This is a genomic window from Neorhizobium sp. T7_12, assembly GCF_002968535.1.
GTDB lineage: Bacteria > Pseudomonadota > Alphaproteobacteria > Rhizobiales > Rhizobiaceae > Neorhizobium > Neorhizobium tomejilense.
Genome location: NZ_PVBK01000032.1, coordinates 1 through 42,933 on the forward strand (window position 1 = coordinate 1; position 42,933 = coordinate 42,933).

Here is a 42,933-nt window from a genome sequence, read left to right on the forward strand (position 1 = left end):
ATTTACGCACGGTCTTTTGCCGCAGGCAAAAACCTTATAACGCGGGGTGGAGCAGCCCGGTAGCTCGTCAGGCTCATAACCTGAAGGCCGCAGGTTCAAATCCTGCCCCCGCAACCAAATTCCAAAATCTGAGCCCATAGATAACAAAGCCCCCTCGTGGGGCCTTTTGCGTTCTAAGCCCGGCGCGCCAGTTCGCATGGCAAATGCCCGCACGGCAAATTCAATTATCTATGTCGTGATGCAAGCGCGTTCCTCAAACCCGCGACCAACTGCGATACGGCAACCGGAGGAGAACCGGCGCGGGATTGTATGCTGATGCCTACTTGATCCTGTTCTGTAGCCGCTGGGCAGCGTTCGGCGTGGACGATGTTGCGCGGGGTGGGGCTGCCGCGGCTTCCGCCTGTAGGAACGTGGCGATTTCGGCAAGCAGCATGAGTTCGGTCGCGGCGTGGGCTGGATCCCCCGATAGATTGACGGTCTCCTGCGGGTCGGTCTGAAGGTCGAACAACTCCCGCTCGCTCGATCCTCCGCTGGTATAGAGCGTCAGCTTGAAGCGCTGGTCCCGCGCCATGGTCGCCCGCATCGGCGGATCCCAGAAACTGCCGCTGTCGTTGACACCGGAGTTGCGGTAGGCGCAGATCGCGCTGCTGCGCCGCGCCGCATTCCGTGATGCCATGACCACCAGATCCTCGCTTTCCGGGCAGGATTGCGTATCGAGGCCCGCTGCTGCGAGGCACGTGGCTGCCACGTCGCGGCCTTGCGCAAGCGCGGTAGATCGGGTGCCGGCGTTGACGTGGCCCGGCCAACGCAACAATAGCGGCACTCCGACGGTAGGTTCGTAGAGTGCTACTCCCTTGACGAAAAGCCCGTGATCGCCAAGCTGGTCGCCATGGTCGGATATGAATACGACCAGCGTGTCGTCGGCCATCTCGGCTTCGTCCAGTGCCGCCAGAACGCGACCGACCTGTACATCGAGAAAGGCTATGGAAGCGGCATAACCGAGACGGATCCTGCGGATCTCCTCCGAAGAGAAGTCTGAGAAACGTCCGAGATAGGAACCCTGCTGCTCCTGGCGGACACACCCGGGCTGTATCGTGCGCGAAACGACCGGCTCCGGGATCTTCGCCGCATCTATGCAATTTCTGAAGGTGAGGGGGTAATCTTCATAGGGGTCGTGAGGGTCGAACAGGCTCATCAGGCAAAAGAAGGGCTGCCCCTCTGCTTTCATCGACTGGATGAAGGCAATGGTCCGGTCAGCCGCCCATTTGCTCATGTGTTGCGCTTCGGGATGATGAAGTTCCTTTCGGCCGTTGCGCTGAAGGGCGTCGAGGAAATCCGGCGCCGTCTCGCGAAGCCAGGCCGCGTAGCCGTTGAAGGGGCTTCCGATCGAAACCGATGGCTCGAGACACCATTCGTAGATGTCGAAGCCGTCATGCGGATGCCGTTGCCGTTCTTCCTGAATACGGCTGCTGACATGCAGCTTGCCGAAAAGTGCGGTCCGATAGCCGGCCTCCCGCCGCAACCGTTCGGTGAACAGCACTTCGTCCGGCGGCAGGTTGTCATGCACCCGCTGGACCGCATGATCCGGCACGGGCTTGCCGGTGAAGATGCTGGCCCGGGAAGGCGTGCAGATCGGATTGTCGACTGTGCAGTGCTCGAATACCGCTCCGGCTCGGCCCAGCCGGTCGAGGTGCGGTGTCGGAATCCAGTCGCAGCCATAGATGCCGAGCGTGTCGCGACGCTGCTGGTCCGTCATGATCATCAGGATGTTGGGTCGTGTCACGATGCCACCTCGACGTTTCAGAGCATGATCTCGGGAAGGGCGATCCTGGCCTTCTCACGCAGTGCGGAAACGACCGACGGATCGATCCAGCGATAAGGCCGACGCAGCCGGGTGCCGATCTCCGCCCATCCTCCGATCGCAGCCAGGAGCTTGTCCAACGCCGCGTTGGAATATCCGTGCACCCTGGCAAAGGGCGCTATGTGGTCATCCAGGAAGGTGCGCAGCCGCTGCTCGATATCAAGCGACCGGTCGATATCGTCGGCCATCGACGCGGTCCATCGTTGTGCTCCGGACGGGCTGAGGCAGGCAACGTTGGAGAAGGCCCCGACCGCAACGTCCTGCTTGACGCCTGTCGCAAGATGATGCCCCGGGACATAAATTCCCCACGCATCGAGATGCTTGCGGGCCTGATCGTACCAAGATGCATCGCCATCCCCAAGCTTGATACCCACGACTTGCGGTACGCCTGAAAGGATTGCCGCCAGTTCCTCCGGGGCAAAGACGCGCTTGGCATGCGGCGGCTGGTAAAGCACCAGCGGCACCGGGCCGGCAGCGCCAGCGGCCATCTGCAGGAATTCGGCCGCCTCCGCGGCCGTCACAGGCCACCAGTCGGGAAGGATCACCTGGATTGCCTCCGGCTTGAGCGCCGCCGCCCGGCGTACCCGATCCAGGGATATGCGGGGATCGGGCTGACATGCACCGATGACGAATGGCATCGCTGCAGCACTGCAGCGGTCTGCCAACACTTGTTGAATCCGGTCGAACTCCGCTTCCGTCTGGTTGTGGAATTCGCCGGCGGTGCCGTTCGAGTAGATGCCGTCCACCTTGGCGGCAATCAGCTGGTCGATCGCACTGGCCAGACGCGGGAGATCGATTGAATCGTCTTCATTGATCGGTAGCAATAGCGTCGCCCAATTCCCGCGAATGCGGCCCCAGCGGTCATTCCGCCGCTCAAACTTCCTGGTTCCCACACTCCGCCTCCCCTTTTGCAGCAGCCGAATCCATCCCAGCCGGACCCGTTCAATCGCTATCTAGAATTTATCGACTTGCTAGATATCCTACAAGTCGATATACCTCAATCATGTTGATTATCGAAATGTGCATGGAGCAGTGTTGGCCAAGCCCATAAAACCTCTGGAGCGCCCGCCGCTTCTGCATGTCAGCGTGCAGGAAAGCTTGCGCAGCTATATCGAGGACAATGACCTGACGGCCGGCGCGGCTCTGCCGCCGGAGACTTTCCTGGCGCACCAATTGGGCGTGGGGCGCAATTCGGTTCGCGAAGCGATCAAGGCGCTGGAATCCGTCGGCATCCTCGAAACGCGGCGCGGCATTGGCGTTTTCGTCAAGGAATTCTCGTTCGCGCCGCTTCTGGACAATCTCGCCTATGGGCTGCAGGCGTCGCTGCGTGATGTGGAGGAATTGCTGGAGATCCGTCGCGTACTGGAGACGGGCCTCATCGACAAGACCATCGAGATGATCAGCGACGATGATGTGGCCGAGCTTCGACGGCTTACTGATCGCATGCGCCAGCGCGCTGAGCGCGGCGAAAGCTTCGCCGAGGAGGACCAGCAATTTCATCAGCTTCTGTTCCGTTGCCAGAACAACAAGATGCTGAGCGCACTGATCGATATCTTCTGGTCTGCCTTCTACAAGGCTTCGGGCTTCGCAAATCTCGCAAGTCCCACGCCCCTGGCGACCTGGCAGGATCACCACGAGATTGCAGAGGCCGTGGCGGCGAGAGATGTCGAAGCGGGCCGCAAGCGCCTGAGCGCACACTATTCCGGCATCCGGAAAGTCATCGCGATCAACCGGCCCGAGGAGGTCGATCCGGTTTAGCGATAGTCGAAATATAAAAGAGGAGGAGAGCATGCATCGACGGAATTTCGGTCGCCTTCTGGCGGCGGGAGCTTTGCTTTTTGCCACGACTGCCGCAATGGTGCCCGCGACGGCCCAGGCGCAAACGGGCAAGACCATTGTCGGCGGGTTCGACGTGGGTCCAGGCGGTTTCCAAGGCAATTTCAACCCGCTGACTGCAACAGCCGGCTTCACCTGGCTCAATACCTATTTCGAGCCGCTGGTCATCTACACATCCGATCTATCGAAGCTTACCGGCGCGCTGGCTTCCGAATTCGCCCTCGGCCAGGACAACCTGACATACACGTTCAAGCTCGCCCAGACGAACTGGCATGACGGCACGCCTTTTACCTCGGCCGACGTCAAGTTCACCCTCGAGCTCGCAAAGAACGCCGAGAGCGGCAGCATTTTTGCTGCGCGGCTTGCCGATATCGCATCGGTCGAGACGCCGGATGCGCGCACGGCAGTCGTCAAGCTCAGCAAGCCGAACTCGGCATTCCTCTCCGTTCTGTCGCAGCTGATGATGCTGCCGCAGCATGCGCTGTCGTCCGTGAACGTCAAGGAGGTCGCCAAGAGCGCGTGGTGGTCCACCAAGCCAGTCGGAACCGGTCCTTTCAAGTTCGTGAAGCATGTCAGCGATCAGTATGTCGAACTGGCTGCCTATGATGGCTATCGGGGCGGAAAGCCGAAGGCGGATCGCTTGATCAACCGCTATTTCGCCAATCCGGCGGCGGCCGTCGCGGCCCTCAGGGCGGGAGAGATCCAGTTCACCTTTGCCGAACCCGACGACGCCAAGACCTTCAAGGGCAATGGCGGTTTCCGGGTCATCGAGGGTGATTCCTATGTGGTGAACTATATCGGCTTCAACCACCGCGCCGGAATCTGGAGCGACCTTCGCGTTCGTCAGGCAGTCATGCACGCCATCGACCGAAACGCCATCGTCTCGAGCCTCTTCGGGGGTGCAGCCAAACTCGCCAACTGCGGCTATGTCGCGCCGCAGCTTCTTGCGAAGGATATGGCCGATTATGCCTACAATCCGCAAAAGGCAAAGGACCTGCTGGCGGCGGCGGGCTGGGAGAAGATCAACGGCAGCAAGCCGATCCCGTGGCTGACCTACTACAATACGCCGCAGGTCGCCAACGTCATGGCGGCTATGCAGGCCATGCTGGCGCAGGTCGGCGTCAACGTGGTTCCGCGCGCGCTCGACGTTCCGAGCTACAACGGCATCGTGCGAAGCGAAAAGTGGCAGGACTTCCCATTGATCTACGCGGGGCTGCAGAACGGCCCCAATCCGGGATCGCTCAATGTCGGGCTGAATGCCGCACAGACACCTCCGTCCGGCAACAACATCATGCGCGTCGAAATGCCTCCGCTGACCGATGCGTTGAATGCGGCGATGGGGGAAACCGATCCGGCCAAGGCCGACGGCAGGTGGCAGAAGGTCTGCAAGGAAATGAATGCTGCGCTTCCCTGGGGGCCGATGTGGGTTGCGAGCCGCTATGGGGTCGTGTCCAGCAAGCTCAAGGACTTCTTCTGGACACCTGCTCCAGGCGGCGGCCCGTTCGTCTCCTACCCGGAAAAATGGGATCTCGCTCCGTGATGTGCCCGTAAGCCGAGATGCGGTCTGGCGGGCAAGCCCGACCGCATCTCCTGCGGACCCTGTTGGTGAAAACATGCTGCAATACATCCTTCGCCGTACGGCTGTCGGCCTGCTGATGCTGCTGGCCCTGACGGTTCTCATCTTCACGTTGCTGCGGCTGACGCCCGGCGATCCGATCGATGCCTACATCAATCCGTCTGTCCCGATTTCCGCGTCCGATCTCGAGATGCTGCGCACCCGGCTCGGTCTCGAGCGGCCGCTGCCTGTGCAATATTTCGCCTGGCTCGGCGCGGCCCTGACGGGGGATTTCGGCTATTCCATCCAGTATAACGGCGAAGCGGTGCTGCCGCTTGTCTTGAGCCGCATCGGCCCGACGATCCTGCTGATGTTCAGTGGGCTTGTCATCTCAGTGGTCGTCGGCATCACGACCGGCATCTTTGCGGCCGTCCGCCGCAACAAGCTGGCCGATCTTTCACTTTCGACGGTGGCGTTCGTGGGAATTTCAAGTCCGGCTTTCCTGACCGCCCTTCTCGGGCTCTACGTATTCGCGGTCAATCTGCGCTGGGTGCCGGCTGGCGGCATGTCGACGCCGGGTGCGCCTTTCTCCGTCGGCGATTTGCTGGCGCACCTCATCCTGCCCGCCGCCCTGCTTTCGATCGGCCATGGCGCATTGATCATGCGCTACATGCGCTCCTCCCTGCTCGAAGTTCTGTCGCAGGACTATGTGCGCACGGCGCGCGCCAAGGGCGTCCGGGAGTTCTGGGTCATCGTCAAACATGCGGTCCGCAACGCCTTGCTGCCGGTGATCACCCTGATCGGCTCCACGATCGGCATGGCCATCGGGGGGGCGATCTTCATCGAGAGCGTGTTCGACTGGCCGGGCATGGGCTTGCTGATGGTCAACGCCGTCGTCAGGCGGGACTACCCGGTCATCATGTGCGCTACGCTACTGACCGGCGCCTGCGTCATCCTGGTCAACCTGCTCACCGACATCGCCTATGCCGCTGTCGATCCGCGCATCAAGGTGGCATAAGATGGCGAGCGTGACACATGCCGGCTCCGCCGGTCCCATCCGACGCGCACTTTCCCGCTTTTTCGAGAACGGCGCGGCCGTGGTCGGTTTGGCTATCCTGATCCCGATCCTGGTCCTGACGCTCACTTACGATCTCTGGTGGCTCTACAAGCCCAACGACATCGACCTGCTGGCGATGAACCAGGGGCCGTCGGCGGCCCATTGGCTCGGCAGCGACGGTGTAGGGCGCGATATCATGGCGCGGCTGCTGCAGGGCGGGCGGATTTCGCTTCTGGTGGCGACGGTATCGATGGCGATCTCCACGTTCCTCGGCTTCTTCCTCGGGGCCATCGCCGGCTTTGCCGGACGCTTCGTGGATGGTGCCACGATGCGGTTCGTCGATCTCGCGATGACCTTGCCGCCGGTCATTTTCCTCCTGGTTCTCGCCTCGATCGTCGGCAGCGGCATAATGCCGACCATCTTCGTGATTTCGCTGCTGTCGTGGCCGGTTCTCGCCCGCATGGTACGGGCCCGGCTGCTGGAACTGTGCGAACGCGACTTCGTCGTGGCGTCCCGGGGCATGGGCGCCGGCCTCTGGCACCTGCTGATCCGGCATGGTCTGCCCAATACGATCGATATTCTCGTGGTCTACGCCACCCTGCAGGTGGCAAGCGGGATCCTGCTGGAGGCCGGTCTCTCCTTCCTGGGTCTCGGGGTCACGCCCCCGGAAGCGAGCTGGGGCAATATGCTCAATGCTGCCCGCGCCACGCATGTGCTCGAAAATTACCCCTGGCAATGGATGTTTCCGGGCGGAGCGCTCGTCTTGACCGTTCTCGCCATCAACTTCGTGGGCGATGGGCTTCGCGATGCCTTCGATCCACGCTCCGAACTCAAGTGAAAGGTTGAACATGCCTCTCTTCACCGGCGTCATTCCGCCCGTCGTCACTCCGCTCACCACGACTTTCGGGGTGGATTATCCTTCCTTCACGCGCGTCATAGACCATCTGCTCGATGGTGGCGTGCATGGCCTGTTCGTTCTCGGCTCGACCAGCGAAGTCGTGTTCCATGACGAAGCCACGCGCCGCAGCATCATCGAACATGCGGTCGAACAGGTGCGCGGCCGCGTGCCCGTCCTGGTCGGGGTGATCGACCCCACAACCGAGCGGGTGATCGCTCATGCAAAGGTGGCGCAGTCGGCGGGCGCCGACGCGGTTGTCGTCACGGCGCCATTCTATGCCCGGACAAACCAGGCCGAGACCATCGATCACTTCCGCTATATCCGGGAGGCGGTCGATATGCCGGTCATCGCCTATGATATCCCCGTCTGCGTCCACACCAAGCTCGAACGCCGGACCACCGTGACGCTTGCCCGCGAAGGCACGATCGTTGGCGTCAAGGATTCGAGCGGCGATGACGGCAATCTTCGTTATGTCATGGCAGACACGGCCGATCTGCCGGATTTCTTCGTCATGACGGGATCCGAGATCGTCGCCGACAGCGTCGTGAACATGGGCGCGCACGGCATCGTGCCGGGCCTCGGGAATGTCGACCCGCACGGTTATGTCCGCCTGTGGAACCTCTGCCAGGCGGGTGATTTTGCAGGTGCGCGGCTGGAGCAGGAGCGCCTGTGCCGGCTTTTCGAGATGGTCTGGGTGAGCCTGGCGCGGACCAGTGCGGGTTCGGCCGGGGTGGGGGCCTTCAAGACCGCCATGCGCAGGCTTGGGGTCATCGACACCAATGTCATGGCCCGCCCGCAACGATCCCTGAACGACGAAGAGGCGGCCGTCATCGACGGCATCCTGCGGCAAACCGGCCTTCTGGATTGACGATGAGTGCACAGCCGATCCTCGAAATTTCCGGGCTCAAGACGGTGTTCCGCATCGGCGATCGGGAGATCGTCGCCGTGCGGGACCTCAGCCTTGCCGTGGCGACGGGAGAAACTGTGGCGCTGGTTGGCGAATCCGGCTCGGGAAAGTCGGTGACCAGCTTGTCGATCATGGGTCTTCTGCCGCGCGGCGTGGGCCGTATCGCTGCGGGTACGCTCCGGTTGAAGCGCAAGACGGGCGAAGTCGTCGAACTGCAGACTATTGGCGGCGACACCCTGCGCCGGGTGCGTGGCAATGATATCGGCATCGTCTTTCAGGAGCCGCTGACCAGTCTCAATCCGGTTTTTACGATCGGCGAACAGATTGCCGAACCGATCCGTATCCATATGGGCAAATCCCATCGGGAGGCCTTGTCGGACGCCATCCAGCGGCTGGAGGATGTCGGCATTCCCGATCCGCGCCGACGTGCCCGGCAATATCCGCACGAACTCTCCGGCGGCATGCGGCAACGAGCGACCATTGCGATGGCGCTTGCCTGCAATCCGACGCTGCTGATTGCCGACGAGCCCACGACGGCCCTCGATGTGACCATCCAGGCGCAGATCCTCGACCTGCTCGGGCGGCTGCAGAAGGAACGCGGCATGGGCATGTTGTTCGTCACCCACAATCTCGGGGTCGTTGCCGAGATCGCCGACCGCGTGGCCGTCATGTATGCCGGTTCGCTCGTCGAGACCGGCAGCGTGGCGCGGGTCTTCTCCCATCCGCGTCATCCCTACACCAAGGGGCTGATGCGTTCGGTGCCGCAGCTTGGAACCGCGACGCTTCTCAGGGAGGCGGGCACCCCGCTGCCGACCATCGCAGGATCGGTTCCGAGCCTCATGGACCTGCCGTCAGGCTGTCCTTTCGCTCCCCGCTGTCCCTACCGCATAGAGGCCTGTTCAGAAGCCTACCCGGCGCTGGCAGACGCCGGCGAGGGCCAGTTCAGCCGCTGCATTCGTTGGCAGGAGATCTGACCGATGTCACAGGAATTTCTCCTCGAAGTGAACCGGCTGGGCAAGGATTTTGCCCCGGTGGCATTTGCCCGCGGACCGGTCGTCCGCGCCGTCCAGGATGTCTCCTTCAACATAAAACGCGGCGAAGTCGTCGGCCTGGTTGGAGAATCCGGCAGCGGCAAGACCACCATCGGCCGCATGGTCGCGCAACTGATCGAACCCACTTCCGGCAGTATCCGTTTCGAAGGCTCGGAAACGACGAGCCTGACGCGCCGCGAACTCCGCAGCCTGCATGCGCGGGTCCAGTATATTTTCCAGGATCCCTTCGCCAGCCTCTCGCCGCGGATGACGATCGGCGAAATCCTCGCGGAAGGACTGGATATCCAGCGGATCGGCAGCAGATCGGAGCGGGCCGCAAAAGCGGCCCAGGCCCTCGCCTCGGTAGATCTGCCGCCGGATGCGATTTCCCGCTACCCGCACGAGTTTTCCGGTGGGCAGCGCCAGCGCATCGGCATCGCCCGGGCGCTGACGCTTGCGCCTGAGCTGATCGTCGCCGATGAACCGGTGTCGGCGCTCGACGTGTCGATCCAGGCGCAGATCGTCAATCTGCTGCGCGATCTGCAGATGCGGCTCGGCCTGACCATGCTGTTCATCGCGCATGATCTCGCGGTGGTCGAATATGTCGCGGATACGGTAATCGTGCTCTATCTCGGGCGGATCATGGAAATGGCGCCGAGCCGGGAGCTCTATGCCAGCCCACAGCATCCATACACGCGCGCCCTGCTTTCGGCCGTTCCGTCGCCCGACCCCTCGCGGCACGCGAACCGGCAGATCCTCAAAGGTGACATTCCAAGCCCCGCCAATCCCCCGAGCGGCTGCGTCTTTCGTACCCGTTGCCCGGTTGCGATCGAAGCCTGCGCGGGTGTCGTGCCGCCACTCAGGGAAGGGGCGAAAGGACACTTCAAGGCCTGCATCCGGGACGATTTGGGTTGATCCGGCAGAACGACGTTGCTGCCTGCGATGAAAAGCATGCTTTCGAACTGGCCGTAAGCCCTATCCGGGCCGCCGTACCGCGCGCACCTTGCCGCTGCTGCCGCCGCCGCAGAAAAATTGACCGGCACCGTCGGATTCCAGGCCCGATACCCCCAGTCCCAGCGGCATTTCGAGCGTTTCCAGCGTGTTTCCCGTTTGCGGATCGACGCGCCTCACTTCGCCCTCGTCGCCTTCCCAGACGCCGTGCCAGAGCTCGCCGTCGACCCAGGTGACGCCGGTGACGACGCGATTGGACTCGATGGTACGAAGGATCTTGCCCGTATCGGGATCGACCTGATGGATCTTTCGACCACGATATTCACCGACCCAGAGCGTTCCTTCGGCCCAGGCGAGCCCGGAATCGCCGCCATTCCCGGGTGCCGGGATCGTGGCGAGCACGCGGCCCGTCTTCGGGTCGATCTTCTGGATACGATCCTCGGCAATCTGAAACAGGTGCTGGCCGTCGAAGGCAGTCCCCGCATGCGCGGCGACATCGATCGAGCGCACGGTCTCACCGCTCGCCGGGTCGAGGGCGTTCAGCTTGTCCCCTGAGGCAAACCAGACGTGCCGGCCATCGAAGGTGACGCCATGCACGTCATTTATCCCAGGGAAGGCCCCGTATTCTCGGATTATTTCGGCTTGAGATTTTTTCATGCGCTCATCCTAGTCGTTGGGGAGCGGACTTGGGAGTAACAAGATTGTCGGGAACCCGGGCACGGAGGGAGCCATCCACCGGCGCGCCCGCCCCTGGCCGAACCATTGCACCTTGCCGGCTGCCAAAAGCTGGTCCAGTGCCCGTTGCACGGTGCGGGAACTGGCGCCAAGCGCGATCGCCAGCGCCGAACTCGACCAGGCCTCGCCGTCCGCAAGAAAGGCGAGCACCGCCGCATGCTGCTCGTCCACAGGCGGCGCCAGTACGACGACTGCTCCATCTCCAAGCGACGACAGCGCAAAACCTCTCTTCGTCGCCGTGACATTCGCCAGCGTCTGAAGCTCAAGGCGCAGCCGGCCAATTTCCACCCGCAGCCGGGCGCGATGCGATTCATCCGCGTGCCTGGCTCGAAAGGCGCGGTAGAGCAGCGTGGTTCTCGGCACGTCGCCCGGCCAGGCCTCACCCAGGGCGCGGGCAAGCGCGAACAATATCGGCCGCGACGAGAGCGATACCTGTGTGTCGCCGATCCGCACGACGTTGCGGCATGCATCCACCACCAGCGCGCCCGAGGCGAGGACCGTTTCGACTTCCTCCAGCAGGATCGGACGTTCGATCCCCCGCGCCACCAGCCGCGCCGCAGGCGTTTCCAGGACAAGCGCCGCGCTTTCGACCTCTGCGGTCAGCGGGGGAATGTCGGCTTCCCGTGCCGCCTGTCCTGCGCGCGCGAGCGCGGCGCGGGCCACCTTTATCCGCAGCCGCCGGAGCGCGACGCCTGCAACGACCAGTTCATACGCAGCTCTCGATGCGGGCGGAAGCGGAGGTGGGTCGAAGGCGGCGAGCCTGTGCTCGGCCTCATCGAGACGGCCGATCAGCAGCAGGCGCCGGATCTCCAGAGTGAACGCATGTGCGGCGTTTACCCTGTCACCATGCGCTTCGAGTGCTGCCCGTGCGGCGTCGAGGGCCTTTACCGGCCAGGCAAGATCGCGGGAGACGAGCGCGATCTCCGCCTCGGCGACGACACATCTTGCGCGCGCCATGGTCTCCTTGGGGCCGAACGCACGAGTGGCACGCTTGAGCAGGGCCTTTGCGCGGACGAGATCGCCGAGCTGCGCCATGGCGATGCCTCGGAGGGCGAGCGCAGCCGCGTCGTCGCGCAGGGCCACCCGTTTCAATGCGCCAAGGGGATCACCCGAGGCGAGCGCACGCGCCGCGGCGGTGATCAGCGAGTCCATCGGAATCCCGTCACACTTGTCACTCTCACCATTCGATATCCGGCCCTAGTCTATCCCTCGACCATCAAGCTGCATTCCAACAAACAGGAGGTTGATATGCAAAATCAAGTCGTTTCGCCGGAAGAATGGTTGAAGGCTCGCGTTGATCTGCTCGCTGCGGAGAAGGAATTCACACGCCAACGGGATGCGCTGACGCGCCGCCGGATGGCGATGCCCTGGGAAAGGGTCGAAAAACCCTATCGGTTCGAGGGACCGGATGGCGAGCTTTCGCTGGCGGATCTTTTCGACGGCCGCTCGCAACTGATCGTCTATCATTTCATGTTCGGCCCCGATTGGGAGGAGGCGTGCAAGTCATGTTCGTTCTGGGCCGACAATTTCAACGGCATCCCGATCCATCTCAACCACCGCGACGTGACCTTCGTCGCCATTTCGCGGGCTCCGCTTGCCAAGCTCGACGCCTACAAGAAACGCATGGGCTGGAATTTCCCGTGGTTCTCCTCGAACGGCAGCGATTTCAATTTCGACTATCAGGCTTCGGTGAGGCCGGAAGATCTCCCCAAGGGCGTGGCCTATTACAACTATGAGGTCCAACCGAGCAACGCTTCCGAAGAAGTGGGCATCAGCGTCTTCTACCGGGATGAGAGCGGCGAGGTGTTCCACACCTATTCCTGTTACTCGCGCGGCGTCGACATGCTCAACGGCGCCTACCATTTTCTGGATCTCGTGCCGAAGGGCCGCGATGAGGACGACCTCGATTACCCGATGGCCTGGGTGCGCCGGCACGATCAGTACTGAGGCAGGCCTCGGAAGAACAGGCAGGCTTCGATCGGAACCAGAACCGGCCATCGCGGACCTGTCCGGACAATAGAACTTTCTGACACACCGGAATTTCCGGGCAGCGCGGTCAACATCGTTGACGCGATGGCTGGCTGCCGGGTGCCACAAACGGAGACGAACATGACCAATATTCAATATCGATGGGTAATCGTGGCGGCCGGCGGCCTGCTTGGCTGCCTCGCCATCGGAGCGATGTTTTCCCTGCCCGTTTTCCTCCTGCCCATCTCGCGCGACACCGGATGGTCGGTCACCGGCGTCTCGAGCGCTATGACCATAGGATTTGTCGCGATGGCATTCGCCAGCATCGCATGGGGCAGCCTGTTCGATCGGTGGGGGCCGCGTCCCATCGTTTTTGCCGGCTCGGTCCTGCTTGCCGCCAGTCTCGCATCGGCAAGCCTGACGACATCGCTGGTGGCCTTCCAGCTCATCTTCGGACTTGCCGTCGGCACGGCGATCGCCGCAATCTTCGCGCCGATGATGGCCTGCGTCACCGGCTGGTTCGACACGCATCGAAGCCTCGCGGTCTCGCTGGTTTCGGCCGGCATGGGCATGGCGCCGATGACCATGTCGCCCTTCGCGGCGTGGCTCGTGTCGATCTACGACTGGAGAACGTCGCTCCAGATCATCGCCATACTGGTGGCCGTCGTGATGATCCCGGTTTCTTTCCTCGTCAGGCGCGCCCCGGCTCCGAAAGAAAGCGATGCCGCTGCCCCCGCCGACGGCGAACTTCAGTCGTCCATGTCGACGGCGCAGGTGTTGAGATCGCCCCAGTTCATCATCCTGCTGCTTACCAATTTCTTCTGCTGCGCCACCCATTCGGGCCCGATCTTCCACACCGTGAGCTATGCGGTGACCTGCGGCATTCCGATGATAGCGGCCGTTTCGATCTATAGTATCGAAGGACTGGCGGGCATGGGCGGGCGTGTCGTCTTCGGCATTCTTGGAGACCGGTTCGGCGCCAAGCAGGTTCTCGTTCTCGGCCTGCTGGTCCAGGCTTTCGGGGCGCTGGCCTATGTTTTCGCGCAGGGTCTCGGATCGTTTTATACGGTCGCCGCGCTGTTCGGCTTCATCTATGCCGGTGTCATGCCGCTCTACGCGGTGATCGCCCGCGAGAACTTCCCGATGCGGATGATGGGCACGGTGATCGGCGGAACGGCAATGGCCGGCGGTCTGGGCATGGCGACCGGCCCCCTGGCCGGAGGACTGATCTACGACACGCTCGCCAGCTACACCTGGCTCTATGTCGGCTCCTGGGGGATCGGCATCGGCGCCTTCCTGATCGCCTTGACCTTCAAGCCTTTTCCGAAGGGTCGACAGGCGGTGCCTGCCCTCGACGTCGCCTGATGCCCCGGCGAGCAGCAGTGATCCCGACGAGGCAAAGGCAGGGCGGGATATCGGCTGCGAGGAGATGGAAGACCCTGCCGCGGGTTTTGCGACGAAGGCGCCTTGTTTTTTGAGATCTGCGTTCTCTATAGATGGGGACGGCGAGGTTTTTTCCGAATGCAAAGCAATGAGATCGCGGCTCTGGTCAATCGCGTGGCGATGGGTGATCGCAAAGCGTTCGCGTCGTTGTATAATGCGACGAGCTCGAAACTATTTTCGATCTGCCTGCGTATCTTGAAAGACAGGGCCGACGCGGAAGAAGCGCTCCAGGAAATCTATGTCAGGGTCTGGCAGCGCTCCAGGACTTTTGCCGTGGATACCGGTTCGCCCCTTGCCTGGTTGGCGGCGATCGCGCGCAACCACGCGATCGACATCCTCCGAGCCCGGAAGCCTGTCACAGAGGACCTTGACGACGCCTACGACCTTGCCGACGACGGCACGCTCGATCCCGAACAGCAGGTGGCCAATGCGGATGAAGGCCGTCGCATCGACAGGTGCATGGAGGAGCTCGACTCGGTGCATGCGCGTGCGGTTCGACGTGCCTATGTGGAAGGTTTGAGTTATCTTGAACTGGCGGAAGAATTGAAGGTACCGTTGAATACGGTGCGCACGTGGCTGCGCCGGAGCCTTCTCAAATTGAGAGAGTGCATGGAGCGATGACGTCGGGCGAACAAAGTCAGGGCAGGCGGCCGCAGGACGAGATCCTGGCCGGCGAGTATGTGCTCGGCGTCCTGTCGCTCGAGGCCCGCCGCGCCGTGGAGCAGCGGATCGCCAATGACCGCGCTTTTGCCCGGATCGTCGAACGGTGGCAGGCAGACCTCGCCTCATTCAACGAAGACTACGAGGACGTGGCGCCGAGCCAGGCGATTTTCGGCCGGATCGAAACGCGGCTCTTCGGCCCCGCCCGGGTTGCTCCGTCCTCATGGGGTCTGTGGAATTCCGCGCTGTTCTGGCGACGGCTCTCATTTGCCACGACGGCGGTTGCGGTGGCTGCCGTCGTCTATGCATCGGGCGTGATCCCACGTCCGCAGGGATATGCGCCGCTGGTGGCGGAATTGTCCTCGACCGATAGCCAGATCAACCTGCTTGCCTCCTACGATGCTGGAAACGGGCGTTTGCGGATCGTACCGGTCGCGGCCGGCGGACGCGAAGAGAAGTCGCTGGAGCTCTGGCTGGTGCCCGGAAGCGGCAAAACGCTGTCTCTCGGCGTCTTCGAGCCGGATCAGACAGGAGAGTTCGTGATACCTGCCGATCTGCGTCGCAACCTGACCGAGGGCGCGACGCTTGCCGTCAGCCTCGAGCCGCTCGGCGGCTCGCCGACAGGCGTAGCGACCGGTCCTGTCATAGCGAGCGGCGCCGTGCGCAGGCCCTGACGCCGAAGCTGAAGATCACGCCGCAGTCTCGCCGATATCCCAATAGAGCCCGGCCATCATCGCCAGCCCTTCGCGGACGATCGAGATCGGCAGGTGTTCGTTCGGCGCGTGCTGCAGGCAGCCCGGATAGGAATGCGGGATCCAGATGGTCGGGAGGCCGAGCAGATCCGAGAAAATGTTATTCGGCAGCGAGCCGCCGAGATTGGGCAGGATCGCCGGCGGGGCGCCGACGGTTTTTTCAATCGAAGCGGCAACGCGTCTGACCCATGGATGATCTGGATCGAGACGGCTGGCGGGGAAAATCGCGTCCGTCGGATCCTTGACCACGACGCGGTCGTAACCTGCATCCTTCAGCGCCTTGCGGACGGCCGGGACGACCGCATCCGGATCGACGCCGACCGGGAAACGAAGCTGCATTCGGGCGCGGGCTTTCGGCGGGATGGCGTAGAGCGGCTGGGCGAGGTTGCCGCATTCCATCTCCATCACCTCGAAGGAACTCCAGGCAAACACCTTCTCCTCCGGCGTGAGGCCGGGCTCGCCCCACCAGGGCTCGATCGGCGGATCGCCGGCGGCGGGCGTGATGTGGCAATGCTTCAGTGCTGCACGGACGTTTTCCGGGATCGAACCCGGCGTCATCTCGGGCACCTTGATCTGGCCGGTGCGGCCGACCAGGGCGGTGATCGCGTGGCAGAGTTCGATGCCGGGGTTGGAAAGGATGCCGCCCCAGTTGCCGGAATGCTGAAAACTTTCGCGGGCATCGATCTCCAGATGGAAGGACATGCCGCCGCGGGCGCCGAGGAAGATGGTCGGGCGGTCGAGCGCGAGGCGTGGGCCGTCCGAGGCGATGAAGACGTCCGCCTTCAGCTCGTCCCGGTGCGCCGCGCACATTTCCTCCAGCCCCAGCGATCCGGACTCTTCGCCCATCTCGATCAGGTATTTGAGGTTGAAGCCGAGCGAGCCCTTCGTCGCGAGCAGCGCCTCGACGGCGGCGAGGTTCACCGCATGCTGGCCCTTGTTGTCCGCGGTGCCGCGGCCATACCAGGCGCCGTTCCTCTCGGTCATCTCGAAGGGCGAGAGTCCTGTCTCCCACTGGCCGTCGAGACCTGCGACGACATCGCCGTGGCCGTATTGCAGGACGGTGGTGAAGTTCAGGTCTTCGATGCGTTCGGCAAGCAGAAACGGGCCAGGTGCCGTATCGTTCTCGTAGATTTTGGTGGTGAAGCCGAGCCGCTCGAAAAAGGGCTGCATGTCCTCGGTGACATAACGCCAGAGATCCGGCTTGTTGGCCACGACGCGGCTCGCGGACGAGATTGCCACGCGCCGGCGCAAGGTTTCTTCGAGGGAACCGTCATCGAGATAGCCGACGGCGTTGTCTATCGTTGCTTGGCGGGAGACGGTCGTCATGGGGTATCCTTGAAATTCAGGCCATCCTGACCTGTGCGGCTGGCGGAAAGACCGTCGCGTCCGACAGATCAAGATCGAAATGACAGCGGAACATGCCACCGCTCTCGGTCGCTTTCTGCGGCGGCGAGGTGTTGCGGCAGATCTCCTGCGCGAAGGGACAGCGGGTGTGGAAACGGCAGCCGGAGGGCGGGAAGGCCGGGTTCGGCAGCTCGCCAGCAATCGGATGCAGCGAGCGGTCGCTGGTATCCATGTCCGGCGCGGCATCGATCAGCAGGCGCGTATAGGGATGGCGCGGCTTGCGGAACAGCTCTTCCGACGTCGCCTCCTCGACCAGTTCGCCGAGATACATGACGCCGATCCGGTCGGCCATGATGCGCACGACCGAGAGATTGTGAGTGATGAACAGGCTGGTGAGGTGGAGGTTCTTCTGCAGGTCGCGCAGCAGATTGAGAATCTGCGCCTGCACCGAGACGTCGAGCGCCGAAGTCGGCTCGTCGAGAACCAGGAAGTCCGGTTCTCCGGCAAGCGCCCGGGCGATGCAGATACGCTGCCGTTGGCCGCCTGAAAATTCCTGCGGGTATTTTTCGGCGTCCGCGGCGGAAAGGCCGACCTGGACCAGCAGTTCATCGACACGGGCACGGATCGCGGCGCTACCGGTGCGCAGTTTATGCACCCGGATCGGCTCGGCGATGATGTCCTCGATCGTCCAGCGGCCGTTGAGCGAGGAATAGGGATCCTGGAAGATCATCTGCAGGCGCGACTTGTTGCCGGATGCATTGGGCGGAAAACTGATCTCGCCGGATGTGGGCGCCATCAGGCCGGAGACGAGGCGCGCCAGCGTGGACTTGCCGCAACCGCTTTCGCCGACCAGGCCCATGGTCTCGCCATGGCGGACGGTGAGGCTGACGTCGCTGACGGCCTTCGTGCCGCCGCTCTCGCTCTTCTTCAGCCGTTCGATAAGGCTCTGGTTGCGGCGGTAGACCTTGCTGACGTGATTGAGGACGAGGAAATCGGAAGCGCTCATGCGGGCACCCTTTCCAGCGGATGGAAACAGGAAAAGGCGGAGCTTTCCTGGCGATAGAGCGGCGGTATCGTCGCGCGACAGTCACCCTCCGCCCTGAAGCAGCGCGGGTTGAAGGCGCAGCCGGGTGGAACCGCACCAAGTCCCGGCATGGCACCGGGGATCTGGTCGAGCCGCATCTCGCCCGTGGCCGACGGCATCGGCGTCGCCCGGATCAGGCCGCGCGTATAAGGATGTCTAGGGGCATTGAACAACTCGCCGACCGGGCCGATCTCGGCGACGCGTCCGGCATAAAGCACGGCGACGCGATCGGCCATCTTGGCGATGACGCCAAGGTCGTGGGTGATCAGCATCATGCTGACATTGCTTTCGCGGTGCAGGTCGCGCAGCAGTTCGAGGATATGGGCCTGGACGGAGACGTCGAGGGCCGTGGTCGGCTCGTCGGCGATGACCAGAACCGGGTCGGCGCAGAGCGCCAGAGCGATCACCACGCGCTGGCGCATGCCGCCGGAAAGCTGGTGCGGATAACGTTTGAACTGGACGTCCGGATTGGGCAGGCCGACGCGGTCGAGCCAGTCGTGCGCCCTCTTTTTCGTCTGGTTGCCACCAAGCTTCAGATGCGCCTGGATGGTGTCGCAGAGCTGCTGGCCGATCGTGATCACCGGGTTGAGGCTGGTCATCGGGTCCTGGAAAACGAAACCGATCCGCCCGCCGCGCACGCCGCGCATCGCCTTTGGGGACAATTGGTCGAGCCGTTCCCCGGCAAGGGTGATGGTGCCGCCGGTGCGTTTCAGCGGCGGCACGAGAAGGTCGATGATCGCAGCGCCGGTGATCGACTTGCCGGCGCCGGATTCGCCGACGATGCCGAGCACTTCGCCCGGATTGACGAAAAAGGAGACCTTGTCGAGCGCGGTGACCAGCCGCCCTTCGCGATTGATGGTGACGGTGAGGTCGCGGACGTCGAGGAGGGGAGCGGTTGCGTTGATCATGAGCGGCCCCGCAGGCGCGGATTGTAAACATCGCGCAGATGGTCGCCGAGGATGTTCACCGAAACGACGAAGAGGACGAGGATCAGGCAGGGCCAGACCGAGATCCACCATTCGCCCGACTGCAGGAAATTGTTGCCGTTGCGGATCAGCGTGCCGAGCGACGGCGAGGTGACCGGAATGCCGATGCCGAGGAAGCTCAAGGTCGCCTCGGTGATGATGGCGATGCCGAGATTGATGGTGGCGATGACCAGAACCGGGGCCATGACGTTCGGCAGGATATGCAGGACGATGATCGCGACATTGCTGCGACCGGTGATGCGGGCGGCGGAGACATAGTCCTGGTCGCGCTCGATCATCACGGAGGAGCGGATGGTGCGGGCATACTGGACCCAGAAGGCGATGCCGATGGACATCACGACGATCGCGATTGCGGTGCCGACGCTGCGTTCGGTGCCGAGTGCCGCACGGGCCGCACCGTCGATGATCATCGCGAGCAGCAGGGCCGGATAGGCAAGCTGCACGTCCGCGACGCGCATGATGAAGGCATCCACCTTGCCGCCGACGAAACCGGCGATCAGGCCGAGGCTGCCGCCGAGGACGAGGCCGATGGTGACCGACAGGAAGCCGACGATGATCGAGGTGCGCATGCCATAAGCCATGGCGGTGATCAGGTTGCGGCCCTGGTCATCGGTGCCGAGCGGGAAATCCGGAGAACCGTCCGCCATCCATGCCGGCGGAATGAAACTGTCCAGCACCGACATGCCGGAAAATTCGAACGGGTTCAGCGAGAACAGCGGCACGACGAAGGCGTAGACCAGCAGCGCGAAGATCACCATGGCACACAACGTGGCGCCGGGCGCCTTGCCCATGGCACGCAAAAGCTTGGCGCCTCTGCTGCGGCGAGCTGGGCCGGCTGCCGGGATGTTGACGACTGGCGTCATGATTGCCTCCTCAACACACGGGCGTCGATCAGCGGATAAAGCAGTTCGACGATCAGATTGATGACCATGAAGACCAGCCCGACGAAGATGAGATAGATGGCGATGACCGGAATGTCTGCGCCCTGGATCGATTGCAGGAACAGCGAGCCAAGGCCCGGCCAGGCGAAGACGTTTTCGGTCACCACGGAGAAGGCGATGATGTTGCCGAGCTGCAGGCCGAGCATGGTGATGACCGGCAGCAGCGTGTTCTTGATCGCATAGACATACCAGATGCGCGCTTCCGACAGGCCGCGGGCGCGGGCAAAACGGATGTGCTCGCTCTGGCCAACTTCCATCAGCTGGGTGCGCAGCATGCGGATGATGAAGGCGACCTGGAAGGTGGAAAGCGTCGCTGCCGGCAGGAGGATCGCCCGCCAGCCGGAGACGGTGAGGAGCCCGGTCTTCCAGAAGCCGAGATCGACCACCGTGCCGCGCCCGAACGACGGGAGCAGGCCGAGCTGGACGGAAAATACCGCGATCAGCAGGATGCCCACGACGAAGTTCGGAAGCGTGATGCCGGCGGTCGAGATCAGCATGATGAAGCGGCCGAACAGCGAATTCGGGTTGACGCCGCAATAGATGCCGGCCGGTACGCCGACCACGATGGTGATCAGCAGGCTGACGAAGGCGAGCTCGACGGTCGCCGGCAGGCGTTCGGCGATCAGGTTGGCGACCGGGTCCTGGGTGCGATAGGAGAAGCCGAAATCGCCCTGCAGCATGTTGCCGATGAAATGCAGGAAGCGCGTCCAGAGGGGCTGGTCGAGGCCGAGCTTGGCGATCAGTTCCAGCCGCTCGTTGACGGTCGCGTCGGCGGAGAGGAGGGCCGCCAGCGGGTCGCCGATATTGGCGACCAGCAGGAAGGCGATGAAGCTGATCACCAGCAGGACGATGATCGTCTGCACGATCCGTGACGCGGCATAATTCAGCACGACAAATTCCTTAGCAGCAGCTATCCCCGAGCCGGTCGAGGAAGATGGCGCATTTCTCGAGCTCGGAAATCGCAACCGATTCGTCCGGCTGATGGGCGTCGGCGATATCTCCCGGACCGATGACGACCGAGGGGACGCCGGCGATCTGGAAGATGCCCGCTTCCGTGCCATAGGAAACATAGCGGGGTTCGGTGCGGCCGAGAAGCGCCAACAGTTCCGCATCGAGCGTCGGGTCGTTATTGGGCTTGAGGCCCGGGATGCTGGCCTGGACGTCGAAGACGATGCCGCAGGACGGATCGATCGCCTTCATGGCCGGTTCGAGCCTTTCGGCCGCAAAACGCTTCATGTGGTCCAGAACCTCATAGGTGTTCTGACCCGGGATGAGGCGCATTTCCCAGAAGAACTCGCAGTTTTCCGAGACGATATTGCCATGCAGGCCGCCCCTGATGACGGTGACCTGGGTGGTCGAATAGGGCGGGTCGAGCCCTTCGAACTGCGGGCCGTTGCGCATGTCCTCTCGGATGCGGTTGATTTCGGCGATCATGTCGCCGGCGACCATGACGGCGTTGACATAGCGGTCGGGCTGGGAGGAATGGCCGGGCTTGCCCTTGATGCGGCACCAGCCGATCAGACCGCCCTTGTGGGCTGCGATCATGTCCATGCTGGTGGCTTCGCCGATGACGGCAAGCCGCGGCTTCAGGTCGCTCTGGCCCACCCATTCGGCCATCGAACCGACGCCGGTGCAGCCGACCTCCTCGTCATAGGAAAAGGCGAGGTGGATGGGCTTCTTGAGGTTCTTGGCGGCAATGCCCGGCACGGCTGCCAGGCAACAGGCGAGAAAGCCCTTCATGTCGGTGGCGCCGCGACCGATCAGGCGGCTATTCGTTTCCCTGAGCGTCCACGGATCGCCGGTCCAGGCCTGGCCTTCGGTCGGCACCACATCCGTATGGCCGCTGAAGATGATGCCGCCGGGCGCTTCCGGGCCGATCGTGATCAGCACGTTTGCCTTGTCGCCCTCGGGATTGGCAAAGCGCCGGACACGCCCGCCGAAGGGGGCGGTCTGGGCTTCGACATATTCGATCAGGTCGAGATTGGAGACGGCGCTGACCGTGGGATAAGACACGAGGCTGGCAAGCTGCCTCGTTATATCGGATGCAATGGTCATTACTTCACCGTGAAATAACGCAGCGGATAGGCAAGGTCGGCCGGCTGGACGACGGTGACGTTGTCCTTGACGCCCCAGAGAATGTTCAACTGGTGGAGCGGAATGAAGGCGGCATCTGCCTTCATGAGCTTGAAGGCCTGGGTGATATAGCCGGTGCGCTTGGCCTGGTCGGTCTCCTTGCCGATCAGGTCGATCAGCTTGTCGACTTCCGGATTGGAGTAACCACCGATGTTGAAGGCGCCGAGGCCGCTCTTGGGATCGCGGGTGGCGGCGATCGAGGTCAGGAAGATGTGCGCGTCATAGGTGGCCGGCGAATAACCGAGCATCGCCATGCTGGTATTGTATTCCGGCGGGTTGACCTGGGTCGCCCACTTGGCGGTCGGTTGGGCGCGCGGATCGACCTTGATATTGATGCGGGCAAGCGAGGCGGCGACAGCAAGGCAAGTCGCTTCGTCGTTCATGAAACGATCGCTGGTGCAATCGAGCGTGACGGAGAAGCCGTTTTCGTAGCCGGCTTCCTTCATCAGCGCCTTGGCCTTGTCGACGTCGGGCTTTACCGGCGCGCCGAGGGCTGCGTCGAAACCGTTGACCTCCTTGCCGATCGGCAGGCCGACGGGGACAGAGAAGTTGCGCATGATGCGCTTCTGGATCGCGCTGGTATCGATCGCCAGTTCCATGGCCTGGCGGACCTTCAGGTCCTTGAAGGGGTTCTTGGTCTTTTCGCTGCCGAAGATCAGGCTGTCGCGGGCGACGTCGGGCTGGATGTAGATGGTGCGAAGGTCGGGGCCCGCCTGCATGTGCAGCTTCGCATCGTTCTCGATGCGCTCGGCATCCTGCGGCGGCACGCCGTCAATCATGTCGACTTCGCCGGAGATGAGGGCGGATACGCGGGTCGACGGGTTGGGGATCACGAAGAACGTCGCGTTGTCGACATTGCCGGTCTTCTTGTCCCACCAGCCCGGGTTCGGCGCAAAGACCGTCTTCACGCCCGGATCCCGCTCCTTGATGACGTAGGGACCGGTGCCCATGGCATTGCGGTTGGCAAAGGTCTCGGTGGCGTTGTTGGCCGCACCCGGCTGCACGGTGTTGTTCGCCTCGGCCCATTCCTTGTCCATGATGTACCAGTTGGTGATCTGGTTCGGCAGGATCGGGTTGATGGCGCGCGTCTTGATGCGGATCTTGTGGTCGTCGACCTTCTCGATCGACGCGATCGAATTGAGGTTCGCCTTGATGCCGCCGGCCTGACCGCGGGTCAGCGAGAAGATGACGTCATCGGCGGTAAACGGGTTCCCGTTCGAAAATTTCACGTCCTTGCGGAGATTGAATTCCCAGGTCGTGCCGTCCGTCTGCTTCCATTCGGTTGCCAGTGCCGGTTCGATCTTCTGCTCCGCGTTACGGCGCACAAGCGGCTCGTAGACATTGGCAAGAACGGCGAAGATCAGCGTGTTCGAAACCGCATGAGGATCGAGCGTATAGGCATCGAGCGGACCGGCGAACTTGAAGTCCGCCGCCCGGGCCATGCTTCCAAGCGGAGCGACAATCGCGGCTGCAGCGATGGTGCCCAGCAGCATCTTACGTTTGAATGCAGAAAACGGGAAAGGCATCATGATCTCCTAAGCGCGCCACGAGACAGTCGGAATACGGGACAACGATGCGGAAGATATCTTATAGTTAAAATATCTCGACGGAGTGAGCTCTGGAAGTGCGAGCATGCAGCGTTCCCTGTCGTTGTTTGGAGATGCCTACTTGCGAGGCTTGGGCAAACAATAGGCGAATTAAGGAAACATGCAAGCATGTTTGATCAAATGAGCGTAACTCTTTTGGATGGGTAAAACACAGGCACGTGGAAGCGTTTCCGCAGCCTTTAGCGGATCGAAATATTTCATATATTTCAGCATCTTAGTACTTGAGCGCCACCTGGGGGCGCTCAAGTCCTGGCAAACATTGGGCCGCCCTTATAAGCCGGGAAGCCGTAGCCATTGATCATCACCAGGTCGATATCGCTGGCGCGCGCGGCAATCCCTTCCGTCAGCAATGCCTCGCCTTCGAGAGCCATCGCGGCAAGCATCCTTTCGACAATCTCCCTCATGGAGAATGCGCGTGGGGTGATGCCCTTTTTGGCCCGAGCTGCTTCTATGATTGCGGTGACCTCCGGGTCGATGGTGCGCTTGCCCTCCGGATAAGCGTACCAGCCGCGGCCGGTTTTCTGGCCCAGGCGACCCGCCTCGCACAGCGTATCGGCAATCTCGACGTAGCGTGCCGAGGGATCGCGGGTCGCCGCCTGCCGTTTGCGGCGCGCCCAGGCGATTTCGAGGCCGGCCATGTCATAGACGGCGAAGAGGCCCATGGGAAAACCGTAGTCTTCCAGCGCAGCGTCGACCTCGTGCGGCAAGGCGCCGTCTTCCAGCAGGAATTCGGCTTCGCGGCGATAGGCGGAAAAGATGCGGTTGCCGATGAAGCCTTCGGTGACGCCGGTGACGACCGGCAGCTTGCGCAATTTCCTGGCGACCGCCAGCCCTGTTGCCAGCACGTCCGGCGCGGTCTTGGAGCAACGTACGACTTCCAGGAGGCGCATCACATGGGCGGGCGAAAAAAAATGCAGGCCGAGCACCCGTTCCGGATGCTTGGTCGCGGCGGCGACCTCGTCCGGGTTCAGGTAGCTGGTATTGGTCGCCAGCACGGCATCCGAACGGATCACCTTCTCGAGACGCTGGAAGAGATCGGTCTTGACCGCGAGATCGTCGAACACGGCTTCGACGACGAGATCGCAAGGGACGAGATCCAGATCCTCCGCGGTCACGGAAAGCCGCGCATTCTGGGCTTCGAAGCCGGCCTGGTCGAGGCGGCCCGAGGCAACATTGCGTTCCAGCAGGCCGATGATGCGCTGGCGGCCCTTTTCAGCGGCTTCCGACGTTTGATCGAGTCCGATCACCGAATAACCGGCGCCAAGGGCGGCGACAGCGATGCCGCTGCCCATCAGGCCAAGGCCGCAGATGCCGATGGTCTCGACCGGGCGAGGCTGGACGCCTTCCAGTCCCTCGACCTTCGAGGACTCGCGTTCGGCGAAAAAGACATGGCGCAGCGCTGCGGCCTCGCGGCTGTCGCGCAGTGTCAGGAAGGTAGCGCGTTCGTCCGCCAGACCTTCGGCAAGCGGGCGACTGGACGCGGTGACAAGCCGGACAGCTTCAGCGGGTGCCTTCTGGCCGCGCGCCTTGGCGAGAATTTTGACTGACGCCTTTTCGATTTCGGCCGGATCGGCAGCGGCGACATCCAGTTCGCCCGTGCGGCGGAGAGGTTTGCCAGCCAGCGCCAATACCGCGGATATTGCGGCCTCGATGAGATCGCCCGCGGCTACCTCGTCGATGATCCCGAGCTTCAGGGCTTCCTCGGCCTTCACCGAACGTCCGGAGGTGATGAGGTCGAGTGCTGCCAGAATGCCGATCAGGCGCGGCAGGCGTTGCGTTCCGCCGGCGCCAGGCACGATACCGAGTTTGACTTCCGGCAGGCCGACCTGTGCAGTCGGCGAGGCGATGCGATAGTAGCAGGCAAGTGCTACTTCGAGGCCGCCGCCGAGTGCCGCGCCATTGAGCGCTGCGACGACCGGCTTCGACAGGCCTTCGATCGTCTCGATGACATCAGGCAAGATCGGCTCCATGGCCGGTTTGCCGAATTCCTTGATGTCGGCGCCGCCGATGAACGTCTTTCCGGCGCCGGTGACGACGACACCGGTCACATCTGGGGCCGTTTCTGCGTGGGCGAGCGCTTTCTCAAGCCCACTGCGGACATCAACAGAGGTGGCGTTGACCGGCGGATTGTCGATCGTGACGACCAGAACTCCGTTGCGGGTCATGGTTGATACCGTGGCGGAAAATTCGATCGTCTCGTTCATGATCTGCCTCAGGCCGGAATGACGGCGGTCGCCTGGATTTCGATCTTGGCGCGGTCTTCCACCAGCGCCACGACCTGCATGGCGGCCATGGCCGGAAAGTGCTTGCCGATGATTTCCCGGTAGACCTGGCCGATGCCCTTGAGGTTGCCGAGATACTCGGCCTTATCGGTGAAATACCAGGTCATGGTGGTGATATGCTCGGGCCCGGCGCCTGCCTCGGCCAGCACGGCGACGACGTTCTGCAGCGTCTGCTTGACCTGGCCGACGAAATCGTCGGTTTCGAACTGGCATTGGCCGTTCCAGCCGATCTGCCCGCCGACGAAGACCTGGCGGCCGGTGGCGGCGACGCCGTTGGCGTAACCGATCGGTTTTGCCCAGCCTTCAGGCTGCAGGATGGTGTGCATTATTCTTCTCCAAATGCTGTGTCAGCGCTGAGCGCATATCGTCGGGCCAGGGTAGGGCCTTGTGGGTTTCGTGCGAGGTGGCGACCAGCCGCTGCCGGGCGGTCCAGAGCAACCTGTCGCCGGCCCGCACCTCGTATTCGAGATCGGCGGAACTGTTGCCGATCCGCATAACCTTGATGGTGAAATCCATCATGTCGCCATGGTAGCCCGGGCTCTTGAACGCGACGTCCAGCGTCACGGTCGGCACGCCGATCTTGCGGCGGCTGATCATGTCCGGCCAGGGCGAGCCGATCGCGCCGAAAAATTCCTCGCAAACGCCGACCATGATGTTCAGATATGAGGGGAAATAGGCGATGCCGGAGGGATCGCAATCTCCAAAATTCAATCGGCGGGACGTCGTGTAAGCCATGATCGTCTTCAGGCCTTCAACAGTTCGCGGGCGATGATGAGCTTCTGGACCTCGGTCGCGCCCTCATAGATGCGCAGCGCCCGGATTTCCCGGTAGAGGCTCTCGGTGATCTCGCCGCTCTTCACCCCGCGGCCGCCAAACATCTGCACCGCCCGGTCGATGACGCTTTGGGCGTTCTCCGTCGCGACCATCTTGGCCATGGCGGCCTCCTTGGTGGTCGGCAGGCCCTGCACGTCGCGGCGCCAGGCGGCCCGGTAGGTGAGGAGCGCGCCGGCGTCGATCTGGGCTGCCATGTCCCCGAAGGCGGCTTGCGTCAGTTGCAGATCGGACAGGTGATTGCCGAACATCGGCCGCGCCTTGGCATAGGCGAGCGCCTCATCCAGCGCGCGCTTGGCAAAGCCGAGAGCGGCGGCGGCGACGGAGGCTCGGAAAATGTCCAGGGTCCGCATAGCGATCTTGAAGCCTTCACCCGGCGCGCCCAGCAGGCGCGAAGCCGGGATGCGGCAGTTCTCGAAGCGGATCGTCGCCAGCGGATGCGGGGCGATCACATCGATGCGCTCGGCGATCGAGAAGCCGGGATCGTCGGCGAACACCACGAAAGCGGAGATGCCGCGCGTGCCGGGCGCCTCGCCGGTGCGGACGAAAACCGTGTAGACGTCGGCGATGCCACCGTTGGAGATCCAGGTCTTTTCGCCGTCGAGGATATAGTGGTCACCGTCCTTTCGGGCAGCGCAAGCCATGGCGGCGACATCTGAACCGGCTTCCTTTTCCGATAGCGCGAAGGCCGAAATCCATTCGCCGGACTGCGCTTTCGGCAGGACGGTTCGGCGAAGCTCCTCGGAACCGAAAAGGCCGATCGCGCCGGTGCCGAGGCCCTGCATGGCGAAGGCGAAGTCGGCAAGGCCGTCATGCCAGGCAAGCGTTTCGCGGGTCAGGCAGGCGGCGCGGCTGTCGATCGGCCGGCTGCCGCCGGCGCCGGTCGCCGCGTCGAGAAGGCCGGCATTTCCGAGCGCCTTGACGATCGTGCGGCAGGCGTTGTCCGTATCCGAATGGTCGATATGGCTCAGCGCGCCGGAAGCCGCGAAGGCATCCAGTTTTTCGGCGAGCGCCTTGTGGCTGTCGTCGAAGAAAGGCCAGTCGAGGAAATCGCGTGCCGGTCCTTTGAGGGTCGTGGGGTTGGCCATCAGTCGCCCTCGAAGACCGGCTTGCGCTTTTCGGCGAAGGCCTCGAAGGCGCGGCGGAAATCCTTGGTCGCCATGCAGATCGCCTGCGCCTGGGCTTCGGATTCGATCATCTCTTCGATGCCCATCGCCCATTCCTGGTTCAGCATGGTCTTGGTCATCGTGTGCGCGAACCACGGGCCGTCCGCCAGCGAATGGGCGAGCTTGACGGCCTCTTCCTCGAGAGCGTCACCAGGATGGATGGTATTGAAGAAGCCCCAGGCCTGGCCTTCATCGGCGCTCATCGAACGGCCGGTGAAGAGCAGTTCGGCGGCGCGGCCCTGGCCGATGATGCGCGGCAGGATCCCGCAGGCGCCCATGTCGGCTCCGGCAAGGCCGACGCGGGTGAAGAGGAAGGCGGTCTTGGTTTCGGGCGTCGCCAGCCGCATGTCCGAAGCCATGGCGAGGATCGCGCCGGCGCCCATGCAGATGCCATCGACCGCAGCCACGATCGGCTGCGGGCATTTCTTCATCGCCTTGACGAGATCGCCGGTCATGCGGGTGAAGGCGAGCAGGTCCGGCATCGCCATATGGGTCAGCGGCTCGATGATTTCGAAGACGTCGCCGCCCGAGGAAAAATTGCCGCCGGCGCCGGTCAGGACGATCGAGCGGATGTCGGAGGCGTAGACGAGATCGCGGAAAAGATCGCGCAATTCCGCATAACTTTCGAAGGTCAGCGGGTTCTTGCGCTCCGGACGATTGAGGCGAACCGTCCCGACGCGGCCGTTTTCGCTCACTTCCCAGAGGAAATGTTTCGGCTGGTAGTCGCGGAAACTGCGCTTCATGTCCTTCATCACGTCACTCATGTTTGTCTCCTCTCCTTTTCATCGACCGTCCCTTTCCGGGCGGCAGGACCTCTCCCGGGTCAGTCGTTGGCGGAGGGCGGCAGGAAATCCACCTCGTGCGCGGCGGAAACCTTCACGATCTCCTCCACGTCGGTCATTTCGTGCAGCTCTTCGAAAAGCTGTTGGAGCTTGCGGGCCGGGGAGACCCAGAAGAGCGCCCGGCACGGCTTGTCGGACTTGTTGAAGTAACCGTGAGGTATGCCGCGCGGCATGCGCACCAGATCTCCGGCCTTCGCCTTGACCCATTGGCCGTCGAGCTTCAGATCGAGTTCACCCTCCTGCACGAGGATGAATTCGTCCTGCGTCGGGTGGACGTGCACAGGCACGAACTGTCCCGGCAGACTGTTGGTTTCAAAGGCGAAGGTGTCGTCGCAGACAGCCTTTGGGAAATAGACCTGGCCGAGGATATTCCAGCTGGTGCCGTTATATCCGCTACCGCTCTCGGTTATGCCCTTTTCCAGTTCCATCCTGATCTCCCGGTTTTCGTTTTCTGGTTCATGCCGAGGCCGACTAGCCTGCCATGACTTCTCCCCCGGCAACTGCGATTGCCTGTCCGTTGATCGACGCTGCTCCGGGCGATGCCAGCCACAGAACCGTGTCCGCGACTTCCTCCGGCTTCACCAGCCGCCCCTGCGGATTGCTCCTGGTAAATTCCTGTCGCGCCTGCTCTTCCGTCCGTCCGGTCTTTGCTACGATCGTCTCGATCGAGCGGGCGATCAGCGGCGTGTCGGTAAAGCCGGGGCAGACGGCGTTGACGGTGATGCCGGTCCTGGCAAGCTCCAGCGCCAGGGAACGGGTGAGGCCGACGACGCCATGTTTGGCGGCCACGTAGGCCGAGACGTAGGCATAACCGGTGAGCCCCGCAGTCGAGGCGATGTTGATGATGCGGGCGCCCGCGCCAAAGGCCTTGAGATCCGGCAGCACGGCCTGGGTCACCAGGAACACGCCGGTCAGATCGACCGACATGACCCGGTTCCACATCTCCAGCGAGGTCTTCTCGAAGGGCGCGCTCGGGCCTTCGCCGGCATTGTTGACGAGGATATCGACAGGACCGAACGAGGCTCGCGCCGTCTTCAGGCCATTGTCGATGGCCATCTCGTCGGCGACGTCGAAACCGTCCGCGACGCAGACCTTGTCCCTGCCAAGCGTTGCGGCAAGTGCCTCCAGAGGTTCGGCCCGCCGGCCGGCGAGGGTCACCCGCGCGCCGGCTTCCACCAGCGCCGTCGCAATCGCCGCGCCGATGCCCGAGCCCGCGCCGGTGACGAGGGCGTGACGGTTGGCAAGTCTGGCGCTGGAAAGTCTGGCAGAGGGCGCTTCGCTCATGACGCGATCCTTATTTCGCAGCCGCCGGGCCGACAGACGGAGAGGCAACGGCGGCCGCAGCACGCGCGAGGTTGGTTTCGTATTGCGCCTTGCCGGAATAATACTGTTTCGGCCAGGGAATATCCGTCAAGCCGATCTTGGCCGCCTCGTGAAGAACCCAGGCCGGATCGGCGAGATGCGGGCGGGCGACGGCGCAGAGATCGGCGCGGCCGGCGGCGATGATCGAGTTCGCATGATCGGCCTCCGAAATCGCGCCAACGGCGATGGTCGGGATGCCGATCTCGTTGCGGATCTTGTCGGAGAAGGGCGTCTGGAAGAGGCGGCCATAGACCGGCTTTTCTTCCTTCCACACCTGGCCGGACGAGCAGTCGATCAGGTCGGCGCCGGCATCCTTGAACATCCGCGCGTAAATCGCCGCGTCTTCCGGCGTGTTTCCGCCCTCGAACCAGTCATGGCAGGAGAGACGCACGGAAATCGGCTTGTTTTGCGGCCAGACCTCGCGGATCGCCTTGAAGACTTCCAGCGGATAGCGCGCCATGTTCTCATGGCTGCCGCCGTATTCGTCGGCGCGGATATTGGTGAGCGGCGAAAGGAAGCTCGACAGAAGATAACCGTGAGCGCAGTGCAACTCCAACCAGTCGGCGCCGGCTTCTGCCGCATATCGGGCTGCCCGGACGTGGTCGGCCGTCACCCGATCCATGTCGGCGCGGTCCATTTCCTTCGGAACCTGGCTGGTCTTGAGGTAGGGGAGTGCCGAAGCCGAGATCAGCGGCCAGCCACCTTCTTCGACCGGCTGGTCGATGCCTTCCCAGGCGATCTTGGTCGAACCCTTGCGGCCGGCGTGTCCCAGCTGGATGCCGACCTTGGCGGCGGAATTGTCATGCACGAAGGTGACGAAGCGTTTCCAGGCGGCCGCCTGCTGCTCGTTCCAGAGGCCGAGGCAGCCGGGAGTGATCCGGGCGTCGGGCGATACGCAGGTCATTTCCCCAAATACGAGGCCGGCGCCGCCGAGCGCACGGGAGCCGAGGTGGACCAGATGGAAATCGTCGAGCAGCCCGTCCTTGGCGGAGTACATGGCCATCGGCGACATGACGATGCGGTTCGGCAGATAGGTCTCGCGCAGCGAATAGGGCGTGAACATCGGCGGCAGGGTGCGGCCGTTGCCGGTCACCTCGATGCCGTTTTTCCCGGCGAACCAGCGCTCGTAACCTTCCAGCCATTTGGGGTCGCGCAGCCGGAGATTCTCGTGGCTGATGCGCTGCGAGCGGGTCAGCATCGAATACATGAACTGTTCGGGCTCCAGCGTATCGGCATAACGCTGGCCGACCACTTCGAACCATTCCATGGCGTTGCGGGCGGCATTCTGGATGCGTGCGACATCGACGCGGCGGATTTCCTCGTAGGTTTCGAGGACTTCCGGGATCTTGTCCTTGGAATGGCCGAGCTTGTTGAACTGGTTGCTGAGCTCGATCGCATCGTCGATGGCGAGCTTGGTGCCGGAGCCGATGGCGAAATGGGCGGTATGGGCGGCGTCGCCCATCAGCACGACATGCGAGTTGCCGTTGAAATGGCTCCACTTGCCGCAGATCAGGCGGTTGAAGTTGAGCCAAGCGCTGCCGCGCAGATGCCGGGCATTGGTCATCAGTTCGGAGCCTTCGAGGACTTCCGAGAAGAGGTCCTGGCAGAAATCGATCGAGTTCTGCTGGTCCATCTGGCCGAGGCCGTGCTTTTCGTAAGCCTCTTCCGTGGTTTCGACGATGAAGGTCGAGGTCTTGTCGTCGAACTTGTAGATATGCGCCTGGAACCAGCCGTGGTCCGTCTTGCGGAAGTCGAAGGTGAAGGCGTCGAAGAGCTTGTTGGTGCCGAGCCAGATATAGCGGTTCGGGCGCACGACGAGATCCGGTTCGAAGACCGCCGGATAACGGTTGCGGATCTTCGAGTTGAAGCCGTCCGACGCAATGATCAGGTCCGCATCAGGATAATCGACATCGCCATTGGAATCGGTTTCAAAAACAAGCTCGACGCCGAGCGCCTCGCAGCGGCGCTGCAGGATGTTCAAGAGCTTCTTGCGGCCGATGCCGACGAAGCCGTGGCCGGAGGTGCGCTGGCGCGTGCCCTTGAACAGCAGCTCGATATCGTCCCAGTGGTTGAAGGCGTCCTCGATTTCGGCCGCACTTTCCGGGTCCCAGGCCTTCATCGACACCATGGTGGCGTCGGAGAAGACCACGCCCCAGCCGAACGTGTCGTAAGGCTTGTTGCGTTCGACGACGGAAATGGAATGCTCGGGATGCAGCTTCTTCATCAGGAGCGCGAAATAGAGACCGGCCGGGCCGCCACCGATACAGACGATGCGCATATCCAAGTCCTCCTGACGTTCAGTCGCTCATTATTTTAAGTTTAAACTATATGGCGTTTGATCGACCCGTCAAGCGGATTTGCGGCGGTTCCGGCAGTTTTCGCCAGGGATCAACCAAATAATATGCATCAGCATATATATTGATGGCTGTCGCTTGCCTCTCTGTCTTGCACGATGTTCGGTCACGGCAGTACTTGCTGTTCTGCCGGCATTTGTGAATTGACAAATGGCGGCTGCCGAAAATATGCTTTTGCAAATTATTATGGATTGAAGCCGATAAGGCGAAGGGGAAGTGCCATGGCCGAGCGATCTTTTGCGCGCGAAGTCGAGGATCTCAAGCTTGGAGAAGGCGAGATTTTTCGTGGGGAAGGCATTCTGGCCATCACCAAGGCGCTGCTGCAATCCGGCGTTTCCTATGTCGGCGGTTACCAGGGCTCTCCGATCTCGCATCTGATGGATGTGCTCGCCGACGCCAAGGACATCATGGAGGATCTGGGGGTCCATTTCGAGACCTCGGCCTCGGAAGCGGCAGCGGCGGCGATGTTGTCTGCCTCGGTGATGTATCCGGTGCGCGGTGCCGTGACATGGAAATCGACGGCCGGCACCAATGTCGCCTCGGATGCGCTCTCCAATCTTTCATCCGGCGGCGTCAATGGCGGCGCGTTGATCATCCTCGGCGAGGATTTCGGCGAAGGTTCTTCGATCATGCAGGAACGCAGCCATGCGTTCGCGATGAAGTCGCAGATGTGGCTTCTCGACCCGCGCCCCAATCTGCCGTCGATGGTCCAGGCGGTCGAGGATGGCTTCCAGCTATCGGAGGCGTCGAATACGCCGGTCATGCTGGAGGTGCGCATCCGCGCCTGTCACGTGCATGGTCAATTCGTCGCCAGGGATAACCAGCGGCCAAAATTCACACTTCGGCAGGCGCTGGAAAACCCGGTCCGCGACGTTAACCGCATCGTTCTGCCGCCTGCGAATTTTGCGCAGGACAAGGACAAGCTGGAGCGCCGTTGGCCGGCTGCCGTCAACTTCATCAAGGAAAAGAAGCTCAACGAGTATTTCGGCCCTGAGGAAGGCGAGATCGGCATCATCACGCTCGGCGGTCTCTACAACGGCGTCATGCGTGGCCTGCAGCAGCTGGGCTTGGCAGACGTTTACGGCAATTCCTCGGTGCCGATCTATGTGATGAACGTCGCCTACCCGACGATCGACGACGAAGTGGTCGATTTCTGTCTCGGCAAGAAGGCCGTGATCATGGTGGAAGAGGGCGCGCCGGAATATGTCGAGCAGACGCTCCATACGCTGATGCGCCGCCGCGACATCCAGACCCGCCTGCACGGCAAGGACATCCTGCCGCTCGGTGGCGAATATACCGCGCCTGTGATGATGAAAGGGCTGAAAACCTTCATCGAGATGTACGATCGCCTGCTTCTCGGCAACCAGCCGCCGGTACCGGATCCGAGCGATGTCCTCAACGATCCGAAGGTGAAGGCTCTGGCCGAAGTCGTGCCAGCGCGCCCGGCGGGTTTCTGCACCGGCTGTCCGGAGCGGCCGATCTTTGCGGCCATGAAGCTGGTCGAAAAGGAGCTCGGCGAACACCACGTCTCGGCCGATATCGGCTGTCACCTGTTCTCGATCCTGCCGCCCTTCAATATTGGCGGCACGACGATGGGTTATGGTCTTGGTCCTGCTTCCGCTTCCGCCTTCAATGTCGAGGCAGACAAGCGCTCGATTGCGGTCATGGGCGACGGCGGTTTCTGGCACAACGGCCTGGCGACCTCGGTTGGTAATGCGGTGTTCAACAAGCAGGACGGCGTCATCCTCGTCGTCGACAATTTCTATTCCGCGGCAACCGGCGGACAGGACATCCTGTCGTCACGAGCCGTCAACCCGAACCGCAAGACCAACAATTCGATCGTCAACGCGGTAAAGGGCATCGGCGCCACCTGGGTGCGCCAGATCGATCGCACCTATGACGTCGCCAAGATGCGCGACACCCTGAAGGAAGCGCTGACCACCAAGGAGAAAGGCCCGAAGATCATCGTCGCTTCCTCCGAATGCATGCTGAACAAGCAGCGCCGCGTCAAACCGCTCTTCAACCAGGCGGTCAAGGACGGCAAGCGGATGGTGAAGGAGCGTTTCGGGGTGGACGAGGACGTCTGCACCGGGGATCACGCCTGCATTCGGCTTTCCGGTTGCCCGTCGCTATCGGTGAAGCATACCGACGATCCGCTGAAGGACGATCCGGTCGCGGCGATCGACAACAGTTGCGTCGGCTGCGGCAATTGCGGCGAGGTTTCCGAGGCGGCTGTTCTCTGTCCTTCGTTCTATCGCGCCGATATCATCCACAATCCGACGGGCTGGGACAAGTTCCTCTCGAAATTCCGTAGCTCGGTGATCGGCTGGCTGCAGGCCCGCCGCGCCGCCGGCCGCGTCGTCTTTGCGGAGGCTTGATCGATGAACGAGACCGTGAATCTCAAGACGCTCTACGCTTCCGACAAGCCGCTGGCGCTGGCGATCATGGCCATGGGCGGCCAGGGCGGCGGCGTGCTGGCCGACTGGATCGTTGGCCTTGCCGAAGAGCAGGGCTGGATGGCGCAGTCCACCTCGGTGCCGGGCGTTGCCCAGCGCACCGGCGCGACGATCTATTACATCGAGATGCTGCCCGCCCGCGATGGCGTCTCGCCGATCTTTTCGCTGATGCCGACGCCGGGCGACGTGGATGTCGTGCTTGCTGCAGAGTTGATGGAGGCCGGCCGCTCCGTGCTGCGCGGCCTCGTCACGCCGGACAAGACCACGCTGATCGCCTCGACGCATCGCTCCTTTGCGGTCGGCGAAAAGGAAAAGCCGGGCGATGGCATCGGCGATCCGACCGTGGTGGTCGGCGCCACGGATTTTGCCGCCAAGCGCACCATCGCCTTCGACATGGACACGCTGGCGACGAAAAACGGCAGCGTGATTTCCGCCTCGATGTTCGGCGCTCTTGCGGCGGCCGACATGCTGCCTTTCCCGAAGGAAGCTTTCGAGGCGACCATTCGCGGCGGCGGCAAGGGTGTCGAGCCCAGTCTCAGGGCTTTCAATGCCGCCTATGAGCGGGCGAAAACCAAGCCGCGCGACGAAGTGGTCGCGATGGCGCCGAAGCGTTTCGACGTCATGCCTGAAACCGCCGGCCACCCGGATCTCGACCGGCTGGTGCACCGCCTGCGCGCAGAATTTCCGGAGGTCGCCTGGCCGCTGCTGTTTGCAGGCGTCAAGAAGCTCACGGATTTCCAGGATCCGGCCTATGCCAGCGAATATCTCGATCGGGTCGGCAAACTTCATGCTCTCGACCGTGCCAATGGTGGGGAAGACCGCGAATATGCCTTCACCGTCCAGTCCGCAAAATATGTCGCCGTCGCCATGGCTTATGACGATGTCATCCGCGTCGCGGACCTCAAGACCCGCGGCACCCGCTTCAATCGGGTCGCCAAGGAGGTCGGCGTTAAGCAGGACCAGATTCTCTATATGACCGAATACATGCATCCGCGCATGGAAGAGGTCGTCGGGACCATGCCGAAGCGGCTGGGTCTCTGGGTCGAAAACCGCCCAAAGGTCTTTGCCTGGCTCGACCGCCGTATCAACAAGGGCCGCCGGGTGCAGACAGGCACGCTGTTCTGGTTCCTGACGCTCTACACGCTTGCAGCCTTGCGCCGCACCCGCCGCGGCACGTTGCGTCACTCACGCGAAACCGAGCATCGCGAAGCCTGGCTCGACGCGGCGACCTCGCTGCTCCCGCGGAACTATGATCTCGCGGTGGAAGTGATCAACAATCGCCGGCTGGTGAAGGGTTATTCCGATACCCATGCGCGCGGGCTCTCGAAGTTCGACCGGGTGATGTCGGCGCTGACGAGCCTGAGAGATCGGGAAGACGGCGCGGCCTGGATGAAACGCCTGCGTCAGGCGGCCCTTCTGGACGAAAGCGGCATTGCGCTGGATGGCGCGCTGAAGACGGTCTCGACGCTTTAGGTTTTAAGCATAAAGACACATTATAGCCGCGATCCCGTTGCTTTTGCTGCGCATCTGACCAAACTCTAGATGCGTAATTTTTCCAGCACCGGCAGCCCACATGGAATCCACGGTTCGTCAGCCAAGTCGCTTTCGAGACATCCTTGAGACGTACCGTCCTTACCTCATCGCCCTGGCGGCGCTGGCGGTTTTCGCGTTCACGACATTTGCCATCTACAACCTCACCAACGAGGTGAGCTACGACGACGTCATCGAGGCGCTCGCCAATACGCGCTGGTCTTCGATCGGCCTTGCGGTTTTCTTCACGGCACTGAGTTTCGCGGCACTGGTCGGATACGACATCAACGCGATCACCTATATCGGCCGGACGCTGCCTTTCGTGCCTGTGGCGATCACCGCTTTCAGCGCCTATGCGGTCGGCAATACGGCCGGTTTCGGAGCTCTCAGCGGCGGGGCGATCCGGTTCCGCGCCTATTCGCGCCTTGGGCTTTCACCCGACGACATCGGCCGTGTCATTGCATTCGTGACGCTCGCCTTCGGCATCGGGCTTCTGGCAGTCACCGCGCTCGCGTCGCTGGTCACGGCGCCGAGGATAGGAGCAATCCTCGATGTCGACGGCATCTGGGTTCGCGCCGGCGCGATTGCGATCATCCTCGTGCTCATCGCTCTTCTGATCCTCGGGCGAGGCGGACAGACGGTATCCATCGGACGCCTGAGCATCCGCCTACCGGACAGCCGTACGTCCTCGCAGCAATTCCTGATCACGGCGCTTGATGTCGCCGCCTCCGCCTCGGTCCTCTACGTGCTTCTGCCGCAGACGGAAATCGGCTGGCCGTCCTTCCTGGCGATCTATGCGACCGCCGTCGGCCTCGGTGTCCTCAGCCATGTGCCGGCCGGTCTCGGAGTCTTCGAGACGGTGATCGTCGCGGCGCTCGGCAATACGGTCAGCCTCGATGAAGTGCTCGGCAGCCTCGTCCTGTATCGCGTCATCTATCATGTCCTGCCGCTGCTCATCGCAACGCTGGTGGTGATCGGCGTCGAAATTCGCCAACTTGCCCATCACCCCATTGCATCGACGCTTCGAAAGCTTGAATTCCGCCTCGCGCCGCCGCTTCTGGCGACCTTCTCGATGATCGCCGGCGCAATGCTGATCTTCTCGAGCGTGACGCCGACGCCGGATTCCGACATCAATTTTCTTGGCAACTACCTGCCGCTGCCGGTGTTCGAAGGCGCGCATTTCCTTTCCAGCATCCTCGGCCTGCTGCTGTTCGTCGCGGCGCGCGGCATCGGCCAGCGGCTGGACGGGGCGTGGTGGACAGCCATGGTCTGCACCTCTCTGGCGCTGGTTTTCGCCTTCATGCGGGCGATCGCGCTTTTCGAGGCGACGTTCCTGATCATCCTGCTGGTCAGCCTGTTCCTCAGTGCCAAGCAGTTCAAACGCCGGGCGTCGCTGTTCGGTCAGGTGCTGACGCCGAGCTGGATCGCTGCCATGTTCATCGTCGTCGCGGCGGCGATCACGGTGCTGCTCTTCGTCTATCGCGAAGTGGACTACAGCCGCGAGCTCTGGTGGCAGTTCGAATTTTCCGAGGAAGCGCCGCGCGGACTGCGTGCAGTCCTTGGCCTTGCGATTTTTGCGGCGACGATCTCGGTGTTCAGCCTGTTGCGGCCGGCGGCCCGGCGTTCGGCATTGTCCACGGCGGACGATCTCGAGCGGGCGATCCAGCTCGTCATGGCTCAGGACAATGCCGATGCCAACCTCGTCCGGATGGGCGACAAGCGGCTGATGTTCTCCGAGAGCGGCAATGCCTTCATCATGTACGGCATCCAGGGCCGCTCCTGGATCGCACTTTTCGATCCGATCGGGCCGCAGGAGGAGACGGCTGATCTGGTCTGGCGTTTCGTCGAGGAAGCCCGCGCTCGAGGCGGCCGCGCCGTGCTCTATCAGATTTCGCCCAGCCTCCTTTCGCATTGCGCCGACGCAGGTCTCAGGGCCTTCAAGCTCGGTGAATTGGCGATCGTCGATCTGTCCAGCTTCGACCTCAAGGGCGGCCGGTTGGCCGGGCTTCGTCAGGCCGTCAACAAAGGTGCGCGCGAAGGGCTGGAGTTTTCGGTCATCGAGCAGCCGGATGTGATGGCGCATATCGAAGAACTCCGGCGCGTTTCGGATGCCTGGCTCGAAGATCACAACACGCGCGAGAAAACCTTCTCGCTCGGCGCTTTCCGGGATGACTATGTCAGCGCCCAGCCGGTCGCGGTGCTCAAGAAGGAGGATCGTATCGTCGCCTTCGCGACGCTGTCGCTCACCGACACGAAATACGAAGGCACCGTCGATCTGATGCGCTTCATGCCGGATGCGCCGAAAGGCTCCATGGATTTCCTGTTCGTGAAGATTATGGAATATCTCCGCGATGCCGGTTATGGACATTTCAATCTCGGCATGGCGCCGCTATCCGGCATGTCCACACGCGAAGCGGCACTCGCCTGGGACAGGATCGGCAGCGTTGTTTTCGAGCACGGTGAACGGTTCTACAATTTCAAAGGGTTGAAGGCTTTCAAGTCGAAGTTTCATCCCGCCTGGGAGCCCCGTTATCTCGCTGTGGCAGGGGGCGTCAGCCCCGCCATCGTGATGATGGACGCGACGCTCCTGATCGGCGGCGGCTTGAGGGGAGTGGTTGGTAAATGATGTATCTGCGTTTTCTTGCTGTCGTGTTTGCAGCGCTGCTGTCCGGTGTCCCGATGGCGGCTGCCCAGGATCAGCAGGATTATCATACGGGCCTTATCCCGCAGCCGCGCATCCTCCTGCCGAACAATGGCAGCGAGCTCGAAGGCATCGTCTTCCTGATTTCAGGCGGGCAGGGCTGGGGGGCTCGGGAGGACACGGAGGCGCAGAAGCTGCTCGCTGCCGGTGCCGCCGTGGTCGGCATCGATTTCCCCTCCTACATCAAGTCGCTGGCCGCCGACGACGGCGACTGCATCTATATGGTTTCCGATATCGAGGACGTCTCCCAGCAGGTGCAGCGGCGGATCGGCAATAGCCAATACCGCCACCCGATCGTTGCCGGCATCGGAGAAGGTGGCGCACTGGCGCTGGCGATGATCTCCCAGAGCCCGAATGCGACGATCGAGGAGGCGATTGCCGTCGACCCGCTTGCCGGCGTTCCGCTTGCCAAGCAACTCTGCACGCCGGCTTCCAAACAGAAGGTCGGCAATCGCACGGTCTATGGTTTCGACGACGGCGCCCTGCCGTCCGTCGTGACGATCATTTCCACCGCGACCGCCGATACCGCCGGCAAGGCACATGGCCTTCGCCTGAAACAGGATCACCCCGAGGTCGAGCTTAGCAATTCGAGCGAGACTTCCGATGTGGCGCTCTCCCAGGCGCTTGCCGCTCGCATCGCTGCCGCGGGCCGAACCAACCAGCCGCTCGACCTGCCGCTGAACGTGCTCGAAGCCAAGCCGGCCATGAACACGATGGCGGTGATCTTTTCCGGCGATGGCGGGTGGCGAGACCTCGACAGCGAGGTGGGGGGCTATCTGCAATCCCAGGGGATTCCGACGATAGGGCTGGATTCTCTGCGGTATTTCTGGTCCGAGCGCACCCCCCAAGCGACGGCGGACGATCTGGCGAAGATTATCGAACATTATCGCCGGCAATGGGGCGTTCAGAACGTGTTGCTGGTCGGTTATTCGTTCGGCGCCGATGTACTGCCCGCCACCTACAACCTCCTGCCGGCCGAGGACCGGGCTCGCGTCAAGCAGATCACGCTGCTCGGCCTGTCGCATGAAGTGGACTACGAGATTTCCGTGACCGGCTGGCTTGGCGTTTCAGGCGACGGCAAGGGCGGCGATCCGATGACCGATATCGCCAAGATCGATCCGAAGTTCATCCAATGCGTCTACGGCACCGATGAGGACGACGATCCCTGCCCGACGCTGAAGGATAAGGGCGTCGAAGTCGTGCCGATCGAGGGCGGACATCATTTCGACGAGAACTACCAGGCGCTGGGCAAGCGCATCCGCGACAGCCTTCAGACACGGCTGACGAAATAGACCGATCAGATCTCGTGCTTGCGGATGTTGAGGAGGATCTTGTGAAGCGTGCCCGTGAAGGCGCGGTATTCCTCCTCATCGATGCCGTCGAACATCCGCAGCAGTGAACCGTACATGGTCGGCCAGAAGCGCCCGAACGCGGCGCGGCCTTCCTCGGTGATCGTCACATCGCGGATGCGCATGTCTTCGGCCCGCGGCGTGCGGCGGATGTAACCCTGGTCTTCGAGGGAATCGAGCGTACGGCTCATGGTCGACTGTTCGATGACGGCGAACACGGAGAGCTCGTTGATGGTGAGCGAAGCGGAGACGCTGAGGACGGCGAGCGTGCGCATCTTGGCGGTCGACAGGTCGTATTCGCGCAGTTCCTCCGCCATGTTGGAGTTCCAGCGGGAGATGATGCGGTTCATCAGATAGGGTGCGAAATGGTTGAGGCCGATCTCGCCCATGGTCGGCCGATTTTCCTGATCGCTCTCCTGGTGCCAGCGCAGCACCACGCCTGAAAACCGTTCTGCCATGAAATCCATGTCTCCTAGACCACGTCGTTTCAACGCAACGACGATGCGAGCAGAAAGCCGGAGCCGCCGGCAAGCCCCGGTCCCGGATGGGTCGAGGCGCCGATATGATAAAGGCCCGGCACGTGGGTGCGGTGGTTAACAGACGACTTGAAGGGCCGCCAGAGGAAAAACTGGTCGAGCCCGCAGAAGCCGCCATAGGGATCGCCACCGACGAGGTTCATGTTCATCGCCTCCAGATCGGCCGGCGAGTAGGCGCGTCGGGCGAGCTTGATTTCGGCAAAATTGTCGATGTGGCGGGAAAGCAGAGCCTCGACGCGGTCGGCATAAAGTTCGCGCAAGTCGTCGGTCCAGCGGCCGTCGGCAGGAGCGGTGATCTCACCGGCCGCATCGCCCTTGATGAAACGCGGCGCTTCGGGAAGCTGCAGCCAGAGTATCGACTTGCCGTCCGGCACGCGCGAAGGATCGAAGCTGGCGGGCTGGCCGACGCAGACGGTCGGCTCGGCGGGCAGCAGCCCGCGTTCGCATTCGTTGGTGGCGCGCGAGACGCCGTCGAGACCGGATGTCAGGTGCAGCAGCGCCACCTTGCCGAGGTCCGGATCACCCTTCCAGCGCGGCGGTGCGGAAAGGGCGTAGTGGATCTGCATGTTGCCCTTACCGTAGCGATAGCGGGCGACGCTGTGCTGTATCTCGGCAGGGGCCGGCTGTGGCCAGTCCTTGAGTAGTCGATCATAGATCTGGTTCGGGGTCGTGGAGCAGACGACGCCGGACGTGGCGTCGATCGTCTCGCCGCCAACCAGCCGCACGCCGGCGGCCTTATTGCCCGGGCCGGCAAGGATGCGTTCGACATCCGCCCCGATACGGATCGCGCCGCCCTGATCCGCGATCAGTTGCTCGAAGGCCGCGACGAGGTTGGCAGCACCGCCCTTGATGATCGGGCAGCCGGCGAGCTCGATCGCGAAACCGATAACTTTCAGCATTTCGGCCGAATAGGCGCTTTCCGGCGCCAAGCCGCAATGCAGGACCCAGGGAGCCCAGAGGGCGTGCGCGGCTTCGGATTTATAGGTGGTTTCGAGATAGCCGCGCGCTGGTGTCAGCGCATCGCCGAACCAGGCGGCGAGTTGGCGCAGGCCCTTGTCCCACCCCTGCCTGGCGACCGTCTTCAATGTGGTGCCGGACCAAAGGGCGCCGCCGAGCAGCGAAAACAGGAAGGCGGCATCGGCGCCGAGCGCATTCATTTCCTTGTCGAACGTCTTGCCGTCGCCGGCCGCGAGTGCCTCGAAGGTGGCGATATTGCGCTGGCGATCCTTGGAGAAGACGACGGAAGAACCGTCCGGCCGCAGCACCCCGGTCGGCAGGTCGGCATGGGCGAATTCGAGGCCTCGGGCTTCGAGGTCCTTGCCAAGCGCGGCATAGGCGGGAGACGTGAGGAACAGCACCATGGTGGTGGCCATCACGTCGTGGATAAAGCCGGGCTCGGTGATCTCTTCCGTGCGCAGGCAGCCGCCGATGCGGTCGCTGCGCTCCAAGATGAGGGCCTTCCTGCCCTTCTTGCCGAGCATGGCGGCGGCGACCAGTGCGTTGATGCCGCTGCCGACGATGATGTAGTCGAAATCCGCCATGCCGCCGCCCGTCTTCCTGCTGGATACGGAAAGGGCCGGAATCTTCTGGGTCCGGCCCTTCGACTGGATCAGGCGATCAGAGCCAGCGCCCGGACCGGCGAGCCGGTGCCCTTGACGAGCTTCAGCGGTGCGGCGATCAGCACGGCGCCCTTCGGCGGCAGCTGGTCGAGATTCGACAGCGATGCGAGGCCGTATTTGCCGGCGCCGTGCATAAGGTTATGGGCGGGGAAGGGT

The 42,933-nt window shown here is 62.7% G+C and carries 36 protein-coding genes, 1 tRNA gene and 1 pseudogene; 16 read left to right on the forward strand and 22 right to left on the reverse strand.

The features are described from left to right. Nucleotides 1–40: 40 nt before the first annotated feature. Nucleotides 41–117 (forward strand) — tRNA-Met (locus tag C5J26_RS31365). Between the two features lie 202 nt (nt 118–319). Here the strand turns inward: C5J26_RS31365 and C5J26_RS31370 are convergent. Together C5J26_RS31370 and C5J26_RS31375 are read right to left on the reverse strand one after the other, a co-directional pair. Then, nucleotides 320–1,783: a sulfatase gene (locus C5J26_RS31370; RefSeq protein WP_172746214.1), complete on the reverse strand. Its 1,464-nt coding sequence runs from the start codon at nt 1,781–1,783 to the stop codon at nt 320–322. Nucleotides 1,784–1,800: 17 nt separating this feature from the next. Continuing rightward, on the reverse strand, nt 1,801–2,709 hold the full coding sequence (locus tag C5J26_RS31375) for a dihydrodipicolinate synthase family protein (RefSeq protein WP_105405362.1): 909 nt from the start codon (nt 2,707–2,709) through the stop codon (nt 1,801–1,803). Nucleotides 2,710–2,896: 187 nt separating this feature from the next. Between C5J26_RS31375 and C5J26_RS31380 the strand changes: the two genes are divergently transcribed. From C5J26_RS31380 to C5J26_RS31410, 7 genes are all read left to right on the forward strand, one after another. Further along, entirely contained in the window at nt 2,897–3,619 is a 723-nt protein-coding gene (locus C5J26_RS31380; RefSeq protein ID WP_040125455.1) for a FadR/GntR family transcriptional regulator, read from the forward strand. Between the two features lie 31 nt (nt 3,620–3,650). Then, complete coding sequence (locus C5J26_RS31385) at nt 3,651–5,237, forward strand: ABC transporter substrate-binding protein (protein WP_371681970.1); 1,587 nt, start codon at nt 3,651–3,653, stop codon at nt 5,235–5,237. 73 nt (nt 5,238–5,310) lie between these two features. Next, on the forward strand, nt 5,311–6,270 hold the full coding sequence (locus tag C5J26_RS31390; RefSeq protein WP_105405333.1) for an ABC transporter permease: 960 nt from the start codon (nt 5,311–5,313) through the stop codon (nt 6,268–6,270). Continuing rightward, nucleotides 6,236–7,147, forward strand: coding sequence for an ABC transporter permease (locus C5J26_RS31395; protein WP_206051245.1), 912 nt, complete (start codon nt 6,236–6,238; stop codon nt 7,145–7,147). The genes C5J26_RS31390 and C5J26_RS31395 overlap by 35 nt, the downstream gene beginning before the upstream one ends. Before the next feature lie 10 nt (nt 7,148–7,157). Then, entirely contained in the window at nt 7,158–8,075 is a 918-nt protein-coding gene (locus C5J26_RS31400; protein ID WP_105405335.1) for a dihydrodipicolinate synthase family protein, read from the forward strand. Between the two features lie 2 nt (nt 8,076–8,077). Then, nucleotides 8,078–9,088, forward strand: coding sequence for an ABC transporter ATP-binding protein (locus C5J26_RS31405; protein WP_105405336.1), 1,011 nt, complete (start codon nt 8,078–8,080; stop codon nt 9,086–9,088). 3 nt (nt 9,089–9,091) lie between these two features. After that, entirely contained in the window at nt 9,092–10,060 is a 969-nt protein-coding gene (locus C5J26_RS31410; RefSeq protein WP_105405337.1) for an ABC transporter ATP-binding protein, read from the forward strand. Between the two features lie 60 nt (nt 10,061–10,120). Here C5J26_RS31410 and C5J26_RS31415 read toward each other — a convergent pair whose 3' ends face one another. Both C5J26_RS31415 and C5J26_RS31420 read right to left on the reverse strand, forming a co-directional pair. After that, a complete protein-coding gene (locus tag C5J26_RS31415) occupies nt 10,121–10,753 on the reverse strand; it encodes a PQQ-binding-like beta-propeller repeat protein (RefSeq protein ID WP_105405338.1) in 633 nt (210 codons plus the stop codon). Nucleotides 10,754–10,762: 9 nt separating this feature from the next. Continuing rightward, complete coding sequence (locus C5J26_RS31420; RefSeq protein ID WP_105405339.1) at nt 10,763–11,983, reverse strand: helix-turn-helix domain-containing protein; 1,221 nt, start codon at nt 11,981–11,983, stop codon at nt 10,763–10,765. Between the two features lie 96 nt (nt 11,984–12,079). On the opposite strand from C5J26_RS31420, the gene C5J26_RS31425 reads away from it, so the two are divergent. The 4 genes from C5J26_RS31425 (at nt 12,080) to C5J26_RS31440 (ending at nt 15,576) form a co-directional block, all read left to right on the forward strand. After that, on the forward strand, nt 12,080–12,778 hold the full coding sequence (locus C5J26_RS31425) for a thioredoxin family protein (protein ID WP_105405340.1): 699 nt from the start codon (nt 12,080–12,082) through the stop codon (nt 12,776–12,778). Between the two features lie 162 nt (nt 12,779–12,940). Next, a complete protein-coding gene (locus C5J26_RS31430) occupies nt 12,941–14,164 on the forward strand; it encodes an MFS transporter (protein WP_105405341.1) in 1,224 nt (407 codons plus the stop codon). A gap of 156 nt (nt 14,165–14,320) precedes the next feature. After that, nucleotides 14,321–14,863 (forward strand): sigma-70 family RNA polymerase sigma factor, encoded by a 543-nt coding sequence (locus tag C5J26_RS31435; protein WP_105405342.1) that lies wholly within the window; start codon nt 14,321–14,323, stop codon nt 14,861–14,863. Further along, a complete protein-coding gene (locus C5J26_RS31440) occupies nt 14,860–15,576 on the forward strand; it encodes an anti-sigma factor domain-containing protein (protein WP_105405343.1) in 717 nt (238 codons plus the stop codon). Before C5J26_RS31435 ends, C5J26_RS31440 begins: the two co-directional genes overlap by 4 nt. Nucleotides 15,577–15,591: 15 nt before the next feature. Here the strand turns inward: C5J26_RS31440 and C5J26_RS31445 are convergent, their stop codons facing one another. The 15 genes from C5J26_RS31445 to C5J26_RS31515 all read right to left on the reverse strand — a co-directional run bounded on the left by C5J26_RS31445 (nt 15,592) and on the right by C5J26_RS31515 (nt 32,510). Next, a complete protein-coding gene (locus C5J26_RS31445) occupies nt 15,592–16,980 on the reverse strand; it encodes a M20 family metallopeptidase (protein ID WP_105405344.1) in 1,389 nt (462 codons plus the stop codon). 16 nt (nt 16,981–16,996) lie between these two features. Further along, nucleotides 16,997–18,004, reverse strand: a complete 1,008-nt coding sequence (locus tag C5J26_RS31450; protein ID WP_105405345.1) for an ABC transporter ATP-binding protein — start codon at nt 18,002–18,004, stop codon at nt 16,997–16,999. Continuing rightward, on the reverse strand, nt 18,001–18,990 hold the full coding sequence (locus tag C5J26_RS31455; protein ID WP_105405346.1) for an ABC transporter ATP-binding protein: 990 nt from the start codon (nt 18,988–18,990) through the stop codon (nt 18,001–18,003). The genes C5J26_RS31450 and C5J26_RS31455 overlap by 4 nt, the downstream gene beginning before the upstream one ends. Further along, the gene (locus C5J26_RS31460; protein ID WP_105405347.1) at nt 18,987–19,931 is read right to left on the reverse strand and encodes an ABC transporter permease; all 945 of its coding nucleotides are present in this window, start codon (nt 19,929–19,931) and stop codon (nt 18,987–18,989) included. Before C5J26_RS31460 ends, C5J26_RS31455 begins: the two co-directional genes overlap by 4 nt. Beyond that, a complete protein-coding gene (locus C5J26_RS31465) occupies nt 19,928–20,899 on the reverse strand; it encodes an ABC transporter permease (RefSeq protein WP_046637975.1) in 972 nt (323 codons plus the stop codon). The genes C5J26_RS31460 and C5J26_RS31465 overlap by 4 nt, the downstream gene beginning before the upstream one ends. Nucleotides 20,900–20,909: 10 nt before the next feature. Beyond that, complete coding sequence (argE, locus tag C5J26_RS31470) at nt 20,910–22,064, reverse strand: acetylornithine deacetylase (protein ID WP_105405348.1); 1,155 nt, start codon at nt 22,062–22,064, stop codon at nt 20,910–20,912. After that, on the reverse strand, nt 22,064–23,671 hold the full coding sequence (locus C5J26_RS31475) for an ABC transporter substrate-binding protein (protein WP_105405349.1): 1,608 nt from the start codon (nt 23,669–23,671) through the stop codon (nt 22,064–22,066). Before C5J26_RS31475 ends, argE begins: the two co-directional genes overlap by 1 nt. A 320-nt stretch (nt 23,672–23,991) precedes the next feature. Further along, a complete protein-coding gene (locus C5J26_RS31480) occupies nt 23,992–25,953 on the reverse strand; it encodes a 3-hydroxyacyl-CoA dehydrogenase NAD-binding domain-containing protein (RefSeq protein ID WP_105405350.1) in 1,962 nt (653 codons plus the stop codon). A gap of 8 nt (nt 25,954–25,961) precedes the next feature. Continuing rightward, on the reverse strand, nt 25,962–26,357 hold the full coding sequence (locus C5J26_RS31485) for a RidA family protein (RefSeq protein WP_046637978.1): 396 nt from the start codon (nt 26,355–26,357) through the stop codon (nt 25,962–25,964). Further along, the gene (locus C5J26_RS31490) at nt 26,335–26,766 is read right to left on the reverse strand and encodes a thioesterase family protein (protein WP_105405351.1); all 432 of its coding nucleotides are present in this window, start codon (nt 26,764–26,766) and stop codon (nt 26,335–26,337) included. Before C5J26_RS31490 ends, C5J26_RS31485 begins: the two co-directional genes overlap by 23 nt. Nucleotides 26,767–26,774: 8 nt before the next feature. Continuing rightward, entirely contained in the window at nt 26,775–27,950 is a 1,176-nt protein-coding gene (locus C5J26_RS31495) for an acyl-CoA dehydrogenase family protein (protein WP_105405352.1), read from the reverse strand. Further along, nucleotides 27,950–28,792: an enoyl-CoA hydratase family protein gene (locus C5J26_RS31500; protein WP_105405353.1), complete on the reverse strand. Its 843-nt coding sequence runs from the start codon at nt 28,790–28,792 to the stop codon at nt 27,950–27,952. Before C5J26_RS31500 ends, C5J26_RS31495 begins: the two co-directional genes overlap by 1 nt. A gap of 59 nt (nt 28,793–28,851) precedes the next feature. Next, nucleotides 28,852–29,298 (reverse strand): cupin domain-containing protein, encoded by a 447-nt coding sequence (locus C5J26_RS31505; RefSeq protein ID WP_105405354.1) that lies wholly within the window; start codon nt 29,296–29,298, stop codon nt 28,852–28,854. A 43-nt stretch (nt 29,299–29,341) separates the two neighbouring features. Continuing rightward, a complete protein-coding gene (locus C5J26_RS31510; protein WP_105405355.1) occupies nt 29,342–30,154 on the reverse strand; it encodes an SDR family NAD(P)-dependent oxidoreductase in 813 nt (270 codons plus the stop codon). Nucleotides 30,155–30,164: 10 nt separating this feature from the next. After that, a complete protein-coding gene (locus C5J26_RS31515; protein WP_105405356.1) occupies nt 30,165–32,510 on the reverse strand; it encodes a bifunctional salicylyl-CoA 5-hydroxylase/oxidoreductase in 2,346 nt (781 codons plus the stop codon). A 297-nt stretch (nt 32,511–32,807) separates the two neighbouring features. Here C5J26_RS31515 and C5J26_RS31520 point away from each other — a divergent pair, with 297 nt between their 5' ends. The 4 genes from C5J26_RS31520 (at nt 32,808) to C5J26_RS31535 (ending at nt 40,565) form a co-directional block, all read left to right on the forward strand. Then, nucleotides 32,808–34,964: an indolepyruvate ferredoxin oxidoreductase subunit alpha gene (locus tag C5J26_RS31520; RefSeq protein ID WP_105405357.1), complete on the forward strand. Its 2,157-nt coding sequence runs from the start codon at nt 32,808–32,810 to the stop codon at nt 34,962–34,964. A gap of 3 nt (nt 34,965–34,967) precedes the next feature. Further along, on the forward strand, nt 34,968–36,515 hold the full coding sequence (locus C5J26_RS31525) for an indolepyruvate oxidoreductase subunit beta family protein (protein WP_105405358.1): 1,548 nt from the start codon (nt 34,968–34,970) through the stop codon (nt 36,513–36,515). 100 nt (nt 36,516–36,615) lie between these two features. Further along, entirely contained in the window at nt 36,616–39,198 is a 2,583-nt protein-coding gene (gene mprF / locus C5J26_RS31530; protein ID WP_105405359.1) for a bifunctional lysylphosphatidylglycerol flippase/synthetase MprF, read from the forward strand. Next, entirely contained in the window at nt 39,195–40,565 is a 1,371-nt protein-coding gene (locus C5J26_RS31535) for a virulence factor family protein (protein ID WP_105405360.1), read from the forward strand. The genes mprF and C5J26_RS31535 overlap by 4 nt, the downstream gene beginning before the upstream one ends. 5 nt (nt 40,566–40,570) lie before the next feature. On the opposite strand, the gene C5J26_RS31540 is transcribed toward C5J26_RS31535, so the two are convergent. The 3 genes and pseudogenes from C5J26_RS31540 to C5J26_RS33470 form a co-directional block, all read right to left on the reverse strand. Further along, nucleotides 40,571–41,080, reverse strand: a complete 510-nt coding sequence (locus C5J26_RS31540) for a MarR family winged helix-turn-helix transcriptional regulator (RefSeq protein WP_105405364.1) — start codon at nt 41,078–41,080, stop codon at nt 40,571–40,573. A gap of 29 nt (nt 41,081–41,109) precedes the next feature. Further along, entirely contained in the window at nt 41,110–42,699 is a 1,590-nt protein-coding gene (locus C5J26_RS31545; RefSeq protein ID WP_105405361.1) for an NAD(P)/FAD-dependent oxidoreductase, read from the reverse strand. A gap of 68 nt (nt 42,700–42,767) precedes the next feature. Beyond that, nucleotides 42,768–42,933, reverse strand: a pseudogene (locus C5J26_RS33470) (cyclase family protein); the annotation flags it as partial.

Bases quoted from the DNA above. Each gene is read 5' to 3' on its own strand.
- C5J26_RS31385 (WP_371681970.1), top strand. From the start codon at position 3,651: ATGCATCGACGGAATTTCGGTCGCCTTCTGGCGGCGGGAGCTTTGCTT.
- C5J26_RS31390 (WP_105405333.1), top strand. From the start codon at position 5,311: ATGCTGCAATACATCCTTCGCCGTACGGCTGTCGGCCTGCTGATGCTG.
- C5J26_RS31395 (WP_206051245.1), top strand. From the start codon at position 6,236: ATGCCGCTGTCGATCCGCGCATCAAGGTGGCATAAGATGGCGAGCGTG.
- C5J26_RS31400 (WP_105405335.1), top strand. From the start codon at position 7,158: ATGCCTCTCTTCACCGGCGTCATTCCGCCCGTCGTCACTCCGCTCACC.
- C5J26_RS31405 (WP_105405336.1), top strand. From the start codon at position 8,078: ATGAGTGCACAGCCGATCCTCGAAATTTCCGGGCTCAAGACGGTGTTC.
- C5J26_RS31410 (WP_105405337.1), top strand. From the start codon at position 9,092: ATGTCACAGGAATTTCTCCTCGAAGTGAACCGGCTGGGCAAGGATTTT.
- C5J26_RS31415 (WP_105405338.1), bottom strand. From the start codon at position 10,753: ATGAAAAAATCTCAAGCCGAAATAATCCGAGAATACGGGGCCTTCCCT.
- C5J26_RS31420 (WP_105405339.1), bottom strand. From the start codon at position 11,983: ATGGACTCGCTGATCACCGCCGCGGCGCGTGCGCTCGCCTCGGGTGAT.
- C5J26_RS31425 (WP_105405340.1), top strand. From the start codon at position 12,080: ATGCAAAATCAAGTCGTTTCGCCGGAAGAATGGTTGAAGGCTCGCGTT.
- C5J26_RS31430 (WP_105405341.1), top strand. From the start codon at position 12,941: ATGACCAATATTCAATATCGATGGGTAATCGTGGCGGCCGGCGGCCTG.
- C5J26_RS31435 (WP_105405342.1), top strand. From the start codon at position 14,321: ATGCAAAGCAATGAGATCGCGGCTCTGGTCAATCGCGTGGCGATGGGT.
- C5J26_RS31440 (WP_105405343.1), top strand. From the start codon at position 14,860: ATGACGTCGGGCGAACAAAGTCAGGGCAGGCGGCCGCAGGACGAGATC.
- C5J26_RS31445 (WP_105405344.1), bottom strand. From the start codon at position 16,980: ATGACGACCGTCTCCCGCCAAGCAACGATAGACAACGCCGTCGGCTAT.
- C5J26_RS31450 (WP_105405345.1), bottom strand. From the start codon at position 18,004: ATGAGCGCTTCCGATTTCCTCGTCCTCAATCACGTCAGCAAGGTCTAC.
- C5J26_RS31455 (WP_105405346.1), bottom strand. From the start codon at position 18,990: ATGATCAACGCAACCGCTCCCCTCCTCGACGTCCGCGACCTCACCGTC.
- C5J26_RS31460 (WP_105405347.1), bottom strand. From the start codon at position 19,931: ATGACGCCAGTCGTCAACATCCCGGCAGCCGGCCCAGCTCGCCGCAGC.
- argE (WP_105405348.1), bottom strand. From the start codon at position 22,064: ATGACCATTGCATCCGATATAACGAGGCAGCTTGCCAGCCTCGTGTCT.
- C5J26_RS31475 (WP_105405349.1), bottom strand. From the start codon at position 23,671: ATGATGCCTTTCCCGTTTTCTGCATTCAAACGTAAGATGCTGCTGGGC.
- C5J26_RS31480 (WP_105405350.1), bottom strand. From the start codon at position 25,953: ATGAACGAGACGATCGAATTTTCCGCCACGGTATCAACCATGACCCGC.
- C5J26_RS31485 (WP_046637978.1), bottom strand. From the start codon at position 26,357: ATGCACACCATCCTGCAGCCTGAAGGCTGGGCAAAACCGATCGGTTAC.
- C5J26_RS31490 (WP_105405351.1), bottom strand. From the start codon at position 26,766: ATGGCTTACACGACGTCCCGCCGATTGAATTTTGGAGATTGCGATCCC.
- C5J26_RS31495 (WP_105405352.1), bottom strand. From the start codon at position 27,950: ATGGCCAACCCCACGACCCTCAAAGGACCGGCACGCGATTTCCTCGAC.
- C5J26_RS31500 (WP_105405353.1), bottom strand. From the start codon at position 28,792: ATGAGTGACGTGATGAAGGACATGAAGCGCAGTTTCCGCGACTACCAG.
- C5J26_RS31505 (WP_105405354.1), bottom strand. From the start codon at position 29,298: ATGGAACTGGAAAAGGGCATAACCGAGAGCGGTAGCGGATATAACGGC.
- C5J26_RS31510 (WP_105405355.1), bottom strand. From the start codon at position 30,154: ATGAGCGAAGCGCCCTCTGCCAGACTTTCCAGCGCCAGACTTGCCAAC.
- C5J26_RS31515 (WP_105405356.1), bottom strand. From the start codon at position 32,510: ATGCGCATCGTCTGTATCGGTGGCGGCCCGGCCGGTCTCTATTTCGCG.
- C5J26_RS31520 (WP_105405357.1), top strand. From the start codon at position 32,808: ATGGCCGAGCGATCTTTTGCGCGCGAAGTCGAGGATCTCAAGCTTGGA.
- C5J26_RS31525 (WP_105405358.1), top strand. From the start codon at position 34,968: ATGAACGAGACCGTGAATCTCAAGACGCTCTACGCTTCCGACAAGCCG.
- mprF (WP_105405359.1), top strand. From the start codon at position 36,616: ATGGAATCCACGGTTCGTCAGCCAAGTCGCTTTCGAGACATCCTTGAG.
- C5J26_RS31535 (WP_105405360.1), top strand. From the start codon at position 39,195: ATGATGTATCTGCGTTTTCTTGCTGTCGTGTTTGCAGCGCTGCTGTCC.
- C5J26_RS31540 (WP_105405364.1), bottom strand. From the start codon at position 41,080: ATGGCAGAACGGTTTTCAGGCGTGGTGCTGCGCTGGCACCAGGAGAGC.
- C5J26_RS31545 (WP_105405361.1), bottom strand. From the start codon at position 42,699: ATGGCGGATTTCGACTACATCATCGTCGGCAGCGGCATCAACGCACTG.